The organism is Streptomyces sp. NPDC050433 (assembly GCF_044458565.1).
In the GTDB taxonomy this organism is placed as follows: domain Bacteria; phylum Actinomycetota; class Actinomycetes; order Streptomycetales; family Streptomycetaceae; genus Streptomyces.
Map to the genome: position 1 here is coordinate 169,232 of NZ_JBITIB010000005.1, position 56,553 is coordinate 225,784.

A 56,553-nucleotide genomic window follows, 5' to 3' on the forward strand; every position below is an offset into this window, starting at 1 on the left:
CGACGACTGGTTCCTCGGATGGCACCGCTTCCGGCGCGCGACCGGGCTGCCCGACCGGGTCTTCGTGACCATCTCGGACAGCGGGGCGCGCGGCGCGACGGGCGCCAAGCCGCAGTATCTGGACTTCGACAGCGCGCTGTCGCTCACCGCGTTCGAGGCGCTGCTCAAGACGGCCGGGGCGCGCGTGGTGTTCCGCGAGATGCTGCCCGACGAGGACGGGCTGCACGCCGTCTCCGACCGGGGCCGCCATGTCGCCGAGCTGGCCGTGGAGACCCTGGCCGGCGCGCCGGCGTCACCGGCCACCCCCGACGAAGAACTCGTATCCGCCGACTCCGCACAAGGGGACGCCTCATGACCGGCACCGGTAGCTGGCAGGCCACGCACGTCTTCTACGCCGCCAACCCCCGGCCCTTCCTGATCCAGTGCGTGCGCCCGCTCGTCGCCGAGCTGGAGGCGGAAGGCCTGATCGACAACTACTTCTTCATCAACTACTGGCTCGAAGGCCCGCACATCCGGCTGCGCCTCAAGCCCGTCAGCGAGGCGGCGGCCCCCGCCGTGCGCGCCCGCACCGAGCAGGCCGTCGACACGTTCCTGGCCGAACGCCCGGCGCTGTACGAGGTCGACTCCGGTTTCCTCAACGACTTCTACAACACGCTGTTCGAGATCGAGTTCCCCGGCACCGAGCGCGGCCACTACATGGACGACCAGGGCCGGATGAATCTGCGCCCCAACAACTCCCGCAGCGCTGAGCCGTACGAGCCGGAGTACGGCAAGTACGGCGGCCCCGCCGGGATCGAGCTGGCCGAGTGGCACTTCAGGCACTCCAGCGATCTCGTCATCGAGGCGCTGCGCACCAAGAACCTGCATCTGCGGACCGTGCTGCTCGGCACGTCCGCGCAGCTGATGATGGTCATGTCGGGGACCTTCCTGCCCGACGACCAGGAACTGACCAAGTACCTGGAGAGCTACTACGAGTTCTGGCACACGGCGTTCCCCGGCACCGGCTTCATCGGCACCGTCGAGTACGACAAGAACTACGCGGCGATGGCCCCCGGTCTCACCAGCCATTTCGCCCGCGTCAGGGCCGCCGTCGGTGCCGGTGAGCCCGGCCGGCTGCCCGGCTTCCTCGCGGGCTGGGCGGAACACTGCGCCGAACTCGACCAGCGTGCCCGCAAGTTGGCGCTCGACGGCGACCTGGTCTTCCGGTCCTGGGACGGCGAGCGGGACGAGCAGGTCACCGACCCGGCGGTCGCGCTGCCGCTGCTGCTGTCCCCGTACATGCACATGACCAACAACCGGCTGCATGTCACCATCCGCGACGAGGCCTATCTGTCGCACGTACTGGGCCGGACGCTGCGGGAGTCCGTCGCGCCGGCGGAGTCCGAGACGGAGACGGCGACGGCAACGGCGACGGCGGAATCGGGGACGGAGGCGGGGGCGGTGGCCGCGTCATGACCGCCTCCGCGGACCGCGTCCCGACCGGTCACGCCCCGACCGACCGGTACCTGCCGTGTCTGCGCCCCGACGTGCTGGTCAGCGACGCTTTCCTGCTCGGTCCCAGGACCGTGCACCTCGTCAAGAACCCGCGGAGCGGCAAGTCGTACGAGGTCGGGGTCAAGGAGCACTTCCTGATCGCGCGCATGGACGGCACACGCGGTCTGGACGAGCTGGGCGCGGAGTACGCGGCGGAGTACGGCAAACGCCTGGGCGACGCCAACTGGCGGCAACTGCTGGGCATGCTGGGGGTCCGGGGGCTGCTGGAGGGCGGCCCCGCGAGCCCCGCCGCCGACACGACCCCCACCGCCGAGACGGCCCCCGCCGCCGAGACGGCCGACACGGCACAAGAACCGCCGAAGCGCACCCTTCTGCGCGGCACGCTCCCCCTGGTCGCCGATGCCGACGCGACGGCCGAGCGGCTGCACCGCGCCGTCGGCCCCCTGCTCGCCGCACCCGTCGTGATCCCGCTGCTCCTGCTGATCACCGCCATGGAGGTCGTGGCCGTCGCACGGCTCGGCGAACTCGTCGACGGAGCGGTGGCACTCTTCACCAACCCGGTCCTGCTCGCCGGCGCCGCCACGCTGCTGTGGTTCAGCACCGCGCTGCACGAGCTGGCCCACGGGGTGGTGGCGAGACGCTACGGCGGGCAGGTCACCGAGATCGGACTGCGCTGGCGCCTGCCCGTCGTGATCATGTACTGCACAGTCGACAACTACCTTTATCTGCATACTCGTTGGCACCGCATCGCGACAGCCGTCGCGGGCGCGGTGATGAATCTGGCCGTCCTGCTGCCGTTCTGCGCGGTCTGGCTGTTCGCCCCGGTGGACGACGCCACCGGCCAGGCGCTGGCCGGACTGCTGCTCATCGGCAGCGCGCAGGCGCTGGCCATGCTCGTACCGCTGCCGCCGCTCGACGGGTACAAGATCGCCGCGCAGCTGTGCGGCGCCACCGGGCTCGCCGCGTCCAGCCGGGAGTACGTGCGGCTGGCCGTACGGCGCGACCCGGCGGCGAAGGCGTACCCGCGCCGGGCCCGTACCGCCTACCTCGCCTACACCGCCGGCTCGCTGCTCGTCCTCACCGGGATCGTCGTGGCCGTCGTCGCGCTGCTCCTGCATCTCTTCGCCACGTAACCGCGCAACCCGGCACACACCGCCCCGCTTTCAAGGAGAACCGCATGCCCCCCACACCCACCGACGAGTCAACCGACGGCCCCGCCGTCGTCCTCGACACGATCCACAAGCGGTACGGGGAGAAGCGGGCGGTCGACGGCATCTCGCTGACCGTCCCGCGTGGCGAGTTCTTCGGTCTGCTCGGGCCCAACGGCGCCGGCAAGACCACTCTGGTCGAGATCATGGAGGGCCTGCGCCGCCCCGACTCGGGCACGGTCACCGTCCTCGGCCGGCACCCCTGGCCGCGCGACCCCGAGCTGCTGCCCCGGCTCGGCGTCCAGACCCAGGCGTCCGCCTTCTTCGTACGGCTCACGGCGCGCGAGCACCTGGAGACGGTCGCCGCGCTCTACAAGACCGACGGGCAAGCGGCCGAGCGGGGCCTGGCCTCCGTCGGTCTCACCGAGCAGCGCGACGTCCGCGTCGACGATCTCTCCGGCGGTCAGCGCCAGCGCCTGGCCATCGCGTCCGCGCTCGTCCACGACCCCGAACTGATCTTCCTGGACGAGCCGACGGCCGCGCTCGACCCGCAGGCCCGCCGCGCGCTGTGGGACGTGCTGCGCGCGCTCAAGGGCGCCGGGCGGACCATCGTCTACACCACGCACCACCTGGACGAGGCCGAGGCGCTCTGCGACCGCGTCGCGATCGTCGTCGACGGCCGGATCGTCGCACTGGACACGCCGGGCAAGCTCGTCGCCGCCAGCACCTCCCTCACCCGTCTGCTGGTCCCGGCCGACCGGCTCTCGCTCACCGACGCGCAGGCCATCCCCGGTGTGCTGCGAGCCACCGTGGACGGCGACTCGATCGTGCTGGAGACCGAGGACTCGGGTCCGGTGCTGTCGGCGGTCGACGCGCTCGCCGGACTGCACGGCGTACAGACACGCACCGCCAGCCTGGAGGACGTGTACCTCGAACTGACCGGCAGCCCGCAGCCGCAGGCCCAGCCGCAGGCGTAGCCGAGCCCGACGCGCGACGAGAACCGAGAGACGGAGCAACGACCATGAGCACCACGAGCGCATCGGGCACCCAGCCCACGACCCCCGCGACGCCGTCGCGCACCCGCGCCATGAGCGCGTACTCCGCGCTGAGCCAGGCCGGTTACAAGGCGTACACCCGCGACAAGACCACCCTCTTCTTCACCTTCGCCTTCCCCCTCCTCTTCCTGATCGTCTTCGGCCTGATCTTCCACGGCATGACCGTCGAGGAGAGCGGACGCCCGTACATCAACTACATCGCCCCCGGCGTGCTGTCGTGGGGTGTCGCCAACGCCGCCGTGTTCGGTGTCGGGTTCGTCATCATGCAGTGGCGCCGCGACGACATCCTGCGGCTGATCCGTATGACGCCGACGCCGCTGACCACGATCCTCGGCTCGCGCTACGTCCTGGCCCTCGCCATCGGCACCATCCAGGCCGCGATGTTCGTGCTCGTCGCGATGCTGCCGTTCTTCGGTCTCGAACCGGCGGGGAGCTGGCCGCTGGCGCTGCCCGTGCTGTTCCTGGGCATCACCGCGTTCCTCGCGGTCGGCGTGATCGTCGGCTCGTTCGCGAAGACGCCGGAGGCGGTCGCCGCGGTCGCCAACTGCCTGATGGTGCCGATGGCGTTCCTGTCCGGGTCGTTCTTCCCGCTCGACGCCATGCCGGGCTGGATGCAGAACCTGTCGCTCGTGCTGCCGCTGCGCTACTTCAACGACGGCATCTCCGCCGCCATCACCGGCGACGGTGGCGGCGGCGACATCCTGGTGGCCTGCGGCGGCGTCACCGCCTTCGCCGTCGTCTTCGGCGCGGTCGCGCTCAAGACCTTCCGCTGGAGCGACCAGTCATGACGACAGCGACGGGGCCGGCTGAGGTCTCCGCCGACGGTACTCCCCTGGACCGCGGCCGTGCCCGTCTCCAACAGGCCCTGACCGTACGGTTCGAGGCGGCGGCGGACGCGGGCTCGGTGGGTCCGGGATCGGCGGGTCCGGGATCGCTGGCTCTGCCCGTACCGCTCGTCGTGCCGCTCGGCGCCGCCGACGTCCTCGGCTTCGGGCTCCCCGACCCGTACGCCGCCGTCCGCCCGCGGGCCAATGTCCAGCTCACCTCGCGGGCCGTCCTCGTCGGCCCGTGGGGCGGCGCCGGACAGAGCGCCTGCGGCCAGTGCCTCGCCATGCGCTGGCAGCGGCTGCGCAGCCGCTCCGAGCGCGAGGCGCTGGAACTCGGCCACGAACCGCACGGCGCCGTCGACTGGCCGCTGCTCACCGACTACGCGGTGGACGCGGTCTGGGCGGCGTATCTCGCCGTCCGTACGGGGGAGTTCACCCCGCCCGCCACCGGCGCGCCCGACCGCGAGCTGCCGCAGGTCACCCGGATCGACCTCGGCACCCTCGCCGCCGCGACCTTCCCGCTGCTGCCCGAACCGCTCTGCCCCTCCTGCGTCCCCGGCCGCCCCGACACCGCCGACGCCGCGCGCATGCGCCTGACGGCCCGGCCCAAACCGGACCCCGACGGCTACCGGCTGCGCCCGCTCGACTCGTACCCGCTGCCGACCGCCGCGCTCGCCAACCCCGTGTGCGGCACGCTCGGTTCGGACACCTGGATCAACCCGACGTCCACCACGACCGCCCCCGTCGCGGGCACCAATTTCGTACGCGGCTACGCCGGCCTCAACGACGTCACCTGGAGCGGCCAGGCCAACAGCTACTCCACCAGCCGGACTCTGGCCTACCTGGAGGGACTTGAGCGGTACGCGGGCACCCACCGCCGCCGCGGCACGACCCCGGTCGTCGACTCGTACAACAATCTCGTCGCAGATGCCGCCGATGCCGCCGACGCGCTGAACCCGGCGGACCGCGGCTTCTACGCGGACGCGACGTACGAGAAGGACCACCTGGTCAGCCCGTTCGACCCCGACCGGCCGATCCCCTGGGTGTGGGGGCACTCGCTGCGCGACGAGCGCCCGATCCTGGTCCCCGCGCGGCTGGCGCACTACAGCGCGGGCGTCGAGGCCGACAACTTCGTCTTCGAGTGCTCCAACGGCTGTGCCACCGGCGGGAGTCTGGAGGAGGCGATCCTCTTCGGGCTCCTGGAGCTGATCGAACGCGACGCGTTCCTGCTCGCCTGGTACGGCCGCGCCCGGCTCACCGAGATCGACCTCGGATCGTGCCGGGGCGGCACCATCCGCACGATGCTCGACCGGGCCGCGCTGCACGGCTACGACGTGCACGCCTTCGACACCCGGATGGACCTCGCCGTGCCCGTCGTCACGGCCCTCGCGGTGCGCCGCGACGGAGGTCTGGGCACGCTCTCCTTCAGCGCCGCCGCCGGTTTCGACCCGGAGGGCACGGTCGACGCGGCCCTGTCCGAAGTCCTCACCTACATACCCCACTTGCCCTACCAGGTCGCCGAACGCGAGGGCGAGCTGCGGGAGATGGCGGACGACTACCGCAAGGTCCTGCATCTGAAGGACCACGCGCAGCTGTACGGCCTGCCGGAGATGGCGGAGCACGCGCGCGAGTATCTGGAGCCGACCGCCGTACGCACGCTGGAGGAGACGTACGCCGACTGGGCCCCGCTCCGGCCGCGCACCGGTGATCTGCTGGACGATCTGCGGCTGCTGCGCGACGAGTTGGCGGGTGCGGGATACGACGTGATCGCCGTCGACCAGACGACGCCGGAGCAGCGGCGGATGGGGCTGCACACCGTCAGCACTCTCGTGCCCGGTCTGCTGCCGCTGGACTTCGGGTGGACGCGGCAGCGTGCCCTGCTGATGCCGAGACTGCGGACGGCGCTGCGGGTGGCCGGGCGGCGTACGGACGACCTGCCGGAGTCCGCGATCAAGGCGGTCCCGCATCCGTTCCCGTGAGTCCGCGCGGGGGCTTCGCGGCACAACAGCAGCCGGCCCCTCACCACGTGGGGGACACCCAAGGAGGAGGGGCCGGTGCCTTGACCGCCGGCCTGGATCAGGCGGAGCAGGAGGTGGTGCTGGTGGTGCTGGAGCAGGTCGACGTCGAGGAGCAGGACGTGGAACCGGCGAGAACGACCTCGGACGCGTCCGAGTAGTCCGAGATCTCGAAGGTCTCCGACTCAAGCTCCAGGATCTCGTCGGCGAGGGTGGCGAGACCGGTCTTCGGGGTCATGGGGGTTCTCCTTCAGTTACCGGGGGCTTCACCGGCTTGTCCGGCAGCGCTCCCTTGCGGTGGCCTCATTCCACCTGTGCCCGCTGTCAGTTCGGCCCGGCTTTCACTGTCACATCGCTGACACCCCCTGTCAGCGGAACGTGTGTCCGGTGCGCGTGCCCTGCAGCACGCTCGGACCTCAAGCAAGGAGGTGAACGGCGCATGATCGACGCGCTGAACGAGGACACACCCCGAGCACTCACACCCGAGCCGCCACCGGAACCCGCGCCTCGGCCGGAATCAGCGTCTCCGTCCACGGACTCGGCCGATCCGGGCGGCCCCGCCAGTCCCACCGGCCCCGCCGCCGTACCGCGCGAGACCCTGCGCGCCGCCCTCGGGCTCTATCTCGACGTACACGCCCACCCGGAGCTGTCCGGCGCCGAAGCGCGCACCGCCGAGTGCTTCGCCGCCCACCTGGCGGGCGACGGCGCCTCGGTCACCCGTGGCGTCGGAGGCCACGGCGTCGTCGGCGTCCTGCGCAACGGCACCGGACCCACCCTCATGCTGCGCGCCGAACTGGACGCCCTGCCCATCGAGGAACGCACCGGCCTCGCGTACGCGAGCACCGTCCCCGGCACCATGCACGCCTGCGGCCACGACCTCCATCTCGCCTCCGCGGCAGGCGCGTTCACCCTGCTCGCGCAGTCGGCCGAGACCTGGAGCGGCACCGTCCTGGTCGTCGGCCAGCCCGCCGAGGAGACCCTGGAAGGCGCGGGCGCGATGCTCGCCGACGGGCTCTACGAGCGGTTCGGCACTCCCGACGTCGTCCTCGCCCAGCACACCGCGCCGCTGCCGGCCGGGTCACTCGCGCACGGCCGGGGCCCGATGCTGGCGGCGAGCGCCGCGCTGGACGTCGTCATCCACGGCTACGGCGGCCACGCCGGCACCCCGCAGCTGACCGTCGACCCTGTCGTGACCGCCGCCGCGACCGTTATGCGCCTGCAGACGGTGGTCTCCCGCGAGACAGCGCCGTCCGACCAGGTCGTCCTGACCGTCGGGTCCCTGCACGCGGGCAGTCGCGGCAATGTCGTCCCGGACGGAGCCGAGCTGAGCATCACCGTCCGTGCGGCCACCGACCAGGCCCGGGAACGGGCCGTGGCGGCGGCGATACGAATCGTACGAGCCGAGTGCGCGGCCTCCGGCTGCCCCAGGGATCCCGAGGTCACGGTCGTCTCCCGCTCCCCGGCCCTGCTGCCCGATCCGGCGACGACGGCGACCGTACGGGCCGCCCACGAGCGGGAGTTCGGCCCGCACCGGGTGGCCGAGTGGCCGGGCTCGATGGCCACCGAGGACTTCCCGAGCTTCGCCACCGAAGGGGTACGGACGGCATACTGGATGGTCGGTACGGCATCCCCGCGGCAGTGGCGCGAGGCGCGCGCGGCCGGCCGGCCGGTACCGCCCAACCACTCGGCGGAGTTCGCCCCCGACGTACGGACCGCCCTGCCGGCGGGGATCGCGGCCATGGCGACGGCCGCCAGGCAGCTGTTCAAGGAGACTCGTTGACCATGACGGCCCAGTGGCACGGGTACGCGCATGTGGCGAACGCCACCGGATATGTGGAGGTGGTGACGGTCCGTGAGGACAGCGCGGCCCCGTCAGCCGAGACGACCGTCATCCGGTTGCTGGGGCTGCTGCCGAGGCACTTGAGATGTGTCCCGGAGGTCGCGGAGGTCGCGGGGGACCAGGTGCGGCTGTGGATCGCGCGCGACGGCGCGACGACCGACACCGACATCCGCCGCGCGGTCCGGGCTGTCCTGGCGGACGCGGCGCTGTGGGGCTGGGCGGAGCAGAGCTGACCCGTTCCCTGCCGCCGCCGCTGTCAACTCCCCGTCAGATCCAGCCCCGTTCGCGGGCCAGCAGCGCGCCCTGCGCGCGGCTCGCGGCGCCGAGCGCCTGAAGCAGGTCGGCCACATGTCTCCGGTACGTACGGACCGAGATCCCCAAGTCGCGGGCGCCCGCCTCGTCCTTGCCCACCGTGCACATCGAGATCAGCACCTGCTGCTCGATCTCGCTGAGCCCCTCCACCGCGTCGGCGGACTCCTTCGTGACGGTCAGCAGATCGTCGGCCTGCGTCCAGATCTTCTCGAACAGGGCGATGATGTTGGAGACGAGCCCGCTCTTGTGGGCCAACAGCGCCCCCCGCGCGGTGTTCTGAGGGTCCACCGGGACCAGGGCCGTACGGCCGTCGTACACCAGGATCCGCTCCGTGATGTTGTCCGCGACCCGGATCTGCGCCCCGCGCTTGACCAGTTCGCGCAGATACTCACGGGTCGGCAGGTCGTCCAGCGCGGCGGCGAGCACCACATTGCGGATGCGCACCCCGCGCCGCAGACATCGCAGGTCCAGCGGGCGGGAGCGTTCGATGTTCGCGGCCGAGAGCTTCGTGTACGGCTCCACGGACAGGATCTCGTCACGTGCGAAGAAGGCAAGGTCGTCGATCCGGTTCCGTATCTCCGTCAGCCCCTCCAACTGCTCGATGCCCTGCACCGGGGGCAGTCGCGAGCCCTGCTCGGCGCGCAGACCGTCGACCAGATCACGGGCCTGCATGACCCGGCGCAACTCCTCGTGAAGCGCGTTCAGTCGAGCGTCGGTCAGCCGGGCCAGGGCCACACCGGGGTCGGCGGGGGAGACGCGGTGGTGACTGCTGTCGGGGTTCAGCAGGCCCAACTCCCGCAGCCGGTCGAGGCTTTGCTTGGCGTCGTCCTGTTCGGAGTGGACCAGGAGGTGGATGTCGTCCGCCGATGTATCGGGATTGCGGAGAAAGTGCCGGTAGATCTCTTCCTCGGTCGGAGAGACGCCGAAGACGGACATCTCGTTGTCGCCCAAGACTTGGCCTCCGCTACTGGATCAATTCACGCCGAGGACGGGTGGGGTGGCGCCGTCGGTGATGCGGTCCGCCGGGCTGGCCGCGAGGCTCGGAGGGGACCTTGGAGAGAGTAAAGGCAATGCCATGACTCTGTAACTGATCTTGCGAGGAACTGTGCCCTGGATATGGGGGAACCGAACGTGTCATGACCGGCCGCTTGCCGCCGGGTGGGCCGGAGGGTGAACTGGTCGCGGGTCCGGGTGACGTGAATATCGCCTACCGGAGGTCATATTCGGACAACTGGTGAAAGCGAACGCGTCGTGAGGCTTGTGTACGCGGGCGTGCTCTTGTGTGTCGACGGGTGTGCTCATGCGTGCGCGAGGCGACCGCGCCGGACCATCTGCCCCGCCGCTTCACCTGCCCCCTCACACCGCATTTCGAACATGCTGCGCCTACTGCTCCTGGTAATACAAGGGTGGCTTCCTCTTGTCGCGCCCGGTTCGACGGCCGGTTCGACCATAGCCCCCCAGGTCCTCGATTGACATGGCGCTGTCAGTACAGCAAATCTCGCGGAGCTCCGGGCGCGGCTCCGGGCACGGGCGGCGGCGTCGAGACCCAACTCACCTATCAGGGACGGTCGTTCACCGTCCCCACCGACTGGAACGTCATCGATCGCCAACGCCAGGGTCGGAGTGCCGGGCCTGCCTGTCATCGAGGTCTCGGGCCTCACCGCCACATCGACAAGCAGCTGCCCATCAAAGGCGGGCACGACCAAGCTCACACTGACCGTCGCGGGCACCCCGGTCACGATCCCGGACAACCCGAACCACACGATCGACCTGGGAGTGGCGAAACACGTCACCAACGAGCAGACGGAGAGACGACGGCCCACAACTGCACGACCTGACCACCCGAAGCACCGCAGCACCCCACTGTGCTCGCCGACCCCTCAGGGCCGGCGAGCGCAGCTCTGGCTCTACAAAGCGAGCCGCCGTCGCATGGCAACCGCCCGGCTGTCGTCGTACGGTCCGATGAGCCGCAGAGCCTCGGACCTGTGCGCCTCGGCCTCACCCACCGCCGAAGCCAACGCCTCCAGGGCCAGCGCCTCGTGCCACGGGTCCCCGAGGTCACGGTGGACGGCAGCTGCCCGGCGCTGGAAGTGGGCTGCCTCCTCCGATCTGCCGAGCGCCCGATACATCTCGCCGGTGCCGTTGGAGGTTCCCGACAGATCGTTGCGCGAGCTGTCGGGAACGTCTGGTGCACCGCTGTGCTCGTTGATGATGTGCTCCGGCTATGGGACTGGTGCGGGCAGGGGCGCGATTTCGCGGGCGAAGTACGAGGAGATGTCCTCGCCGATCTCGTAGAGCGATCGGAAGTACCGCTCCCAGGAATTGACGTGCTCCGGGTCGGTGAAGCGGATCGAGCCCATCGGGACCCCGGTGTCGCTGTAGATGACGTTGTAGAGGGTGTGGCCGCCAAGTACCACGATTTCCGGGAGTTGTTGTTTCTTCTCGGCCTCGGCCACCTGGTCCGCGGTGACGATTCGTACCCGGCTGCTGTTCAGCTCGCCATCTTGGACCAGCGAATGCATTTCCCATTGCACATACGGGGTGACGGGATACTCGACAATGCGCACCCGGTGGAATATGTACCGACGGCGCCTGTACTCCCGCGCGTTGGCCATGGCGGCGTCCCGTCGCCCGGCGAAGAGACGTAGTGCTTCCTGCCAGTCCCCGCGACGGAGCGCGTCCCTGCTGGGGCTGTTCTGCTCCTCGAAGTACTGTCGTCGCTCCAGCTTCCACGAGGCGCCGTCCTGGATCACCGCTTGACGTTCTCTGAAATCGCGCTTGTAGTCCTTGCTGACGAGGCGCTCACCCAGCTCGGGGGGTGATCGTCGGCACGTTCAGGTCAAGCATCCGGAATATCCCTCTTCGCGGCGCTGAGCATATTTCCGGGGATCACGACGAGGCGTTCGTCTGCTGCCAAGGAGACACCGGCAGGAAGACTCGCCGAATAATCCGCTGTGAGGTCTCGGCCGATGACCGCGATGTCGCCGTTGCTCAACTGCCAGATGTCCGGGCAGTCCTCTTCGTCTTGAGAATTTCCCAGCTCCTGCGCCGTCTTGCCGAGGCGCCGCTCGAATAACGCGGAAGGGTCTGCTTCCCAGGGACGGTTTTCACTCGTTACCTCCGGGTGAGAGGGTTCCAGCGGGCGGATGTCACAGATTCTATCGAGGTCGATTACGCACAGCAATGTCGTCCGCGGCGGCTTCTCGCCAACGTTCACGGCCCCCGACCACCCCACCGCCCGCCCCCACCCGTCCCGCGCGGCGTCCCTCCGTGCGGGGTCGTACGCTGGAGGCCCCCGGCCCGTGAGACGTGTCGGGTCCTTCGCGTTGCTCACCCGGTGCACCCTCCGCGCGCACCCCCACCCCCGGAACCGGACGGAAACACCCTTCATGAGCCTGCACGGTCTGCTCGACGCCGTTGTACGAGACCCGGCGCTCGGCGAAGCGGTCGGTGCCGCCGCCGATGGGCATCGGATGTATGTCGATCTCGTCGGGCCGCCCGCCGCCCGGCCCTTCGCGGTCGCCGCCCTTGCGCGCGACGCGGGCCGGCCCGTGCTCGCCGTCACCGCGACCGGGCGGGAGGCGGAGGATCTGGCCGCCGCGCTGCGGTCGCTGCTGCCCGCCGACTCCGTCGCGGAGTTCCCGTCCTGGGAGACGCTGCCGCACGAGCGCCTGTCGCCCCGCAGCGACACCGTCGGCCGCAGGCTCGCCGTGCTGCGCCGGCTCGCGCACCCGCGCGCCGACGACCCCGGCGCCGGGCCGGTCAGCGTCGTCGTCGCGCCCATCCGCTCCGTACTCCAGCCGCAGGTCAAGGGCCTCGGCGACCTGGAGCCGGTGTCGCTGCGGGGCGGTGGCACGGCGGACCTGAACGAGGTCACGCAGGCGCTGGCCGCCGCCGCGTACTCCCGCGTCGAACTGGTCGAGAAGCGCGGCGAGTTCGCCGTACGAGGCGGCATCCTGGACGTCTTCCCGCCCACCGAGGAGCACCCGCTTCGGGTGGAGTTCTGGGGCGACGACATCGAGGAGATCCGGTACTTCAAGGTCGCCGACCAGCGGTCGCTCGAAGTCGCCGAGCACGGACTGTGGGCGCCGCCCTGCCGTGAGCTGCTACTCACCCCGCAGGTGCGGGAGCGGGCAGCCGCCCTCGCCGAGGTGCACCCCGAGCTGGCCGACATGCTCGGCAAGATCTCCGAGGGCATCGCGGTCGAGGGCATGGAGGCCCTGGCCCCGGTCCTCGTCGACGACATGGAGCTGCTGCTCGACGTCCTGCCCAAGGGCTCCATGGCGCTGGTCTGCGACCCCGAGCGGGTCCGTACCCGCGCCGCCGACCTGGTCGCCACCAGCCAGGAATTCCTCCAGGCGTCCTGGGCGGCGGGAGCCGGCGGCGGCGAGGCGCCCATCGACGTCGGCGCGGCCTCGCTGTGGGGCATCGCGGACGTCCGCGACCGGGCGCGCGAGCTGGGCATGATGTGGTGGTCGGTGGCGCCGTTCGCCGCCGACGAGGAGCTGTCGGCGGACACCCTCAAGCTGGGCATGCGCGCCCCGGAGACGTACCGCGGCGACACCGCCCGCGCCCTCGCCGACACCAAGGGCTGGCTCGCCGACGGCTGGCGCGTCGTCTATGTCACGGAGGGCCACGGCACGGCCTCCCGTACGGTCGAGGTGCTGGGCGGGGAGGGCATCGCGGCCCGCCTCGACACCCCCGAGGCGCGCGGCGGCCAGGGTCTCGCCGAGATCACCCCGGCGCTCGTGCATGTCGCGTGCGGCTCGATCGAGTACGGCTTCGTGGACCCCGCGCTGGGGCTCGCCGTCCTCACCGAGACCGACCTGTCCGGCCAGAAGGCGGCGGGCAAGGACGGCGTACGGATGCCGACCAAGCGCCGCAAGACGATCGACCCGCTCACCCTGGAGCCGGGCGACTACATCGTCCACGAGCAGCACGGCGTCGGCCGGTACGTCGAGATGGTGCAGCGCACCGTCCAGGGCGCGACGCGCGAGTACCTGCTCGTCGAGTACGCCCCCGCCAAGCGCGGCCAGCCCGGCGACCGCCTCTACATCCCCACCGACCAGCTCGAACAGGTCACCAAGTACGTCGGCGGCGAGGCCCCCACCCTGCACCGGCTCGGCGGCGCCGACTGGACGAAGACCAAGCAGCGCGCCAAGAAGGCCGTCAAGGAGATCGCCGCCGACCTCATCAAGCTCTACTCGGCGCGGATGGCGGCGCCCGGCCACGCCTTCGGCCAGGACACCCCCTGGCAGCGGGAACTGGAGGACGCGTTCCCGTACGTGGAGACGCCCGACCAGCTCTCCACCATCGCCGAGGTCAAGGAGGACATGGAGAAGACGGTCCCGATGGACCGCCTGGTCTGCGGCGACGTCGGCTACGGCAAGACGGAGATCGCCGTGCGCGCCGCCTTCAAGGCCGTCCAGGACGGCAAGCAGGTCGCCGTCCTCGTCCCCACGACCCTGCTCGTGCAGCAGCACTTCGGCACCTTCTCCGAGCGGTACGCACAGTTCCCCGTCTCCGTGAAGGCCCTGTCCCGCTTCCAGAGCGACAGCGAGTCGAAGTCGACCCTCCAAGGGCTGCGCGAGGGATCGGTCGACATCGTCATCGGCACGCACCGCCTCTTCTCCGCCGAGACGAAGTTCAAGGACCTCGGCCTGGTCATCGTCGACGAGGAGCAGCGCTTCGGCGTCGAGCACAAGGAGCAGCTGAAGAAGCTCCGCGCCAACGTCGACGTGCTGACGATGTCCGCGACGCCGATCCCCCGCACCCTGGAGATGGCGGTGACCGGCATCCGCGAGATGTCGACCATCACCACGCCGCCCGAGGAGCGGCACCCGGTGCTGACCTTCGTCGGCCCGTACGAGGAGAAGCAGATCGGCGCGGCCATCCGCCGTGAACTGCTGCGCGAGGGCCAGGTCTTCTACATCCACAACCGCGTCGAGTCGATCGACCGCGCCACGGCCCGGCTGCGCCAGATCGTCCCGGAGGCGCGTATCGCGACCGCGCACGGTCAGATGTCCGAACAGGCCCTGGAACAGGTCGTGGTGGACTTCTGGGAGAAGAAGTTCGACGTCCTCGTCTCCACCACGATCGTGGAGTCCGGTATCGACATCGCCAACGCCAACACCCTCGTGGTGGAGCGCGGCGACAACTTCGGCCTCTCCCAACTGCACCAGCTGCGCGGCCGGGTGGGCCGCGGCCGGGAGCGCGGCTACGCGTACTTCCTCTACCCGCCGGAGAAGCCGCTCACCGAGACGGCCCACGAACGCCTCGCGACGATCGCCCAGCACACCGAGATGGGCGCCGGCATGTATGTCGCGATGAAGGACCTGGAGATCCGCGGCGCGGGCAATCTGCTCGGCGGCGAGCAGTCCGGGCACATCGCGGGCGTCGGCTTCGACCTGTACGTACGCATGGTCGGCGAGGCCGTCGCGGACTACCGCGCGGCCGTTGACGGCACGGTGCAGGAGGAGGCACCGCTGGAGGTCAAGATCGAGCTGCCGGTCGACGCGCATGTCCCGCACGACTACGCGCCCGGCGAGCGGCTGCGCCTCCAGGCGTACCGCGCGATCGCCTCCGCCAACTCGGAGGCCGACATCACCGCCGTACGCGAGGAGTTGACGGACCGTTACGGCAAGCTCCCCGAACCGGTCGAGAATCTGCTGCTGGTGGCGGGGCTGCGGATGCTGGCGCGCGCCCGCGGGGTCGGCGAGATCGTCCTCCAGGGCCCCAACATCCGCTTCGCGCCGGTGGAGTTGCGGGAGTCCCAGGAGCTGCGGCTGAAGCGGCTCCATCCCCGTACGGTGATCAAGCCGACGGCCCATCAGATCCTGGTGCCGCGCCCGACGTCGGGCAAGATCGGCGGCAAGCCGGTGGTGGGCCGCGAACTGCTGTCGTGGACGGGGGAGTTCCTGGCGACGATCCTGGGTTCGTGAACGCTTTCAGATATACGTCCCCGCGTACCGGCCGGTACGTCTCCGCGTACCGGCCCGATCACTCCAAGTCATCCCAGTTCCACGACGTAGAGTCAGTCCCGTCGGGCTCCCGCCCGAACCTGAACCGACCCTGGGCACCGCCGATCTCGATGAACTGGTCGAAGTGCCCCGCGCCAGGAAGCCGTTCGGCCAAGGTGGCGATCTGCGCGTGCGCGTCAGCCTTCCGCAGAGCTGTCAGCAGCTCGGCCACGGCGTGCGAACCGTTCAGGAAGGCGTCGTTGACGGCGCGTGTCGCCAGATCGGTGAGTTGATCGTCCGCCCCGGCCTTCCGGAGCACATCCAGTAGCAGGGCGACGTGGTACAGGTTGTCCAGGTCGACCTCGGCAGCGGGGGCGCGGTCCAGCAGGATGTCGACCGCTCCCCCCGTGTCGGCCTCCCGAAGTGCTTCCAACATCCTTGCCACGGCGTCCGCACTGTGGCGGGAGCCGAGCGCGAGGGCGTTGGCCGTGCGGGCGGCGAGGGCGCCGGCGGCATCCTCGGCTCCGACCGACTTCATCGCACGCAGCAGCCAGTGGACGGTGCTCGGATCGGTGAGGGAGGGGATCTCGACGTCGGCCCGCCGCGCCAGGGCGATCGCCTGGTCCCGCTCCTCGACTTCCCGCAGAACGTCCAGCAGCCCGGCCACGTTGCCCGGTTTCCTCACGGAGACCTCGGCTGCGGCCTTCTTCGCCAGGGTGGTGACCTGCTGCGGCGTCCCGTACTTCCGCAACTCACCCAGCAGGTGGGCCACCTCGGACACGATGTCCGCGCAGACGGCGACGGTGGCCCGTCCCACCAGGGTGTCGAACTGGTCCGTCTCCCCGGCCTCCCACAACGCGCGCAGCAGGTCGGCCACGGCATACACGTGGCCCGCGTCGACCTGGGTGGCCGGGTCGCGATCGAGCAGGGCCGTGATCTGTGCGCGTGCCAGGTCGGCGAGCCGCGGATCCTCCTCGGTCTCCCGTAACGCGTCCAGCAGCCAGGCCACGTCGTAGGCATCGTCCAGGGGGCCCTTGGTCGCGGGACAGCGCTTCAGCAGCGTGGTGATCTGTGCGCGTGCCAGGTCGGCGAAGTGCGGGTCCTCTCCGGCCTCCCGTAGCGCCCGCAACAGCCAGGCCACGTCGCCGAGGCGGTTCCTGAAGACCTTGGTGGCGGGGTCGCGGTCCAGCAACGCGGTGACCTGATCCTTCTCTCCCGCGTCCCGCAGCACATACAGCAGCCCGGCCACGTTGCCCGGTTTCCTCACGGAGACCTCGGCTGCGGCCTTCTTCGCCAGGGCGGTGACCTGCTGCGGAGTCCCGTACGTGGTCAGCGCCTTCAGCATCTCGCCCACGGCTTCAAGGTTGTTCAGGCGGACGGCGCGGACCGCGCGGCCCAACAGGACGGTCATCTGCTCGCGTACGGGGGCGGCGATCTCGGGTACCTCTCCGGCCCGCCGCAGCGCCACCAGCAGATAGTCCAGCCGCTCGGCCACGTTGTCCGGGTCCTCGGGGCCGTCTTCGTCATCCGGGTCTCCGAGGCGGACCTCGCGGACGGCGCGCCTCGCCAGGAGGGCCACCTGCTCGGTCTCTCCGGCCTCCCGCAGCGCGTCCAGCAGCATGCCCGCGTCGACCGGCGCGTGCAGCGAGGCGTTGTCGGCGGCATGCTTCGCCAGGGCGGTGATCTGCTCCGTCTCTCCGGCGTCCCGCAGCACTTCAAGCACTCTGGTCACTTCGTACAGGTCGTCCAGGGGAAACGGGTTGTCGTCCTGGGAGGTCTCGGCGGCGGGGTGCCGTTCCAGCAGGGCGATGACGCTTTCCTCCGCTCCGGCCTCCCGCAGGGTGTCCAGCAGCCTGGCCTTGGCGTGCGGGTCGTCCGAGCGGAACGCGGCAGCAGCCCACTCGGCGGGGCGGTGGTCGTCGGGGTGCAGGGCATGGAGGCGCCGGACGAGGTCGATCGCGGCCTGCGGGTGGCCCTGGGCGGCGGCGTGCTTGAGGAGTTGGGCGGCGTCGCGATACAGCCCGCGATTCCAGGCGGCGTGCCCGAGTTCGGCCAGGTCGGAGCGGGGCGCGTGCCGGGCCGCCGTGGTCCAGAAGCCGACGGGCGGGATCTCTTCGGCACGGGAGCGGCGGCCGTCCTGGTCGAGATGGTCGGCCAGTCGGTACAACTCCCCCTGGCCGGCCGGGGCGCCGGAGCCCGCGGTGGCGTGTGTGCGCTGATTGCGGGGTGTCCCGACGGCGGTGAGAATGCCCGGAATGCCGTTGCACGGGGCGGTGACATAGCCGAGGGCTTCGGTCTGCCAGCCCTCGTCGGGCACGTCGACGCGGACAGCTTCGGGATAGTGCGGGGCAGCCGCCGTGAGCCAGGCCAGGGGAAGATGCGCTCCGGCGCCGAGGCGGCGGGCGTCCATGGCGGCCTGGACGAGCGCCCGAGAGGCGGGCGGTGCCATCTCGTAACGGCTCCTCAGGAGCGGCACCCCGGCCAGGTACTGAGTGACCTGGCCGTCCGGGGCCGCGTCGGCGGCTTCCCGGAGCCGGGGATCGTCGTCCGTTGCTCTCAGTGCGGCCAGATCGGGCCCGGTGAAGGCATCCGGTACATGAATCCTGTGGTGCTCCAGCAGCTTGTGGGCGTGGCGGTGCGCGTCCGGGGCGCGGGGATCCGTCAGGGCGCGCAAGTGAGCGGGCCACAAGGTGGCCAGGATCAGCACCGGCCCCCGTGCCTGGTCGCGCAACAGCTTTCGAAGGTCTGCGGCGACTGTCTCACCGTCCCCGCCCGCCAGGTAGGACTGGGCCTCGTCCAGCCACACCACTGTGTACGGGGCGAGACGGGTCAGTTCGGCCTGAGCGGCACCGGCATGGGCCGGGTAGAGGGGATGCCACAGCCGCCACGGCTCCTTCCGCTCGCGCAGTGGGTTGAGGGCTTCCCAGCAGGCACGAGTTTTGCCTGTGGAGGATCCGCCCACCAGCACGGCGATCGCGCTGGTTCCGTCGGCGGCCCCGGCCACCACCTCGGCCAGTCGACGGTCGTGGTCGCGCGGCACGTACCGCGGCAGCAACGGCAGTCCGTGAGCCGCTGACCCGATCGACTCGTGCACCTGTAGTTGCAACGCGTCGGTCACCTCCGCCAGTGGCGGACCGGGCCACAGGCGCTCCCGCACCTTTCGGGCCTGAGCGGCTTCGACGGCGGAACGGGTGCCGTCCGCGCGTCGGCCGGTCACGGCTGCGTAGACGTCGTTCCACCGCTTCTTGTGCAGCACAGCTTCCTGTTCCGCACTGAGCGGCTTGTTGCCCTTCTTGACCTGATCCTCCACCGCCTCCACCAGATCGAGCAGTTGTTCGATCCTCTGGGGAAACCGTTCAGCGCGTAACCATGCCCCGATGGTGCTCGGACTTACCCCCACGGTCGGCGTGGCACCGGCGCGCCGTTCCGCCCCGCGTACCTGTGCTGCCAGCTTGCGGTCGGAGAGTTCACCGCCCCGTGGACCTCGGCGCCACTTGGTCAGCTCGCCGACGAACTCCTCGATGAGCTTGGCGTACTCCGGTTCCCTTTCCGCCAGTTTCGACACCGCGACTCCCCTTCCAGGCCCGTGCCCCGGTGTCCAACACCCCCTGGGCACCGAGTTGGACGCACCGTCCGCCACGCCGGGAACGTAGCGCCTACCAGCCCGCTTCAGAACAGAAGTGTCCAACCCGCAACAGACTCCTGCGGGACGGCGTCCGGAACAGACAGCGTCGGCCTCAGTCCGCACGACTCGATAACCCGATGCGGTGCCCGGAGAGCAGGAGGATGCCCACCATGTCCCGACCGAACTCAAAACGCCCCCGCGGAAAGCGGCCAACCAGGCGGAGGGAGCCGGCGAAGCCGGAGTCCCGGAGGAGCGCGTACCTGCGCCGCGTGCCCGCCGCACTCCTGCTCGCCGCCGGCGTCATCTGCTTCGCTGTCGGAGCCTTCGAGCCGTCGGGCGTCCTGTGCACGTGCGGGTTCACTCTGCTGACACCAGAACTCGCCGCCAAATCGCCGAGCTGAGCTTCCGCTGGTGGCGGGGATGCGGCTCAAGCGCCCCATCCCCGAACTGCTGTCGTGGACGGGGGAGTTCCTGGCGACGATCCTGGGTTCGTGAACGCTTTCAGATGTACGTCCCCGCGTACCGCCCGCCCGCCCTTGGCCGCGCGCCCCCTCCTCCCTCTGCTTGTCGTGGCGTGCGCAGCCTCGCTGCTCGCGGGGTGCGACGCCGTCGATTCCGCCGATACGGACGGCAGCGCGCCGGACGGGCGGGCGACCAGCCCGCTCAAGAACACGGACGGCACCGCGCCCGGCCTCGCGCCCCTCACCACGGGCGCGGAGAAGGCGGCGGCCCGCGAGCTCGTCGGCGAGCTGGAGGTGAAGGGGCGCGGGCCCAAGACCGGTTACGACCGGGACGAGTTCGGCTACGCGTGGATGGACACGGCCGATGGCGTCCCGTTCGCGGGCAACGGCTGTGACACCCGCAACGACCTGCTGAAACGCGACGGCCAGGACATCGAGTTCAAGTCCGGCTCCGACTGCGTGATCGTCTCGATGACGCTGCACGACCCGTACACCGGCAAGTCCATCGCCTGGAAGAAGAAGCAGGCGACCGCCGTCCAGATAGACCATGTGGTGCCGTTGTCGTACAGCTGGCAGCTGGGTTCGGCGCGCTGGCCGGAGAGCAAGCGCGAGCGGTTCGCGAACGACGCGCTGAATCTGATCCCGGTCGAGGGGCGCGCCAACAGCGCCAAGGGGGACTCCGGCCCCGCGTCCTGGCTGCCGCCGAGCAGAGAGATCAGGTGTGCCTACGCGGTCCGCTTCGCGCAGGCGGCCCTCAGCTACGACATGCCGGTGACGGCCCCGGACAAACAGATGATGCTGCGGCAGTGCGGTGCGACGTGAACGACGTGAACGGTGAGAGGACCCCGGTGGTGCCGCCGGGGTCCTCGGCCGTCAGCCGTGCTGCTTGGCCCGGCGGCCCCGGTTGAAGACCATCGCGCCACTGGCGAAGACGACTGCCCCCAGGCCCGCCACTACCGCGGGCACGGCGACGGCCGATTCGTTGCTGGAGGCTGCCAGCTTCTCACCGGCCGCGGCCTGTTCGGTGTGTCCGGCGGCGTGGATCGGGTCGGCCTTGGTGTTCTCGACGTCCGCCCCGAGCGCCTCGACCTCGGCGGCCGACCGCTCGCCGCCCGCCAGACCGGTGACCTCACCGCTGCCGCCGTCGAAGACGACATCGGAGCAGGAGAAGAAGTTCTCCTGGCTGTCCGAACGGATCCACTGGACGAAGAGCATGTGCTGACCGCTCCGTTGCGGTAACTGGAGGTTCCAGTAGTAGTGGCCTCCCTCCGTGCCCACACCACCGTTCTGCGGCGGGTTGGTCACCGTCTGAAGGTGCTCCAGGTCGCCCCACGCGAGGGCCTTGGTCGGGCTCCACCCGCTCTTGGTGAGGTACACCTCGAACTTGCCCGGATGGGCGGCCCAGTTGCTGTACTTGAGCTGGATGTTCGCGCCCGAGGTCAGGTGCGTCTTCGGCCAGTCGGTGCGGACCGCGTTGTACGCGGAGAAGTTGTACGGGCTGCGGTCGCCCGCGCTGCACAGCTTCCCGTCCGGGACGTAACCCGCGCCCCTGCCACCGGCGTTGGAGTCCAGAACGGCGAACCAGTTGTACAGCGGGGTGGTACCGGTCTGCCGGACCGCGTCGGCGCAGGCGGGGTTGGACGGCATCTGGGTCGAGCCGTTCTGGAGCAGGTCCTTGTAGCACAGGTTGGTCCGCGAGCCGGGCATGATGCTGACGCCGTGCGCCGATGCCGGGGACGGCACGGACAGCACCGCGGCGACAACGCCCGCGGCCCCGGCTAGGGCCAGCGTGCGCCGGGCACGGACCGAGTTGATGGCCATGAGTTGGTCTCCTTCGTGAAGGTTCTCTTTCGAGCACTGACCGATCGGCCGGGACCTGTCGTGGGCGTCGCCCCATGCTGCGGGAGCCGACCGTTCGGGCCCGGCGATCGACCTGACAGAGGGTCTGGCGTGGATGGTGGGGGTTGATGGGGGGTGATGGGAGCGCTCCCATCGGCAACGTAGCGCGCGGGGGTGGACTAGTAAATGGCCTCGTCGCGTCCAAGCATTGACAGGTCTTGGTCAAGGCTTGACGATGGGAGCGCTCCCATCGTTAAGAACGTGCAACTGAACCGGGCAAAGCGCACGTCTTCCCCCCTAGGGGTGAAGATCCCAATCCTCCGGAGGTAGTTCGCACATGACACCCCTCACCACCTCAGTCGCCTTACCCCAACGACGAGTCCGCCGCGGCCTGGTCGCTCTCACCGTCGGCGCGATGCTGCTCACCGGCGGCGCGGTCACCCAGCTCACCACCACCCCCGCCTCCGCGTCCGCAAAGGCCTCCGCAAAGGCCGCCGCCCGCGTGGACAACCCGTACGCGGGTGCCAAGGTGTACGTGAACCCGCTGTGGTCCGCGAAGGCCGCGGCCGAACCCGGCGGCAGCAGGATCTCCAACCAGCCCACCGCCGTGTGGCTCGACCGCATCGCCGCGATCAAGGGTGTGGCCGGCGGAATGGGCCTGGAGGCCCACCTCAACAGGGCCGTCAGCCAGGGCGCGCAGACGATCCAGCTGGTCATCTACAACTTGCCCGGCCGTGACTGTTCCGCCCTCGCCTCGAACGGCGAGCTCGGCCAGACGGATCTCCCCCGGTACAAGAGCGAGTACATCGACCCGATCGCGGCGATCCTGGCCAAGCCGGCCTACGCCAACCTGCGCATCGTGAACATCGTCGAGATCGACTCGCTGCCGAACCTGGTCACCAACGTCTCGCCCCGCCCGACCGCGGTCCCGAACTGCGACACGATGAAGGCGAACGGAAACTACGTCAAGGGTGTCGGCTACGCGCTGGCCAAGCTGGGCGCGATCCCGAACGCGTACAACTACGTCGACGCGGGTCACCACGGCTGGATCGGCTGGGACGACAACTTCAACGCCTCCGCGAAGCAGATCGCCGAGGCCGCGAAGGCCGAGGGCAGCACACTGGCCAACGTGCACGGCTTCATCGCCAACACCGCGAACTACGGCGCCACCACGGAGCCGTTCTTCAAGATCGGCGATACCGCCAACGACGGTCCGATCCGCGAAAAGTCCAAGTGGATCGACTGGAACCGCTACGTGGACGAGCAGTCGTTCGCCCAGGCGTTCCGCACCGAGGTCCAGAAGGAAGGCTTCTCCTCGGACGTCGGCATGCTGATCGACACCTCCCGCAACGGCTGGGGCGGAGCGGCCCGGCCGACCGCCGCGGGCCCGAAGACCACCTCGGACACGTACGTCAACGGAGGCCGCACCGACCGCCGGATCCACCTGGGCAACTGGTGCAACCAGAAGGGCGCCGGTCTCGGCGCACGGCCCCAGGCGGCCCCGGCACCCGGTATCGACGCGTACGTCTGGGTCAAGCCCCCGGGTGAGTCGGACGGCGCCAGCAAGGTGATCGAGAACGACGAGGGCAAGGGCTTCGACCGGATGTGCGACCCGACGTACACCGGTAACCCCCTCAACGGGAACAACATGTCCGGCGCCCTGCCGGACGCGCCGCTCTCCGGCCACTGGTTCCCGGCCCAGTTCCAGGAGCTCATGAGGAACGCCTACCCGGCGCTCTGACCGACGCCCTGAGCAGTTGCGATATCCGTATCGCGGCGTGAAAGCGGGCGGGTGCGGGCCCGGTCTCCGACTTGGCCCACACCCTTCCCGAGCCGACGGCCTCCCCGTCCCGGAGGCCGTACCAAATCAGTGGGGCGCCGGGCCGCATGCCGTTAACGTGCCCGTATGGAACTGACCGTCACCACCCTCGCCGAACGTCCCGATCTCGTCGGTCCGATGTGGCGGATGCTCGACACCTGGCCCGCCTTCATGCTCCACGACCCGGTGGGCTGGGCGAACATCGGCCGGATCGTCGCCGAGCTGCCCGAGTACGTCCTCGTCGGCACCGACGAGGAAGGGACCGTCGTGGCCCGCGCCTTCAGCGTCCCCTTCCAACTCCACACCGAGGGGCGCGAGACGTTGCCGGCCACCGGCTGGGACCAGGAACTCCTGTGGGCGTTCTCCGATCTGCGCCACGGCAGGAAGCCCGACACCGTCGGCGCCGTCGAGATCACGGTCGCCACCGGCCGGCAGGGGCAGGGCCTGTCCGGCAAGATGCTGGCGGCGATGCGCGCGAACGCCGGAAGCCGCGGTTTCGCCGAACTCTTCGCTCCGGTGCGGCCCAGCGCCAAGCACGAGGAGCCGCACACCGCGATGGACGAGTACGCGTTCCGCGTGCGGGACGAGGACGGGCTGCCGTACGACCCCTGGCTGCGCGTCCACGTCCGCGCGGGCGGCGTCATCGAGTCGGTGGCGCCCGCCTCCATGACGATCTCCGGATCGGTCGCCCAGTGGCGCGAGTGGACGGGGCTCCCGTTCGACACCGACGGGCCCGTCGTCGTACCCGAAGCGCTCGTGCCCGTGCACTGCGAGGCCGCACGCGGATACGGTGTCTACGTCGAACCCAACGTGTGGGTGCGCCACCGGATCTGAGCGATGAGGGACAGGTACGGGGGCAGGGGGATCCACGCGACGGGGTTCGGCGGCGGTGCCGCTGTATACCCTCGGTACGCTTTCGCAGACGTCCCCCTGGCCTGTCAGGAGCAGCATGCACGGCCCCGGAATAGCGCAGCCTCCGCCGAGCGGCACACCCACGCCGGGGACGCTCGCCTTCCTGCGAGTGATCTTTGTGGCGATGCCGGTGCTGACCTGCGGCTTCCTCGCGTGGGCGGCCACCCTGCGGGTGGCGATCGTGACCCGGTCCGCCCTGAACTGGTCGCTGTTCGTGGGGAATGTGGCCCTCAACGTGCTGTGGGTCGGCTTCCTCGCGCAGGACAACACCGACGACTTCAGCAGCCCCGCGGGCAACACCGGCATGTTCGGCATGTTGATGACCGGTGCCGCCGCCATCGCCTACTACCTGTACGCGGACTTCAAGCACTACCGGGGCCACGCGGCGCGGTACGCGGGCTACTACCCGCCGTCGGTGACGCCGGGGTACCGGCCGCCCGCCAACTCCGGTTACGGATACGGCGGTCCGACCCGGCCCGTGGCCGGCCCCCAGGCCCAGCAGCCGCAGGGCCGGCAGCCCCAGCCGCAGCAGCCGCAGCCCCAGCAGCCGCAGCCCCGGATCGACCAGGTGCGCGCCGAGCTGGACGAGCTGAGCGACCTCCTCCGCAGGGACAGCCGGGACAGCCGGGACAGCCGCGACGGCGGCGACGGCGGCGACGGCGACAGGCGGTGAACGCCCGCGTCGTCGCGGGCCGTTACGAGATGGCCGGCCTCATCGGCCAGGGCGGCATGGGCCAGGTCTGGACGGCGTACGACCAGCGCCTCGGCCGCCGCGTGGCCGTGAAACTGCTGCGCCCCGACAAGATGGCCGCCGACACCGCCGCCGAGGACCTGCGCCGCCGGTTCATCCGCGAATGCCGCGTCACCGCCCAGGTCAACCATCCCGGTCTGGTCACCGTGCACGACGCGGGCAGCGACGGCGACGAGCTGTACCTGGTCATGCAGTACGTCGAAGGCACCGACCTCGCCGCCCACTTCACCGGCCACGCCCCCTACCCGTGGCAGTGGGCGGCCTCGATCGCCGCCCAGCTCTGCGGCGTCCTCGCCGCCGTACACGCGGTCCCCATCGTGCACCGTGACCTCAAGCCGCGGAACGTGATGGTCCAGCCCGACGGCACGGTCCTCGTGCTCGACCTCGGCGTCGCCTCCGTCATCGACACCGACACCACCCGCCTCACCCACACCGGATCGGTCATCGGCAGCCCCGCCTACATGGCCCCCGAGCAGGTGATGGGCGGCGCCGTCGGCCCGTACACCGACCTCTACGCACTCGGCGTGGTCCTCCACGAACTCCTCAGCGGCAACGTCCCGTTCCCCGGCGCGACCGCCCTCGGCGTCCTGCACCGGCATCTGTACGAGCCGCCCATGCCGGTCCGCCGGATCCGCCCGGAGATCCCCGAGACGCTGGAGGCGATCGTCCTGCGTCTGCTCGCCAAGGACCCGCAGCACAGGCCCGCCGGAGCGCAGGAGGTGTACGAGGCACTCGCCCCGCTGCTCCCCACGCGCGGCGTCGTCGGCGCGCCGCACTCCGGCCAGGCCGGCACACCGCTCGACCCGACCCGCCCGTTCCTGCGCCCGCACGCGCCCTGGCCCGACCGCGCCACCGCGCCGCCGCCCGCGCCCCTGCCGACGCCGCGGAACGTCCCCGCCCAACGCCCCGACGTCGCCGCCGCCGTGGACGAGGCCAAGCGCCTCCTCGGCGAGGGCAGCATCACCCAGGCCGTGGACATCCTCGGCGGGATCCTCCCCGCCGCGGCGGCCGAACACGGCGAACGCTCCCCGGTCGTCCGCATCCTGCGCAAGCAGTACGCGACGACGCTGATGGACGACGGCCAGTACCGCCGCGCCCTGCCCGAGCTGCGCCGCCTCGCCGACGACCGCGCGGCCGAGGCCGGCCCCGGCGACCCGCAGACGCTCCAGTTCCGTTACGACGCCGCGCAGTGCCTCGAACAGCTCGGCGAGGCGGGCGCGGCGCTGGACGAGTACCGCACGGTGCTGCCTTATTACGAAGGCGCCGGGCAGCCGGGCGCCGACCAGTCACGCGCCTTCGACATCAGACACCGCATCGGGCATCTGCTGCTCGCGGTCGGCGACCACGCGGGGGCGCAGCAGCAGTTGCAGTATCTGCTGTACGACGCGGAGCGGGCGTACGGCCCGTACCATCCGCTGCCCATCGAACTACGGCGCGGGCTCGACCGCAGGCAGCAGCTCCGGGGCGGCACCACCCGGCACAGGTAGCTCCCCCGGACCCCGCCGTTCGCGACGCCGCCTCCGTACGGAGAGCACGGCGATGCCCAGCAGCACGAGCAGCGACGCTCCTCCCACGGCGGCGCCCGAACGCAGCCCCGGCGGCCGGAAGGAGCAGTCGACCGAGGTGGTCGTGCCGTCCGGGTCCAGCGGGACGGCGACCAGGCCCAGGGACGAATCGGCCGGCCGCCCTCCGCAGCTCCAGCCGGCGATACGGGGCGCGGCGATGACGGCCGTTCCCGTGCTGCCGGGCGGCAGTTGGGCCCGTACGCCATGGTCCGAGACCCGCACGGACACCGCGCCGGTCCTGGTCAGCCGGTCCACGGCGGCGGCGAGCCGCGTCCGGTCGAGGCAGGCCACCGTGCGTGTGGACGGCGCCTCGCGGTCGAACGTGACGCGCTCACCGGCGCGTTCGGCGATCCCGAGCGATGTCACGGCCGCGCGCCAGCGGGGCTTGTCGCCGCGCAGCATGACCGGCGGGGCGTCGCCGAGCCGGGCGGTGCCGTAGTAGTCGGGCGCCCAGAGGAAGACCTCGCGGCCGGCCGGGCAGGAGCCCGCCACGGGGGCGGAGTAGACGCCCGAGCCGAGCAGCAACTCCTGGTTGCGGAAGGGCGAGCGCCCGTAGTGCGGTCGCGTCCGCTCCGGCGGCCGTACGGTCACCAGCGGCGGCACCTCGGCCCGGCTCAGCACCGGCGCCCCGTCCGTGGACCCGTCGTCCGCCTCCGTACGGAAGCGCGCGCCGACCGCGAACACGGCGTCCACGACCGGACTGTCCAGGCTCTGCACCGCCCGCCCGTTCGACGTCCAGCCGGCGCCCAGCGCGCCGAGCGTGCGCGTCAGCACCTCGGGCGTGTGGCTGCTGTAGTAGGAGGAGCCCTGCCCGCCCAGCAGCAGCGGATCGTTCGCGGTGATCTGGGTGCGCCCCGGATCGGTGCGGTAGCGCGGCCACCCGTCGACCTCGGCGAGCGCGGCGGCGCGCTCGTCGTGCGCCTCGCCCCAGGCCGGGTAGTGGTCGAGCCGGTCGAGCCGTGCCCGGTCGGCGTACGCGGTGGTCGCCGCCGCCTGCCCCGCCAGCCCGCCCACGAGCAGCAGGGCGGCGAGGGCCGCGTACCGGCGCCGGGGGAGCCGTACCAGCAGCAGCGCCGCCACGGCCGCCGCGAGCCCGCACACGAAGAGCGCGAGGGCGCGCCGCCCGGTCAGCGCGTCGGTGGCGGCGACGAGCCCGACCGCGGCCAGCACCCCGCTGCCGCCGAGCAGCGCCCGGCGGCCCGGCCAGCCGTACGCCAGACACTGCCAGGCCGCGATCACCAGCAGCCCGGACAGCACGAACGTCTGCCGGAACGGGCTGCCGTTGGGCGTCGCGAAGGCGTGCCACACCAGATGCGTCGGCCCCCACTGCAAGGAGAGCGCGACCACGCCCGCGAGCCCCGCCCACGCCAGGCGCTCGCGCCTGGGCACGGCGCCGTTGAACGGCAGCACGGCGGCGAGGAGCAGAGCGCCGCCACCCAGGAAGACGGCGGGTGTGAAGAAGTCGTACGTCGCGGGCAGCGCCCGCGCGAACACCTCGCTCCAGCCCGCCGCTTTGAACTCCGTCGTCCAGCCCGGATACGCGTGTCCCGTCCCCATCACCACCGGCAGCAGCACGGGCGCCGCGAGCCCGATCCCGAGCAGTACCGTGACCGCGCCGCGCACCAGGACGCGTACCCGCTCCCGCATCGCCCTCTCGCCCAGCAGGAGTTGGACGCAGAGGACGAGCACGGCGCCGAGGGTCGCCATGTACGCGGTGTAGAAGTTGGCGACCCACGCGAGGGCGACGACGAGCGGGCCGAGGACCGGCCTGCGGCCGGCCCGTACCCACTCGCCGACCAGGCAGAGCATGGGGAAGGCGATCAGCCCGTCGAGCCACATCGGGTTGTACGACGCCTCGATGACGGACCAGCCGCAGAGGGCGTACGTGGCACCGAGCACCCCGGCGACCCACCACGGCGCCGCGCCCCGCCCCGGCGCCGTATCGCCGCGCTTCTTCGCCATCGCCAGGAGCAGCCACGCCATCGCGGCGCCCGCAGCCGCCATCTTGAGCACGGTGATCACGTACACGGCGAGATCGATCCGGTCCCGTGGAAAGAGCCCGACCAGCAGGGCGAACGGACTGGTCAGATAGGTGCCGAGGTCGGGCAGGAACGCGGTGCCGTACCCGGACTGCCAGTTGAGCAGCAGCCCGCCGTCCCCGCGCCCGTGCAGCAGGTCCCACAGCTTGGCGTGGAACGGGACGAACTGATTGCCCAGGTCATTGACGCTGCGGGTGCCGGAGCCGAACGGGAAGCTCCGGGCCACCACGTCACCCGCGCAGACGGCGGTCACGGTGACGAGGGCGGCGAACGCGGCTGCCCGGCCACGTACGGATTCCAGGGTCGGCGGAGTGCTCGGCATAGTGATCGAATATGTCAGCCCGGATCCTGACAAAAGAGCTGTTAGCCCTCCAGTTCATGTGATCGCCTCTTGTAATTCATGTGTGGACCGCATCGGTGACATTGCCATGGGATGTCGTTCTACGGTGCTGATCTCGATAGTGGTCCCGTGCTTCAACGAAGAGGAGATCGTCGACCGCTTCCACGACCATGTGACCGATCAACTCGCCCTGCTCGAAGGGGAACTCGGGCATGAATTCGAGTTGGTCTACGTGGATGACGGAAGCCGGGACGCCACTCTGGAGCGGTTGGAGAGAATCGCCGCGGCCGACTCCCGCACCCGTTACGTCTCCTTCAGCCGCAACTTCGGTAAGGAGGCCGCGATGCTCGCCGGCCTCCAGTACGCGAAGGGCGAGGCCGTCGTCATCATGGACGCGGACCTCCAGCACCCACCGGAGCTGGTCCGCCGCATGCTCTCCCTCTACGAGGAGGGGTACGAGCAGGTCATCGCCCGCCGTACCCGCACGGGCGACCGCGTCACCCGCACCCTGGCGGCCCGCGCCTACTACCGGCTGATCAACCGGCTGATCGACGTGGAACTGGTCGACGGCGTAGGGGACTTCCGGCTGCTCTCGCGCCGCGCGGTCGACGCGGTGCTCGGCCTCGCCGAGTACAACCGCTTCTCCAAGGGAATCTTCGCCTGGGTCGGTTTCCGCTCGACCACCTTCGAGTACGAGAACGCCGTGCGCGAGCAGGGCCGTTCCAAGTGGAGCTTCGGAAAGCTGCTCAACTACGGCCTCGACGGCATGCTCTCGTTCAACAACAAACCGCTGCGGGCCGCGCTCTACCTCGGACTTGTGCTGCTGTCTCTCGCCTCCCTGTACGCGGCGTGGATTGTCGGCGTCGCGGTGGTGAACGGGGTCGACACCCCCGGCTATGTCACACTTCTGGTGGCCGTCACGGCCCTGTCGGGGGTGCAGATGGTGATGGTGGGAGTCGTCGGCGAGTACGTCGGCCGCATCTATTACGAGGTGAAGCGGCGCCCCCACTATCTGGTGGCGGCGACCGACGTGGACCGCCCGCGCCGCCCGCTCGCGACAGCGGCGCAGGAGCAGGACCAGCCGCTGGACCAGGAGCAGAAGCAGGAGCTCGTAGGCAGATGACGGTCCGGGGCCAGCTGATCCGATTCGCGCTCGTCGGGGTCGTCAACACCGGTACGTACTACGGCTGCTATCTGGTGCTGCTGACCTGGCTCCCGTACGTCGCGGCACATGTCGCCGCCTTCGTACTCAGCATGATCGGCTCTTTCTTCCTCAACTCCCGCTTCACCTACCGCACCCGGCCGACCTGGCGGAAGTTCCTGCTGTTCCCGCTCACCAACGCGGCGAACTTCACCATCACCACCTCCGGCGTCTATCTGCTGGTCGACGTGCTGCACTTCAGCAGCCGATACGCGCCGCTGATCGCCGCCGCGGCGGCGATCCCGATCACGTTCGTCGTCTCCCGCACGATCATGCTGCGCCCCGACGCCGCGGACCGCCCGGCACCGGAGTCGGCGCCGGTCGGACAGCGGACGGGACATCGGACGGGATAGCAGGCGTCCCCGGCGAAGTTTTCGCAAAAAGCCCGGCCGACTGGATCGGATCCGCTGCCACTGCCTAACATCGATCAACGCACGGTCGTTTTCACGATCCAGGAGGCACCCCTTGCACCGCCGCCGTCGCACAGCGCTCACACTCTCAGCCGCGCTCCTCGCAGCGGCCCCGCTCCTCACCGCCTGCGGCAACGACGCCCATCCCGGGGCCGCGGCCGTCGTCGGCGGTGAGCGCATCGAGGTGTCCACGCTGCAGGGCCAGGTCCGGGAGGTACGCGACGCGCAGGAGGCGTCCCCGCAGGCGGCCGAACTCATCAAGAACACCGCCCAGCTCAGCCAGGCCAAGCTCAACAGCATGATCTTCGACGAGATCCTGCAGAAGGCCGCGGACGACGCGGGCGTGACGGCGTCCCGCAAGGAGATCCAGACCACCCGGCAGGCGGCGGCCCAGCAGTCCGGCGGCGAGGCCAAGCTGGCGGAGCTGCTGCTCCAGCAGGGCGCGCTCACCCCGGACCAGATCGACACCGCGATCCGCCGCGAGGTGCTGATGGGGAAGCTGGCGCAGTCGCTCGGTGCGAACACCAGCACGCCGGAGGGCCAGCAGAAGGTCCTCGCCGTGCTGGTCAAGACGTCCGAGGAGCTGGGCATCGACGTCAACCCGCGCTACGGCGCGTGGGACATCAAGCAGGTCAGGCTCGGCGAGGCGAAGACGCCCTGGCTCACCCAGGTCACCAAGGAAGCCCCGCCGGAGCAGGAGCAGATCCCGACCGGGGCGTGACCGCCCCGGCGGCGGGCCGGCGGCCGGGGGGTAGGTTGCTTCGGTGACTGAAGAACCCGCCGTAGAACCCGCCGCCGACCCCGGCCGTATCGTCCTGCTGACCGTCAGCCACCGGGTCGCGCCCGGCGTGCTGTCCTGGCCCGCCTGGCAGACGCTGCACACGGCCGACCAGGTCCTGTGCGCGGACGCCGCGCATCCGCAGCTGCCGTATCTCCGCGAGGCGGGCGTCACTGTCGAACAGGCCGCGCCCACCGCGCAGGAACTGGTCGCGGCCTGCGCCGGCGGCCGTACGGTCGTGGTCCTGCCCTCCGGTGAGGGCGACCAGGCCCTCACCGACGGCCTCTCCCGCCTGGCGGGCTCGGGCCGCGTCCAGATGCCCGACCTGGAACTGCTCCCCGGCTCGTACGACCTGCCGGGCGCCCGGCTCCTGGACCTCGTCCAGGTCATGGACCGTATCCGCGCCGAATGCCCGTGGTCGTCCACCCAGACGCACCAGGGCCTCGCCAAGTACGCGATCGAGGAGGCCTACGAACTGGTCGAGGCGATCGAGAGCGGCGACCGCGACGAACTGCGGGAGGAGCTGGGCGACGTACTGCTCCAGGTCGTCTTCCACGCCCGTATCGCGGAGGAAGAGGAAGAGCCCTTCTCGATCGACGACGTCGCGGCGACGATCGTCGAGAAGCTCATCCACCGCCACCCCCATGTCTTCGGCGACGAGACGGCCGAGACCCCGGCCGACGTCCACGCGCACTGGCTGCGCACCAAGGCGGCGGAGAAGCAGCGCGACTCGGTCACGGACGGCGTCCCCCTGGCCCAGCCGGCCCTCGCCCTGGCGGCCAAACTCGCCTCGCGCGTCGCCGCCGCCCCGCTGGACGTCCCGCTCCCGCAGGGCGAGGGCATCGGCTACGAACTCCTCGCCCTGGCGGCCCGCGCGGAAGCGTCAGGCACCGACCCGGAGTCCGCACTGCGGGCGGCGGCGCGCACGTACCGCGATGCGATCCGTGCGGCGGAGTCGGAGGCCAGGGGGTAGACACCCAGGCTCGTCATTTGAGCAGGGCGGCGAGGTCCCAGACGTGCAGCACACCGTCGCGGCCCGCGCTGACGGCGACCTGTCGGCCGTGGAGCTCGATGGTCAGCACGGTCTCGACCTGGGCGCGGTGACCGAGGAGCGGGTCTGCGATCGGGGTGCCGGCCACGAGGTCCCACACCCGTACGGTCTCGTCCTCGCCACCGGTCACGGCGAGCGCCCGGCCGCCGACCGTACAGGTGTCGACGGCGTTGACGGGCCCCTCGTGACCGCCGAGCGGGTCGTGCAGAGCCTCGTCCTCGTACGCGTCCGCCTCGTCGGCCGGCACCTCCCACACGTACACCTCGCCGGTGTCGACCCCCGCCACCGCGAGCGCTCCCCCGCCGGGCCGGGCGGCGGGGGCGACCGCGAGGACGCTCTCGTCGTCGTACGTGGAGAACAAGGCCGCACGCGTCGTGTACGGCAGGTCCCACAGCTCGACGCCGCCGTCGCCGCCCGCGGCGATCAGCCCGCGTCCGTCGATCCACGCGGCGGCCACACTCCGTACCCCGGAGACGGTGTCCACCAGCACCGGGGGGCCCAGTACGGGCTCCCCTGCGACCGGCTTCCACAGCGCGACCTCCTCGGAGTACTGCTCGGCCGTGACGAAGAACGAGGTGCCCGCCCCCTTCATCGCCGCCACGTCCGCCGTGTAGGCCGCCTCGAACGTCGTACCCCGGATGAGCCGACCGCTCTCCAAGTCCCAGGCAGCCACGCCCTGTTCGTCGCCACCCGCCACGAGCACCACGCGTCCGCCGTGCACGCCGACGGCCAGCGAGTCGATCTCGTTCGTGGCGTCCGGGTACCGGGCGGCGGCCGGATCGTCGCCACAGGCGAAGGCCAGCGGCCGCTTCAGCCAGGTATCCTGCGCCGGATTCCAGGTCCACACATGCCCGACCCAGTCGGCACAGACGATGAGTGGGCCACCCGCCACCTCGGTGACCGCGAGGTTCCTGATCGGGTGGGCGGAGGGGATCGCGCGGGTCAGCAGCAGTGCGTCTGTCATGCGCCAGAGGGTAATTCCCGCCTCTGACAACCGGCGTTCATGGTCAAGGCGGGCGAACTGGCCTGGTTCCTCAAAGAGTTGGAGCAGGTTGTGGGGCGGCAAGGTTGGCGGGAAGCACGACCGAGGGGCGACCAATGCCGGGCACGCCCCCGCCCCGCCGGCCTCTCGGCCAACCGACCGGCCACCTCGGGCCCGTGACCGGGTCCGCGCACCACACGTACTGCCGGTGGGGCTCCACGGTCATGCCGTAGTCGTACAGCGCCGGGCTCCCGTGGCCGAGCCACCGTCGGGAAACCACGCCCATTGTCCGTTGGGGTTGCACTCGTACATCCACCAGCGCCCCACGCGATCAAGGCCGAAGTCGAAGGCCCCGAAGACCAGACCGAAGGCCGCCAGATAGGCCCGGACTCCGCCGGCGACCTCCGTCGGCGTATCGATCAGGGTGTAGGACAGCGACTCATAGTCCCGGCGCCAGTCCAGGCCCGGCGCCCCGTCGATGCGTACCGCGAACAGCTGATTGCCCACCACCGTCAGTCGAACGTCGGCGACCTTGTCCACACGCTGCTGGAACAGATGGACTGTGGAGGCTACGCCTGCGTCGATCTCCGACGGGCTCACCTCCTCGACCCAAACGGTGCGCGCCCTGCCGTCGTCGGTGAGGTGGTCGGAGTTCCAGACAGGCTTGTAGAAGACCGGTCCGTACTCCGTCGCGAATTGCCGGGCTCGCCCACGGTCGTTGGTGAGCAGCGTCGGAGGTACGGACAGCCCGCACCTTGCCGCGGTGGCTAGTTGGGCGGGTTTGTGTTCGGCGTCGCGGTTGCGCCACGGGTGATTGACGTAGTGGGCACCGGGAAGTGCCCCCAGAACTCCACCGAGCCCGTACCGGGCCTGATCCGCGCACCAGCCCGCGTGGTGCGCCGACATCTCCTTCGCGCCTGAGTACGTGCCGGGTCGCCGCCAGTACACCGAACGAACTCTGTCGAGACGGATACGACGGGTCGCGGTACGCGCGCTGCCACTGAGTCCGGTCTCGCCCAGAACCGCGTTCAACGTCACTCCGGCCGGGAATTCGCCGGGATCCAACCGGGCCACAGCCACGTGGCGTTCGTTCAGTTTCTCGATGACCAGATCAGCGGTGAAATCGTCAACCTTCGTGACAACCAGGACAGTTGGCTCGCAGTCGGCCTCCGGCATCAGTCGGTCTCCTGGTCGGTGCCTTCATCCGCATTGCCGTCCAGGCTGGTTTTCGGTTTCGTTTCCCTCGCCGTCGAAGGCTTCTGGTGCTTTCCACCCATCGGTACGGGTACGCCGTCCTCGTCAAGCCACTGCCCCATCTGTGTTTCGGGGTTCAGCACGATCGTGGTGCAGGGGAACGGCTCTCCGGGAGGGAACGGCCGCATCCGGGTCAGCCCCCACGGCAGATCAGGTACGGCACTTTCCTGGGTCTCATTGAGCATGGCGTGACTTCTCCCCGTCATCGTGGTTCGCGGCTCGGACAGGTGATCTCTCTGCGCGGGCGGATGGACCCTCCCGACGCAACGTAGGTGGCAAGGAAGGCCCCCTACCAGGGAGTTGCAGAAACATGCGGATTGACTGAAGGGCCACTCTCCGTAAGGCTGCTCTCACTGCAAGTTTCCGCAATGTCCCGCAGGGGAGGCCGGCGTGGAACTCACTCTCGTCGCCAAAGATCCCGACTCCGAGCCCAGCGGTTCGCCGACGCTCTACCGCACCGACCGGGGGTCCTGGGTCGTGCAGGGCTGGGTGGTCACCGACCCCGACGCGCTCGCCGCGATGACCATCCCGGACGGTGAGACGTGCGTGGAGATCCCGGATCGGATGATCCCGTTCTTCCGTGAGAAGCAGTGATGCGTCCGGTCGGTTACGACGAACTCAACGCTTTGTGCAGGGGCATCAAGAAGTCGTTCGTGCACCTGGAGACCCGAGACGCGTACGGCACCGAGGTCGAGCTTCCCCACATGGCGAAGTGGCGCCGCGGTGAGCCCGACGATTTCGGCTGGCTCGACTGGTGGTTGGAGATGCTGCGTGGCCACCGTGCCGCAGGCCGGACGTGCCGCCGGGCCCGGGTTGTGTCCGAACCCGTCAGCGACTACCAGCGATGGACGATGAGTCATGCCGAGGTGCTCCTCGGCGCGGGCGAGGACATCCGCTATCTGGGCCGCCCAGGGCTCGCGACGGTGCCACTCCCGGGGAGCGGCGACTTCTACGTCTTCGATGACGAACTCGTACTGTTTCTCCACTACGCCGGCGACGGGACCAACGCCTCGTTCGAAATCACCGAGGACGTACGGACAGTCGCAACATGCCGACAGGCATTCGAGACCGTCTGGGACCAGGCAACGCCGTTCCATGAATACCGACCCAAGTAGTTCCGTCACCCAGTCGCGCAAGGAACTCGGCGCCCGGCTTCGTCAGCTCCGCAAAGCCGCAGGACTGACGGGCAAGGCGGTGGCCGACGCCACCTCCCAGCATGTGACCCGCGTCAGCCGCATCGAGAACGGGATCCAGGCGCCGACTGAACGCAATATCCGTGACTGGTGCACCGCGTGCGGTGCCGACGACCAGGCACCCGACCTGATCGCGACCGCCCAGTCGGTCGAGTCGGCGTATCTGGAATGGTCGAGGCAGTCCCGGGCGGGCATGAGACGCCTCGGCGACCTGCACTCCATCGCCACCTACCGGCAGACGTCGGTCTTCCGCATCCACGAGCCGATCGTGATACCCGGCATCTTCCAGACGGAGACATACATCCGGCAGATGCTCGCTGTCTGGTACGCGTTCCTCAACGCGCCCGACGACGCCGACGCCACCGTGGCCATGAAGGCCGAACGCACCGCCGTCGCCCTGCGCCCGGCCAACCGCATCATGGTGGTCCTCGGCGAACAAGCACTCCGCACCCGCCGAGGCACCCCCTCCGACCACGCCGAACAACTGACCCATCTGCTGTCGCTCATGCGTCTGCCCTTCGTGTCCGTCGGAATCATCCCGACCGACGTCCAGCGGCGGGCCATCGGCACCATCGGATTCTGGATCTTCGACAACAATGCCGTCGCCCTGGAGACACCCACGGCCGCGATCAAAGTCACCAGACCGCAGGAGATCGGGCTGTACGTGGCGATGTTCGACCAACTGCAACGCGAGGCCGTCTACGGCCATGCCGCGCGCCAACTCGTCGCCACGGTACTGGCGAGCCTGTAGGGCTGGTTCGGCGAGGACTGTGCGCACAATCCTGCGGTGCACCAGGCGCGTTCACGCGTCCTGCCGGGCAGGGGAGTTGGTCAGGCGGCGTACGCCTCGGTGCCAGCGAGCCAGACGAGGCGGGCGGACAGGTCTTCGGCCCGGCCGAAGTACCGCACGATGTGTTCAGCGGCGGCGAGTTGCCAACGCCGGTGTCCCTCGACCGCGATGACCTCGGCGCTGTCGTCCGCGTACGCGAGTCCCCACGCGACGACGAAGGCGTCGGCGTCCTCCGTGCCTGGGCGGTACTCCTCCACGACCGCGAAGAGGCGGGGAGCGGTGTCACGTACGAGTTCGTACACCTCCCGCGCGAAGTCGAACGGCTCCGGGGCAGGGCTCTGCGGCGCTACGGTCGTCATGGATTTCCCCTGTCTGTAGGGAGGGTGACGCCTGCCCGGCCGATGTGGTTGGGCATGGCGAGTAAGGCGCCGCGAGGCGCGGCCAGTTGAAGTGGCGTGCTTCACACCGTAGCTGTGGACGCTATGATTCATCTACTAATCTTGAGCGGAACATCCATATGGGTGAGGTAGAAGAATGTCACCGAAAGTGCTACCAGCCACAGTGCGGCAGCGGCGCCTGGGTAATGAGCTGCGCAGGCTCCGCCAACAGGCAGACCTCACCACCGCTCAGGCCGGGGTGCTCGACGGTTCATCCCAACCCCGCATCAGCAGCATCGAGTCGGGGCGGTACGCGGTCGGCGCCGATCGTGTCCGGGCGCTCGCCCGTAGCTACAGCTGCACGGACGAGGCATACATCGAAGCGCTCACGGCGATGACCGGCGGGCGGACGCGCGGGTGGTGGGACGAGTACCGCGACATGCTGCCGCCGGACACGATCGATCTGGCGGAGCTGGAGCACCACACGACGTCGATGCGCACGTCGTCGGTGGTCCATCTGCCGGGGCTGCTCCAGACCAGGGCGCACGCGCACGCTGTCATTAGCGACGCCGTACCGGCGTTTGCCCCGCACGAGGTGGAGCACCGCGTCTCCTACCGGATCAAACGGCAGGTGGTGCTGTACGGGGAGAATCCGACGCCGCTAACAGCAATCCTTCATGAGGCCGCCTTGCGCATGGGCTTCGGTGGCCCGGAGGTAGCTCGCGCGCAGTTGAAACATCTGCTCGACGTGAGCGACTTCGAGCACGTCACCATTCTGGCGATTCCGTTCGGCGCTGGCACGTTCCCCAGCGCCGGAACGGGCATCTACTACATGGCTGGGGCTGTCCCCGCTTTGGACACGGTTCAACTCGACACCGATCACGGGGCCGGGTTCCTCGATACCCAGCCGCATCTGGTGAAGTACCGGACGGTTCTGGACCGTATGGAGAGTTGTAGCCTCGAACCATCGAAGTCCCGGGATCTGATCCGCCGGGTCGCCGCAGACTTGTGAGAAGGGGAACATGCATGCCTGCCCTCCACTGGCAGAAGTCCTCGTTCAGCGCCGAGGCGAACGGCTGTGTCTACCTCGCGGCGGCTGACGACGGCTCCATCAAGATCCAAGAGAGCGACGAGCCCGACACCATCGTCACCACGACTCCCGAAAAGCTCCGCGCCTTCATCCTCGGCGTCAAGGCAGGGGAGTTCGACCACTTCGCCGACACGGGTGCGGACACCTCTGCGCCGTAACGGTTCAATCCAGCCACGCCGTCGGTGGTGGCAGGCAGGTCTCCTCGGTCAGCAGCGTGCCCGACAGCTGGTCGGCGGTCATCTCACGCGCGTCGGTGAGGTCGGCACCCCCGGTATCCCCGCGGCCAGCCCTGTCCCGGTCCGATGCCGACGAACCCAACGGGCCGAGGCCCGCATTCCGTTCTTGATCCGCTCAACAGCTCTCACGACAGCCCATCCCACCTCATGACGCCGTATCCCCACCAGGTATCCGGATACGGCTCCTGAACCCGGCTTTTGCGGTGAGGCTCAAGTGCGTTGCCGCCACTGAGCGCGGACTGCGAATCTGCTACCGCCATCGAGCGCGCTTCTGAACGCCCGCGCCGTAGGCACCTGGTCCGGACACCGCCGTACTCCCGTACGGAAGGACCCTCCATCCGACCTGAACCACATACGCGTTGAATCCCTGTTTATCGCATCTTGATCGCAGCTTCCTAGGATCGGTCGACCGACCCGCGCCGACCCGGCACCGGTGCGCTGCGGCGCAAGATCCGAGCAACGGGGGACAAGATGCTCCGCATTCACTTCACGGAAGTGGATCTGGCCAGGACCCGTCTTGCCTCCGCTCCTGATCCTCTCTTCGAGATCGCCGCGAGTCTGCACCGGTTCCAGTCCCGGAAGGGACGGTGGGCCTACGCCGACTGGCACCGCACAGCACGGCAGCAACTGCGGGAGGCGGGGCTGGGGCGGGTCCTGCGGAGTGTCCTGCTGCCGTTGTACCCAAGGGCCGCGTACTACCCGGACTTTCTCACTCCTGTCGAAGCCGTGGACGGCCCGGACGCGGGACTGGAGTCGATTCTGGCCACGCCTCCGCAACGCGTCATGACGGAGATGGCCATCCTCGACCGGACCGTCGGAGCACCCGCGTGGGCCGGGCAACTGGCCGGACCGGAGACGCGCAAGGAGTTCGTGGGGATGCTGCGCGCGTACTACGAGGCTGTCGTCGTCCCGCACAAGGAGCAGGTGCAGGCGCGTATCGAGGCCGAGCGCGCGGCACGCTGCCGAGGGCTTCTCGACGGCGGGGTTGAGGGCATGCTCGCGGGACTCGGGCCCATGCTGCGCTGGCACCCGCCCGTCCTGGAGGTCTCCTACCCCAGGCAGGCGGAAGACCGGGACCTGTATCTGAACGGCCGGGGACTCACCCTCGTCCCCTCGTACTTCAACTGGGGCGAGCCGGTCGCCTTCGCCGACCCGAAGCTGCCGCCCGTGGTCTGGTACTCGCTGCTCCACGAGCCCGAAGCCCGCTCCCTGGGCGACGACCCCGAGCAGTCCCTGACCAACCTGCTCGGGCGCGCCAGGGCAGTTGCCCTGCACGCGGCGTCCGCCGGTGCCACGACCGGCGAGATCGCCCGTGCCGCCGGGGTCTCCGCCTCCTCCGCCAGCAGACACGCCACCGTGTTACGCGACGCGGGACTGGTCACCACGGTCCGCAACGGCCCCAGCGTGCTGCATACCCTCACACCCACGGGCGCTTCCGTGCTGCGCACCGCCATGCGCAAGGCCGAGGAGGATGCCACGGGCACGGTGGTCTGAGCCGACGGCCCGACGGCCCGACCCCCCGACGGACCGGCAGCCCGCGACGGCCGGCTCTCAGACCGGGCCGGTTACTGTCGGGCCATGCACGACCTGCCCTCCGGGACCGACGCGCCCGAACTCTTCACCTGGGAGTTCGCCACCGACCCCTACCCCGCGTACGCCTGGCTGCGCGAGCACGCGCCCGTGCGGCGGACGACGCTGCCGAGCGGGGTCGACGCGTGGCTCGTGACCCGGTACGTGGACGCCAAGCGGGCGCTCGCCGATCCGCGGCTCTCCAAGAATCCCGTGCATCACGCCGAGCAGGCGCACGCCAAGGGGAAGACGGGGATTCCGGGGGAGCGCGGTGCGGAGTTGATGACGCATCTGCTGAACATCGATCCGCCCGACCACACCCGGCTGCGGCGGCTGGTGTCGCAGGCGTTCACACCCCGGCGGGTGGCCGAATTCGCGCCCCGCGTAAAGGAGTTGACGGACGGTCTGATCGACGCGTTCGCGGCGAAGTGGGAGGCCGACCTGATCCATGACTTCGCCTTTCCGCTGCCCATCTACGCGATCTGCGATCTGCTCGGCGTGCCGCGCGAGGACCAGGACGACTTCCGCGACTGGGCCGGGATGATGATCCGGCACGGTGGCGGGCCGCGCGGTGGTGTCGCGCGGTCCGTGAAGAAGATGCGGGGGTATCTCGCCGAACTGATCCACCGCAAAAGGGACGACCCCGGCGACGATCTGATCTCCGGTCTGATCCGCGCGAGCGACCACGGCGAGCACCTCACCGAGAACGAGGCCGCCGCGATGGCGTTCATCCTCCTCTTCGCGGGGTTCGAAACGACCGTGAATTTGGTGGGTAACGGGGTGTATGCCCTACTTCGTCACCCCGACCAGCGTGAGCGCCTTCAGCGCTCCCTCCGCGCCGGCGAGACGGATCTGCTCGCGACCGGCGTCGAGGAACTGCTGCGTTACGACGGGCCGGTGGAGCTGGCCACCTGGCGCTACGCCACCGAGCCCGTCCAACTCGGCGGGCAGAGCGTCGCGGTGGGCGACCCCGTCCTCGTCGTACTCGCCGCCGCCGACCGCGATCCGGACCGGTTCGCCGATCCCGACCGGCTCGACCTGTCGCGTAGTGACAACAAACACCTCGGCTACGGCCACGGCATCCACTACTGTCTCGGCGCACCGCTCGCCCGGCTGGAGGGGCAGACCGCCCTCGGGACGCTGCTGACTCGTCTGCCCGACTTGCGACTTGCGGTCGATCCATCCGAATTGCGGTGGCGTGGTGGGTTGATCATGCGTGGACTGCGCACGCTCCCGGTGCGGTTCACAGCGGTGAGTGACTGACGAAACGTCAGCACTGTGACTTTCACGTGATCTACGCTGCATCGACTTGTGACAGGCGTTCGAGTACGGCTACGTTCACGACCGTCTCACCAGTCTCACGGAAGGCAACCGCATGCGCTCCGGGAATGGCCGGCACCGTCGGCCCCGTCAGGCTCCTGCCCTCGTCGTCGCGGCAGGGGTGACAGGCTCGGCGATCGCCATCCCGTTGCTCGGCGCGACCGGCGCGAGTGCGGCCGACGCCTCCACCTGGGACCGCGTCGCCGAGTGCGAGAGCGGCGGCATGTGGAGCGCCGACCTCGGCAACGGGTACTACGGCGGGCTCCAGATCTCGCAGGAGACCTGGGACGACTTCGGCGGTACGGCGTACGCCCCCACCGCCGACCAGGCCAGCCGCAGCCAGCAGATCGCCGTGGCCGAGAAGATCCTCGCCGAGCAGGGGCCGAGCGCGTGGCCGACCTGTGCGCTGGTGACCGGGCTCACGGCGGAGAAGGGCGGGGACGCGGATACGGACGCGGATACGGCTCCGGACAGCGAGGCCACCGAGACGCCCGACGAGTCCGAGCCCAGCGAAGAGGCCGTGCTGCCTCCGGCTCCCGAGTCGACTCCGTCGTCCGGGCAGTTCGGCCGCGACTCCGCCTCCGGCGCCGACAAGCCGAGCGCGAAGCCCAGTACCGAGCCCAGCACGGGACAGGGCAAGCACCGTGGCGAACCGGCCCCCGAGTCGAGCGGGTCGGCCGACACCGGCACCGGCGCCGAGGCCTCGGACGGATCGGCCGAAGCAGGCAAGTCGGGTGAGTCTGACGAAGCCCGCGAAAGTGGCCGCCATGCCTCACGAGGTGACGGTTCGACGCGCGACGGCGACGCCGACGACGGCTCGTACACCGTCCGCACCGGTGACAATCTCTGGGCCATCGCGGACGAGCAGAAGGTGGAGGGCGGCTGGCCCGCGCTCTACGAGGCGAACCGCGAGGTCGTAGGCTCCGACGCCGACCTCATCCTGCCGGGCCAGAGCCTCGATCTGACCGTGAAGCAGGGGTAGTTAAGCCGCCTATGTCCGGACCTGCGTAAGTGAGACAAGGGTCTCTTCGACCCAACTGGCGCCGCCGGACGGCCAACTCGCCCCGCTCTCGCCCGACCTGCGTAAACAGAGGTTTCCTCGGGGCGAGATGGGCGAATCATCCCGGATGTTCCTCCTTTGAACATCCGGGATGTCTGTGTTTACGGTCTTAACCGCTCGCACCGCGGGCACCGTCGACCGTCACGCCGAATCCTGCCGTCGGTCGGGGGGAGTAGTCGTCGCGTCAAGCGCCGAAGGCAGGAGCGGGGGACCCAAAGGTAAGTGCCGGTCACGACGGCCGGCTCGGGGTGCAGCCGTGTGCAGGGGGACGTGAAGGCGTTCTCGGGTCGCACGGCCGGGCAACTCACTTGGCCCGAACCCGACAGCTCACCTCGCAGGCGTCGGTGAGGAGATCTCGCATGCTGTTTTCCAGCGCGTCCGGCAAGGGCAAGCACCGCCGTCCGTCCAAGGCCGCCCGTTACGCCACGCTCGCCGGCATCACCGGTGCCGCCGTCGCGGCCCCGCTGATCGGCGCCACCTCCGCCTCCGCGGCCACCACCGCCGAGTGGGACGCCGTCGCCCAGTGCGAGTCCGGCGGCAACTGGTCGATCAACACCGGCAACGGCTACTTCGGCGGTCTCCAGTTCTCCGCCTCCACCTGGGCCGCGTACGGCGGCAACGCCTTCGCCTCCAGCGCCGACCAGGCCTCGAAGTCCCAGCAGATACAGATCGCCGAGAAGGTCCTGGCCGGCCAGGGCAAGGGTGCCTGGCCGAGCTGTGGCGTGGGCCTGTCCAACGCCGCGAACGACGCCGGTTCGGCCGACGACGCCCCGAAGGCCGCCCCGGAGCAGTCCGCGCCGAAGGCCGCCCCGAAGAAGCAGGCCGCCCCGCGCGCCGAGCAGGAGCAGCCCGCCTCCCGCACCGAGACCCGCGGCCCGGTCAAGAAGGGCGACGGCGAGTACAAGGTCAAGGCCGGCGACACCCTCTCCGGGATCGCCGAGACCAAGAAGGTCGAAGGCGGCTGGAAGAAGCTCTTCGAGCTGAACAAGGACATCGTCGAGGACGCCGACGAGATCTTCCCGGGCCAGCAGCTGCACCTGAGCTGACCCTTCCCCACCTAGGTCCGCCCGGCCCACCGGACCGAATGCTCGGACATTCATGGCTGAACGGGCATTCAGGACTCTTTTCGTCCCAGCGGGCGGGCATCTGCCGACCGCCGACCGGGAGCCGGTTAGGCTCATGCCGCAAGGCCAATGAGACCCTGCACTCCACGCGTCACATCCCAGAAGGAGATGCTCGTGCCGTCCATCGACGTCGTCGTAGCCAGGGAAATCCTTGACTCCCGAGGCAACCCAACGGTCGAGGTCGAGGTCGGCCTCGACGACGGCAGCACCGGCCGTGCTGCTGTCCCCTCCGGTGCGTCCACCGGTGCGTTCGAGGCCCTTGAGCTCCGCGACGGTGACCAGAACCGCTACCAGGGCAAGGGAGTCGAGAAGGCGGTCCTCGCCGTCATCGAGCAGATCGGCCCGGAGCTGGTCGGTTACGACGCCACCGAGCAGCGCCTGATCGACCAGGCGATGTTCGACCTGGACGCCACGCCCGACAAGTCCTCGCTCGGCGCCAACGCCATCCTCGGTGTCTCCCTGGCCGTGGCGCACGCCGCCTCCGAGGCTTCGGATCTGCCGCTGTTCCGCTACCTCGGCGGCCCGAACGCGCACCTGCTGCCCGTCCCGATGATGAACATCCTCAACGGCGGTTCGCACGCCGACTCCAACGTGGACATCCAGGAGTTCATGATCGCGCCGATCGGCGCCGAGTCGTTCTCCGAGGCCCTGCGCTGGGGTGCCGAGGTCTACCACACGCTGAAGAAGGTCCTGAAGGAGAAGGGGCTCTCCACCGGCCTCGGCGACGAGGGCGGCTTCGCGCCGAACCTGGAGTCCAACCGCGCCGCGCTCGACCTGATCCTGGTGGCCATCAAGGAAGCCGGTTACGCGCCGGGCAAGGACATCGCGCTCGCGCTCGACGTGGCGGCCTCCGAGTTCTACAAGGACGGCTCCTACGAGTTCGAGGGCAAGTCCCGCTCGGCCGCCGAGATGACCGAGTACTACGAGGAGCTTGTCGCCTCGTACCCGCTGGTCTCCATCGAGGACCCGCTCTTCGAGGACGACTGGGCCGGCTGGAAGGTCCTCCACGACAAGCTGGGCTCCAAGGTCCAGATCGTCGGCGACGACCTCTTCGTCACCAACCCCGAGCGCCTGGCCCGTGGCATCGAGGAGGGCTCGGCCAACGCCCTTCTGGTCAAGGTCAACCAGATCGGTTCGCTGACCGAGACCCTGGACGCCGTGGAGCTGGCGCAGCGCAGCGGCTTCAAGTGCATGATGTCGCACCGCTCCGGCGAGACCGAGGACGTCACGATCGCCGACCTGGCCGTCGCCACCAACTGCGGCCAGATCAAGACCGGCGCCCCGGCCCGCTCCGAGCGCGTCGCCAAGTACAACCAGCTGCTGCGCATCGAGGAGATCCTGGACGACGCGGCGGTGTACGCGGGCCGCAGCGCGTTCCCCCGCTTCAAGGACTGACCAGGCGGGCCACCACCGGCCATCCGTCCGCCCGTCGTACGGCCGTCCCCGGCCACGGTCCCGTACCGTGTCCGGGGACGTACGCGCGTACAGAGGCAGTACGGCGGTACAGAGGTACGAGGGGTTCGCGACACCCCCCAGGGAGGCGGGACCATGGCCGCGAACAGGGACCGGTTCTCCACCGCGACCAAGATCAGGATTCTGGGCGAGCAGACCGCCGCCCGCGTCTACCGCTCGCAGACCCGCAGGCAGGCCCGCCGCTCCCGGCTCACCGGACGCGCGGCCTTCCTCGTGCTCGTCGTCTGCTCGCTGATCGTCGCGCTCGCCTACCCGATGCGGCAGTACGTGTCGCAGCGCGGCGACATCGCGAAGCAGGAGCAGTTGACGCGCGAGGCGGCGCAGCGGGTCGAGGAACTGCGTGACGAGAAGGCCCGCCTCCAGGACGACGCGTACATCCAGCGCCTCGCGCGCGAGCATCTGCACTACGTGATGCCGGGGGAGACCGGCTACATCATGGCCGACCCCAGGGCCGCCGACGAACGCCGCACCGATGAGGGCGCGGCCGACCGGCCCTGGTACTCCAATCTCCTGGACGGCGTCGACAGCGCCGACCGGGCGGACAGATAGACACCGAGGAAACCGACGCAGGTATGCAAACGCCCCCTCCGCAGACCGAACGCACCGAACCGACCGAGGCGGACGTCGACGCGTTCAGACAACAGCTCGGCCGCCCCCCGCGCGGTCTGCGCGCCATCGCGCACCGCTGCCCCTGCGGGCAGCCCGATGTGGTGGAGACCGCCCCGCGCCTCCCGGACGGCACGCCGTTCCCGACGTTCTACTATCTGACCTGCCCGCGCGCGGCCTCGGCCATCGGCACGCTGGAGGCGAACGGCGTCATGAAGGAGATGACCGAACGCCTCGCCACCGACCCGGAGTTGGCCGCCGCGTACCGCAAGGCGCACGAGGACTACATCGCGCGCCGCGACGCCGTCGAAGTGCTGGCGGGCTTCCCGAGCGCCGGCGGGATGCCGGACCGGGTGAAGTGCCTGCACGTACTGGTCGGGCACGCGCTCGCGGCGGGTCCGGGAGTGAACCCGCTGGGCGACGAGGCGCTGGCGATGCTGCCCGAGTGGTGGCGCAAGGGCCCGTGTGTGATCCCGTTCACAAAGCCTGACGAAGCTGCCGGAGGTACCGAATGACCCGGATCGCCGCCGTCGACTGCGGGACCAACTCCATCCGCCTCCTCGTCGCCGACGCCGACCCCGCCACCGGCGAACTCGTCGACCTCGACCGGCGCATGACGATCGTGCGGCTCGGCCAGGACGTCGACCGGACGGGCCGGCTCGCCCCCGAGGCGCTGGAGCGCACCTTCGCGGCCTGCCGCGAGTACGCCGCGATCATCAAGGAACACGGTGTGGACCGGACCCGCTTCGTGGCCACCTCCGCGTCCCGCGACGCGGAGAACCGCGACGAGTTCGTACGCGGCGTCCTCGACATCCTCGGTGTCGAACCCGAGGTGATCACCGGCGACCAGGAGGCGGAGTTCTCCTTCACCGGCGCGACCAGGGAGCTGGCCGGCCGCGCCGACCTGGAGAAGCCCTACCTGGTCGTGGACATCGGCGGCGGCTCCACCGAGTTCGTCGTCGGCGCCGACCGGGTCACGGCCGGGCGGTCGGTCGACATCGGCTGCGTACGGCTCACCGAGCGGCACCGCCTGGCCGACCCGGCCACCCCCGCCGACATCACCGCCCTGCGCGCGGACATCTCCGCCGCCCTCGACACGGTGGCGCGGGACGTCCCGCTCGGCGAGGCCCGCACCCTCGTCGGCCTTGCCGGCTCCGTCACCACGGTCGCGGCGATCGCGCTGGGTCTGACGGCGTACGACTCGGAAGCGATCCACCACGCGCGCATCCCCTTCGACGTCGTCCGGGAGATCACCACGACGCTGCTGTCCTCCACCCACGCCGAACGCGCGACGATCCCGGTGATGCATCCGGGCAGGGTGGACGTGATCGTGTCGGGCGCGCTGATCCTGCTCACGATCATGGAGCGGACGGGTGCGCGGGAGGTCGTGGTGAGCGAGCACGACATCCTCGACGGCATCGGTTGGTCGATCGCCTGACCTGCCTGACCCCCCTGAGCCCGGCTGGCCCGAGCGGGTGAACCTGGCGGCGTTCCAGGGCCTCCCGGGCGTCCGCCGAGCCCCCGCCGAGCGTCTTTACGGGGGTTTTACGCGGCCTCTGCGTACCGCCCCGGAACGAAGTTCGTGAAGTTCTTCACAAGGAAAACCGCCGGGTTGGACGCACATCACTCTCGGGGGACCCCCGGCGCCGCCCCGACGCCCCTGTACGACCGGTCAACGGGCCGTTCCGGCGGCGTTGCGGGCGTGTGAACCACTCGGTGGTCGGCCCGGTGGTCCACCCCTGGGGCGGGTCTCAAGGGCCAGCTCACAGGGGGTGCGGATGGCCCTGCGAGACCGTGTGGTTCCGCTGCCGGAACACGATGTCGATCAAGCGGGCCGCGCAGTGTAGCAGAGGTATGAGGGGTGCTTGTGAAGGGGCTCACGAGCACCCCCTCCGGGGCGGGTGGATACTCGATGGCATGAGCACCACGGAGCGTCCCAGGATCCTTGTTGTAGGCGGAGGGTACGTAGGCCTGTACGCGGCTCGTCGCATTCTGAAGAAGATGCGCTACGGGGAGGCCACGGTCACCGTCGTCGACCCCCGCTCGTACATGACGTACCAGCCCTTCCTCCCCGAAGCAGCCGCCGGCAACATCTCGCCTCGGCACGTCGTCGTACCGCTGCGGCGCGTGCTGCCCAAGGCCGAGGTGCTCACGGGCCGGGTCACCACCATCGACCAGGACCGCAAGGTCGCCACGGTCTCCCCGCTCGTCGGTGAGGCCTACGAGCTGCCCTTCGACTACTTGATCGTCGCGCTCGGCGCCGTCTCCCGTACCTTCCCGATCCCCGGCCTCGCCGAGCAGGGCATCGGTATGAAGGGCATCGAGGAGGCGATCGGTCTCCGTAACCACGTGCTCGAACAGCTCGACAAGGCCGACTCGACGACCGACGAGGACGTCCGCCGCAAGGCGTTGACGTTCGTCTTCGTCGGCGGTGGCTTCGCCGGCGCCGAGACCGTCGGTGAGGTCGAGGACCTGGCGCGTGACGCCGCGAAGTACTACACGAGCGTCAAGCGCGAGGACATGCGCTTCCTGCTGGTCGATGTCGCCGACAAGATCCTTCCCGAGGTCGGCCCGAAGCTGGGCAAGTGGGGCAAGGAGCACCTGGAGAGCCGCGGCGTCGAGGTCTACCTCAAGACCGGCATGGACTCCTGCGTCGACGGCCGCGTCGTGCTGGGCAACGGACTTGAGGTCGACTCCAACACGATCGTGTGGACCGCGGGCGTCAAGCCCAACCCGGCGCTCGCCCGCTACGGTCTGCCGCTCGGCCCGCGCGGTCACGTCGACACCGACGCCAAGCTCCAGGTGACGGGCACCGACCACATCTGGGCCGCCGGCGACAACGCCCAGGTCCCGGACATGGCCGCCCGCAAGGCCGGTGTCGAGAACGCCTGGTGCCCGCCGAACGCCCAGCACGCGCTGCGGCAGTCGAAGGTCCTCGGCGACAACGTGATCTCCGGCCTGCGGGGCTTCCCGCAGAAGGAGTACAGCCACGCCAACAAGGGCGCGGTCGCCGGCCTGGGCATGCACAAGGGCGTCGCGATGATCGTCGTCGGCAAGCTGAAGATCAAGTTCCGTGGCCGGCTCGCCTGGTACATGCACCGCGGCTACCACGGCATGGCGATGCCGACCTGGAACCGCAAGATCCGTGTCTTCGCCGACTGGACGCTCTCGGCGTTCCTCAAGCGCGAGGTCGTCTCGCTCGGCGCGATGGAGACACCGCGCGAGGAGTTCTACGAGGCGGCCAAGCCCGCCCCGGCGCGTCAGGCCGCCGCCCCGGCGCCGGAGTCCGGCTCGGAGCAGGTGAAGGCCGAGGCCGGCACGAGGGTCAAGGCCTCCTGAACCGCGCGCGGCGCGCGTAGCGCTCGTACCGACCCGAAAGGGCCGCCCGCCATCCGTGGTGCGGGCGGCCCTTTCGTGTGCGCCCGGCGCCGAAGGTGGGTACGACATGCCTGGCAAGGGTGTGCATCGGTAGATTTGGTCATAAAATGCGTGGCCGGTGCAGCTATTTTTGCCCGCACATTGCGTGCTGCCGGGACTGCGACACCTCCCGGCGGTGTTCATATGTGTGTTGAGCATTTCTGGGATCCACCATCACGGAGGTGTGCGCCATGGCCGACGCCGCACTGCGGCTGAGCACTCTTGCCGAGGAGCTGCTGGGAGCCCCGCTCCCCGTACGTATCCGCGCCTGGGACGGCAGCGAGTCGGGTCCGCCCGGCGCGCCGACATTCGTCGTCCGGCACCGCCGGGCGCTGCGCCGACTGCTGTGGAAGCCGGGCGAACTGGGCCTGGCCCGCGCCTGGGTGGCCGGTGAGATCGACATCGAAGGTGATCTGTACTCCGCCCTCGGCCACATCGCCGGACTGCTGTGGGAGAGCGACGCCGACGCCGGGGACGCGGTGCACCCGCTGCGCGACCCGCGGATGCGGGCGGCGGCGAAGCGCATCGTGGAGATCGCGGGACCCTGGCCGCCGCCCCCGCCGCCCCCCGAGGAGGTACGGCGCAGAACCGGCGCGCTGCACACCAAGCACCGGGACAGAGCCGCGATCAGCCACCACTACGACGTGGGCAACGACTTCTACGAGATGGTCCTCGGGCCCTCCATGGTCTACTCGTGCGCCTACTTCGACGAGCCCGGCTCCACGCTTCAGGACGCGCAGCGCGACAAGCTCGACCTCGTCTGCCGCAAGCTCGGGCTGACGGAGGGGCAGCGGCTGCTCGACGTCGGCTGCGGCTGGGGCTCCATGGCCATGCACGCGGCGCGTGAGTACGGCGTCCAGGTCACCGGAGTCACGCTCTCCCGCGAGCAGGCGGCGTTCGCGCGCAAGCGCATCGCCGAGGCGGGCCTCACCGACCGGATCGAGATCCGGGTCCAGGACTACCGGGACGTCAGGGACGGTCCGTACGACGCCATCTCGTCCATCGGCATGGCCGAACACGTCGGTTCGGTCCGCTACCGCGAGTACGCCGACGCCCTCTTCGCCCTCCTCAAGCCGGGCGGCCGGCTGCTCAACCACCAGATCGCGCGCCGCCCCGAACGGGACGAATCCCAGTACCGGATCGACGACTTCATCGACGCGTACGTCTTCCCCGACGGCGAACTGGCCCCGCTCGGCCGCACCGTCGCCACGCTGGAGGAAGCGGGCTTCGAGGCCAGGGACGTCGAATCCCTGCGTGAGCACTACGCGCTGACGCTCCGTCATTGGGTGCGGAACCTGGAGAAGCGCTGGCCCGAGGCGGTACGGGCCACCTCACCCGGCCGCGCCCGCGTCTGGCGCCTCTACATGGCCGCGTCGGCGCTGTCCTTCGAGCACAACAGGATCGGCGTCAACCAGATCCTGGCGGTGAAGCCCGGCGAATCAGGCGTCTCGGGTCTCCCGCTGCGGGCGCGTACCTGGCGCTGACACGATTCAGGCACGCGGCGTATCGCACGCATCACTTAGACGCGTCCGGTACGGCTGAGGGCCGCCTCGCATCCTGGGGGGATGCGGGGCGGCCCTTGGCCGCAGGGACCGACAACGGCGCCCGGCCTACTCCGTCTTGATCGCCGTCAGCATGTTGAGCTTTGCCGCGCTGCGCGCCGGCCAGAGCGCCGCCAGCACACCCACCAGCCCCGCGAGCAGCAGGAAGATCCCGATCCGCTCCCACGGCAGGACCAGCGCGTACTGCGGGATCGAGGAGCGGATCGTCTCACCGATCGCCCAGGCCAGGAACGTACCGAGCCCGACACCGACCAGCGCTCCGAAGACCGAGATCACCACGGCTTCCAGCCGGATCATGCGCTTGACCCTGCGGCGGTCCAGACCGATCGCCCGCAGCATCCCGATCTCCTGCTGACGCTCGAAGACCGACATCGCGAGGGTGTTGACGACACCGAGCACCGCGATGATCAGGGCCATGCCCAGCAGCCCGTACATGATGTTCAGCGCGGTGTTGATCATGCCGCCGAACATGTTCCTGATGTCCTGCTGGTCGGCGACGCTGATCGCGGGGTTGTCGCCCAGCGCTTCCACCAGGGCCAGTTCGTTGGCCTCGGTCGCGCCTCCGTCCATCGACACGTACACCTCGGGCGTGTGCGGCTTCGTCACGTGCGGTGTCAGCAGGTCCGTGGAGATCAGGGTCGGCGAGGTGAACTCGTTGGCCTCGTACGTGGCGCCGATTTTCAGCCGTGCCGTCTTGTCGTCCTCGTAATTCACCGTGACGGTGTCGCCGGTCTTCCAGCCCCGCGACTTCGCGGTGTCCGACGCCACCGCGATCGCGTCACCGCTCAGCGTGTCCAGCGAACCGGTCACCGTCTTCAGTGCGAGGACCTGCTGGATGTCGCCGGGGTTCACACCCGACGCGGAGCTGTCCTTGCCGTTGATCGACAGATACGCCGACTGCTGCGGCGAGATGGCTTTCACACCCGGCGCCTTCTCCAGCGCCTTGACCGCCGACTGGTCGAGACCGCCGCCGCTGGCCATCGTGACCATGTAGTCGGCCCTGATGTTGTCCGTGGTCGTCTTGTCGATCGCCTGGCCCAGTGTGACGCCGATGGTCGTGAGGCCGGTGACCAGGGTGAGACCGATGGCCAGCGCGGATGCCGTGGCGCCCGTACGGCGCGGGTTGCGCACCGCGTTCTGCCCGGCCAGCTTGCCGGCGACGCCGTACAGCCGGTTCAGCAGCGGCTGGACGAGCGCGATGATCGGGCGCGACAGCAGCGGGATGAGCACGATGATCCCGACGAGCGCGAAGAAGGCACCGGCGCCGATGATCAGCTTGCCGTCCTTCCCGACCGAGGCGCCCCCGATGATCCCCGCGGCGCCGATGAGCGTGAGCACGGCGCCGATGGAGTTGCGCAGGACGAGCGACTTCACCGTGGCGACGGCGTGCACGCTGCTCATGGCGGCGACCGGCGGGATCTTCGCGGCCCGGCGGGCGGGCAGCCAGGCGGCGATCAGGGTGATCACCACGCCGACACCGAAGGCGGCGGCGACGGCGACCGGCGTGATCATCAGCGGTCCGGCGGGCACCTTCGCGCCGAACGAACTCATGGCCGAGCGCAGTCCGACGGCGAGACCCACACCGAGGACGAAGCCGATGGCGGACGCGACGAGGCCCACGATCAGCGCCTCGATCATCACCGAGCGCTTGACCTGGCGGCGCGAGGCGCCGACGGCGCGCAGCAGCGCCAGCTCCTTGGTGCGCTGGGCGACCAGCATGGTGAAGGTGTTGGAGATCAGGAAGATTCCGACGAAGAGCGCGATGGCGGCGAAGGCGAGCAGCATCTGGTTGATGCCGCTCAACTCCCTCTCGATGTCCGCGGCCTGCTGGTCGGCGAGCTGCTTGCCGGTCTGGATCTCGGCCTCGTCGGGCAGCAGCGACTGGATCTCGCCGAGTATCTGTGTGTCGGAGGCGCCCGGCGCCGCCGTGACGGTCGCGTCCGAGAAGAAGCCCGGCTTGAGATAGAGCTTCTGGGCGACCGATGTCTCGAACAGCACCAGGCTGCCGCCCGCGTTGACGGAGCCGTCCTCGGTGGTGAAGACGCCGGAGAGGGTGTACTCCTCCACGGGGCCGTTGGTCGAGACCCGCACCGGGTCGCCGACCTTGTACTCACCTCGGGACGCGGTGTCCTTGTCGAGCGCGACCTGGCCGGCCTCCGTGGGCCCCGTGCCCTCGGTGAAGTCGTAGGCGGCGTCCTTGCCGTCCTTGCCGGGGGCGAAGTTGGTGCCGGTGTTGCTCCAGCCGTTGCCGATGAGCTTGCCGTCCGGGTCCGCCACTCCGGCGAAGCCGTCGACCCGCGGGGTGACGGAGGTGACACCGTCGACGGCGCCGATCTTGTCGAGGTCCTTCGAGCTGAGTCCGGGGTTCGACTCCTTCCCGTCGGTCTCCTTGGCGCCGGACCAGTAGGTGGAGACGGAGACGGCGACGTCCTTGTAGCTCTTGGCCGACTGCTTGTTGAAGGCGTTGCCGAGGGTGTCGGTGAAGACCAGCGTGCCGGAGACGAAGGCCACGCCGAGCATCACGGCGAGCACGGTCATCAACAGCCGGGCCTTGTGCGCGAGCACAGTGCGCAGGGCGGTACGGAACATGGTGGAAGTCCAGGTGAGGTGGGCAGGGCGGACGGACAGGCCCGCGGGGAGGGCAGGGCGGACGGCCCGCGCGGCCGGAGGACGGCGGGGCGGACGTGCCGCGGTGGAGGGCGGAGGGGCCGGCGCGCGCCGGCGCGTGGGCGTCAGGGGCGCGGACGGCGCCGGGCGGCGGGCGTCAGCTCGTACGGCCCTTGGCGTCGAAGGCCTTCATCCGGTCGAGCACACCGTCGGCGGAGGGGTGCGTCATCTCGTCGACGATCCGGCCGTCCGCGAGGAAGATCACCCGGTCGGCGTAGGAGGCGGCCACGGGGTCGTGGGTGACCATGACGACGGTCTGGCCCAGCTCCCGCACGGAGTTGCGCATGAAGCCCAGCACCTCGGCGCCGGCCCGTGAGTCGAGGTTTCCGGTCGGCTCGTCCCCGAAGATGATCTCGGGCCGAGAGGCCAGCGCGCGGGCGACGGCCACCCGCTGCTGCTGGCCGCCGGAGAGCGCGGTGGGACGATGGTGCAGCCGGTCCTTGAGGCCGATCATCGTGATCACGTTGTCCAGCCACTGCTTGTCGGGCTTACGGCCCGCGATGTCCATGGGGAGCGTGATGTTCTCCAGGGCCGTCAGCGTCGGCAGCAGGTTGAACGCCTGGAAGATGAAGCCGATCTTGTCCCGGCGGAGCTGGGTGAGCTGCTTGTCCTTGAGCGTGCCCAGCTCGGTGTCGCCGATGCGTACCGACCCGCTGGAGAAGCTGTCGAGACCGGCGACGCAGTGCATCAGGGTCGACTTGCCGGACCCGGAGGGGCCCATGATCGCGGTGAACTCACCCTGCCGGAAGTCGACGGTGACCTGGTCGAGGGCGACCACCTGCGTCTCGCCCTGCCCGTAGACCTTGGACAAGCCGGAGGCATGGGCGGCCACGGCGCTGGCGCGGTGGAGGAGAGGCATGGTCGTCACGGGTGGGGCTCCTTCAGGGGCGTACGGCGGATTGATTTCATCCTCTCCGCTGTCCGGCGGCAGGTCGTCACCCCTCGTGCCCGTTCCCGTGGCCCTCTCGGGTCGGACTCGGAGGCCGCTCCGTCCTCCTCGGGTATGACGCCGACCCCGACTCCCCTCATACCGTCACCGCGCGGTCATACCGACGACGCCTGTGTGCAATCCGTGTGCGGGGAGTGGCGAATAGTAGACAGAGAGCGGCGAGTTTCCGTCATATCCCGAGGTCCGTATCAAGACCTTCGTCCTGCTTCCGGCATGTGCCGATGGCGTGTTACCAGGGCTGACACACCCTCAGGTGCCAATAAAATCAGACAGGATCGCCCAAGTACTCGGCTGTCCGATGGGTCCTCCCGGCTAGGCTCGTGAGCCAACGCGGAGCCGCGTACGCCCGGATGGTGGAATGCAGACACGGCGAGCTTAAACCTCGCTGCCCCAAATGGGGCGTACCGGTTCAAGTCCGGTTCCGGGCACACTCTCTGTACGTGCGCTGACCTGCGAAGATCGATTCATCCCCGATTTCTTGCCTCTGAGGCACACCGCTGCTGAAACGTGTCTGCGGACCGTTACGATCGGTCAACTCGATTGAAATGTAAAGCTCTTGACGGTGAGTCAGTCGGGAGGGACGGCAAAAGCGCAGCTCAGACCCTTGATCATTTGTCGAGTGCGCGTCAATTCACTGATTTTCCGGTCTCCGGCGCGGCGCCGGCGAAGGCCCGTTCCGCAGGGGTGCGGAACCACCGTCGGATGGCGCTCGGGGCCGGTTCCCTGCTCCGGGGCCGGAACCCGACGGATCACGGCGGATCACGATCGAGGAAAGATCCTCCCTGGGCACTAGGGTGTTCCCTTTGCTCCCGCATTACTCTTGTGCCAAGGCCGCGCAGGGTGGCCGCCATGGAGGAGTGAGATGAGGAGCAGCAACCCGGTCTTCTCGCGACGGGGCTTCAGTCGCGACAACGGCCAAGCGGGCTTCAACGCGGCGCCGCAGGCCGGGGGCCCCGCCGTAGGAACGCAGAACCCGTACGCGACGAATCCGTACGCCACCAACCCCTACGCCCCGCAGACGGACGGTCAGTACGGCGGCGCAGGCCCGCAGTCGCCCGCCCGCGCCGGGGTCATGACGATCGACGACGTCGTGACGCGCACCGCGTCGACGCTCGGCACGGTCGTCCTCGCCGCCGTCCTCGCCTGGGTCCTGCTCCCGGTCGACCAGGCCAACATCGGCAAGTCGTACGGCATCGCCATCGGCGCGGCCCTCATCGGCCTGGTCCTGGCCCTGGTCCAGTCGTTCAAGCGCAAGCCGGTCCCGGCGCTGATCCTGGCCTACGCCGCGTTCGAGGGTGTCTTCCTCGGCGTGATCAGCAGCGCGGTGAGCACGTACGTCGCGCCGGGCGTGGTCATCCAGGCCGTGATGGGCACGATGGCGGTCTTCGCCGGTGTGCTGTTCGCCTACAAGATGCGCTGGATCCGCGTCACGCGCCGCTTCTACGGCTTCGTGATGGCCGCTGCGATGGGCTTCGTGCTCCTCATGGTCGCCAACCTGCTGTTCAGCGTCTTCGGCGGCGGTGACGGCCTCGGCTTCCGCAGCGGCGGCCTCGGCATCCTCTTCGGTGTGATCGGCATCATCCTCGGCGCGTGCTTCCTGGCGCTCGACTTCAAGCAGGTCGAGGACGGCGTCACGTACGGCGCGCCGCGCGAGGAGTCCTGGATGGCGGCCTTCGGCCTCACCATGACGCTCGTCTGGATCTACCTGGAGATGCTGCGGCTCTTCTCGATCCTGAGCGGCAACGACTAGCGGTAGCAGCGGTCGGTTCACGACGAAGGGGTCCACGGGCAGCAGCCCGTGGACCCCTTCGGTCGTCTGCGATGGCCGGACAGGGCCTCGGGGTCAGCCGAGGCGGCGGGCGGCCCGCCTCAGGTCGTGCTCATGGATGATCGCCTTGGCGTGCCCGTACGCGAGGTCGTACTCGCCGCGGAGCCAGGCGACCTTCTCGTCGAAGCGCACCAGGGCGGGACCGTCGTCGACGGTGCGGAGCCAGTCGGTGATCTCTCGACCGGTGCGGTCTGGAATACGGGACAGCAGGTTGCGGTGGGTCTCTTCGGAGAAAACAAGGGACATCGGCGCCTCCGGACGCTTTCGCGCGTACTGGCCTTCACGTCACCGTGCCTGAGCGTTCGCCCGTTGGCAACAGTCCGGCGAGGGCGCGTAGGGTCGCGGAGTGCTTGAAACGACGCGCCTGACCGCCGCCGTGGACCGATTCGCCGACCGGCTCCGGGCAGCCCCGCAGAGCCGGCTGCAGCGCGGGGCCGCGGCCGAAGGGCTGGCTCTGGCCAGGGAACTGTCCGCGAGGGCCCAGCGGCTCGAAGCCCCGGACGGTGTCCCGCCGGGGCCGCCGAGGATCATGCCGGACGCCGGTGTGTTCGTGGTCGCCGATCAACTCACTGTCGCGGCGGGTGACTTGGCCGAGGCATTGCGAACGGCCCCGTC

51 protein-coding genes, 1 tRNA gene and 1 riboswitch (2 of these 53 only partly in view) are annotated in these 56,553 nt (G+C 69.8%); of the genes, 38 read left to right on the forward strand and 14 right to left on the reverse strand.

Going from position 1 to position 56,553, the window contains the following annotated elements; translation table 11 throughout:
- The 6 genes from ACIBLA_RS08735 to ACIBLA_RS08760 all read left to right on the forward strand — a co-directional run.
- On the forward strand, positions 1-355 hold the 3' end of the coding sequence (locus ACIBLA_RS08735; protein ID WP_399198175.1) for a lantibiotic dehydratase. The gene continues 2,474 nt to the left of window position 1, outside the view; 355 of the gene's 2,829 nt are visible here — the last part of the coding sequence; its start codon lies beyond the left edge, outside the window; it ends in the stop codon at positions 353-355.
- Positions 352-1,455, forward strand: coding sequence for a lantibiotic dehydratase C-terminal domain-containing protein (locus ACIBLA_RS08740; protein WP_363243216.1), 1,104 nt, complete (start codon positions 352-354; stop codon positions 1,453-1,455). The genes ACIBLA_RS08735 and ACIBLA_RS08740 overlap by 4 nt, the downstream gene beginning before the upstream one ends.
- Positions 1,452-2,627 carry a M50 family metallopeptidase gene (locus tag ACIBLA_RS08745; RefSeq protein ID WP_363243215.1) on the forward strand — a complete coding sequence of 392 codons (1,176 nt, stop codon included), beginning with the start codon at positions 1,452-1,454 and terminating at the stop codon, positions 2,625-2,627. Before ACIBLA_RS08740 ends, ACIBLA_RS08745 begins: the two co-directional genes overlap by 4 nt.
- 44 nt (positions 2,628-2,671) lie before the next feature.
- The gene (locus ACIBLA_RS08750; RefSeq protein ID WP_363243214.1) at positions 2,672-3,619 is read left to right on the forward strand and encodes an ABC transporter ATP-binding protein; all 948 of its coding nucleotides are present in this window, start codon (positions 2,672-2,674) and stop codon (positions 3,617-3,619) included.
- Between the two features lie 110 nt (positions 3,620-3,729).
- Complete coding sequence (locus ACIBLA_RS08755; RefSeq protein WP_363243254.1) at positions 3,730-4,485, forward strand: ABC transporter permease; 756 nt, start codon at positions 3,730-3,732, stop codon at positions 4,483-4,485.
- The gene (locus tag ACIBLA_RS08760) at positions 4,482-6,503 is read left to right on the forward strand and encodes a TOMM precursor leader peptide-binding protein (protein WP_399198176.1); all 2,022 of its coding nucleotides are present in this window, start codon (positions 4,482-4,484) and stop codon (positions 6,501-6,503) included. The genes ACIBLA_RS08755 and ACIBLA_RS08760 overlap by 4 nt, the downstream gene beginning before the upstream one ends.
- A gap of 97 nt (positions 6,504-6,600) precedes the next feature.
- Here the strand turns inward: ACIBLA_RS08760 and ACIBLA_RS08765 are convergent, their stop codons facing one another.
- On the reverse strand, positions 6,601-6,777 hold the full coding sequence (locus tag ACIBLA_RS08765) for a thiazolylpeptide-type bacteriocin (RefSeq protein WP_363243212.1): 177 nt from the start codon (positions 6,775-6,777) through the stop codon (positions 6,601-6,603).
- Between the two features lie 201 nt (positions 6,778-6,978).
- Between ACIBLA_RS08765 and ACIBLA_RS08770 the strand changes: the two genes are divergently transcribed.
- Together ACIBLA_RS08770 and ACIBLA_RS08775 are read left to right on the forward strand one after the other, a co-directional pair.
- The gene (locus tag ACIBLA_RS08770) at positions 6,979-8,319 is read left to right on the forward strand and encodes an amidohydrolase (RefSeq protein WP_399198177.1); all 1,341 of its coding nucleotides are present in this window, start codon (positions 6,979-6,981) and stop codon (positions 8,317-8,319) included.
- Positions 8,320-8,321: 2 nt separating this feature from the next.
- Complete coding sequence (locus tag ACIBLA_RS08775) at positions 8,322-8,612, forward strand: hypothetical protein (RefSeq protein ID WP_399198178.1); 291 nt, start codon at positions 8,322-8,324, stop codon at positions 8,610-8,612.
- A 34-nt stretch (positions 8,613-8,646) separates the two neighbouring features.
- Here the strand turns inward: ACIBLA_RS08775 and ACIBLA_RS08780 are convergent, their stop codons facing one another.
- Positions 8,647-9,642, reverse strand: a complete 996-nt coding sequence (locus ACIBLA_RS08780; protein ID WP_399198179.1) for a helix-turn-helix transcriptional regulator — start codon at positions 9,640-9,642, stop codon at positions 8,647-8,649.
- A gap of 606 nt (positions 9,643-10,248) precedes the next feature.
- Between ACIBLA_RS08780 and ACIBLA_RS08785 the strand changes: the two genes are divergently transcribed.
- Positions 10,249-10,986: a choice-of-anchor P family protein gene (locus ACIBLA_RS08785; protein ID WP_399198243.1), complete on the forward strand. Its 738-nt coding sequence runs from the start codon at positions 10,249-10,251 to the stop codon at positions 10,984-10,986.
- Here ACIBLA_RS08785 and ACIBLA_RS08790 read toward each other — a convergent pair.
- Positions 10,914-11,444, reverse strand: coding sequence for a DUF6879 family protein (locus ACIBLA_RS08790; protein WP_399198180.1), 531 nt, complete (start codon positions 11,442-11,444; stop codon positions 10,914-10,916). The two genes, ACIBLA_RS08785 and ACIBLA_RS08790, sit on opposite strands and share 73 nt — an antisense overlap.
- Before the next feature lie 86 nt (positions 11,445-11,530).
- Positions 11,531-11,830, reverse strand: coding sequence for a hypothetical protein (locus ACIBLA_RS08795; protein WP_399198244.1), 300 nt, complete (start codon positions 11,828-11,830; stop codon positions 11,531-11,533).
- Between the two features lie 250 nt (positions 11,831-12,080).
- Here ACIBLA_RS08795 and mfd point away from each other — a divergent pair, with 250 nt between their 5' ends.
- Positions 12,081-15,632, forward strand: coding sequence for a transcription-repair coupling factor (mfd, locus tag ACIBLA_RS08800; RefSeq protein ID WP_399198181.1), 3,552 nt, complete (start codon positions 12,081-12,083; stop codon positions 15,630-15,632).
- 58 nt (positions 15,633-15,690) lie between these two features.
- Here mfd and ACIBLA_RS08805 read toward each other — a convergent pair whose 3' ends face one another.
- Positions 15,691-19,215: a hypothetical protein gene (locus ACIBLA_RS08805; RefSeq protein ID WP_399198182.1), complete on the reverse strand. Its 3,525-nt coding sequence runs from the start codon at positions 19,213-19,215 to the stop codon at positions 15,691-15,693.
- Positions 19,216-19,544: 329 nt separating this feature from the next.
- Here ACIBLA_RS08805 and ACIBLA_RS08810 point away from each other — a divergent pair, with 329 nt between their 5' ends.
- Both ACIBLA_RS08810 and ACIBLA_RS08815 read left to right on the forward strand, forming a co-directional pair.
- On the forward strand, positions 19,545-19,676 hold the full coding sequence (locus ACIBLA_RS08810) for a hypothetical protein (RefSeq protein WP_399198183.1): 132 nt from the start codon (positions 19,545-19,547) through the stop codon (positions 19,674-19,676).
- Positions 19,677-19,835: 159 nt separating this feature from the next.
- Positions 19,836-20,558 carry an HNH endonuclease family protein gene (locus ACIBLA_RS08815; protein WP_399198245.1) on the forward strand — a complete coding sequence of 241 codons (723 nt, stop codon included), beginning with the start codon at positions 19,836-19,838 and terminating at the stop codon, positions 20,556-20,558.
- Between the two features lie 51 nt (positions 20,559-20,609).
- On the opposite strand, the gene ACIBLA_RS08820 is transcribed toward ACIBLA_RS08815, so the two are convergent.
- Entirely contained in the window at positions 20,610-21,557 is a 948-nt protein-coding gene (locus ACIBLA_RS08820) for a lytic polysaccharide monooxygenase (protein ID WP_363243206.1), read from the reverse strand.
- Positions 21,558-21,912: 355 nt separating this feature from the next.
- Here ACIBLA_RS08820 and ACIBLA_RS08825 point away from each other — a divergent pair, with 355 nt between their 5' ends.
- The 4 genes from ACIBLA_RS08825 to ACIBLA_RS08840 all read left to right on the forward strand — a co-directional run bounded on the left by ACIBLA_RS08825 (position 21,913) and on the right by ACIBLA_RS08840 (position 26,544).
- Positions 21,913-23,316, forward strand: a complete 1,404-nt coding sequence (locus ACIBLA_RS08825; RefSeq protein ID WP_399198184.1) for a glycoside hydrolase family 6 protein — start codon at positions 21,913-21,915, stop codon at positions 23,314-23,316.
- 165 nt (positions 23,317-23,481) lie between these two features.
- Positions 23,482-24,228: an N-acetyltransferase gene (locus tag ACIBLA_RS08830; protein ID WP_399198185.1), complete on the forward strand. Its 747-nt coding sequence runs from the start codon at positions 23,482-23,484 to the stop codon at positions 24,226-24,228.
- A gap of 115 nt (positions 24,229-24,343) precedes the next feature.
- Positions 24,344-24,979, forward strand: coding sequence for a hypothetical protein (locus ACIBLA_RS08835; protein WP_399198186.1), 636 nt, complete (start codon positions 24,344-24,346; stop codon positions 24,977-24,979).
- Positions 24,976-26,544, forward strand: coding sequence for a protein kinase (locus tag ACIBLA_RS08840; protein ID WP_399198188.1), 1,569 nt, complete (start codon positions 24,976-24,978; stop codon positions 26,542-26,544). The genes ACIBLA_RS08835 and ACIBLA_RS08840 overlap by 4 nt, the downstream gene beginning before the upstream one ends.
- On the opposite strand, the gene ACIBLA_RS08845 is transcribed toward ACIBLA_RS08840, so the two are convergent.
- Positions 26,485-28,983, reverse strand: coding sequence for a YfhO family protein (locus ACIBLA_RS08845; RefSeq protein ID WP_399198189.1), 2,499 nt, complete (start codon positions 28,981-28,983; stop codon positions 26,485-26,487). The genes ACIBLA_RS08840 and ACIBLA_RS08845 overlap by 60 nt on opposite strands.
- Positions 28,984-29,107: 124 nt before the next feature.
- Here ACIBLA_RS08845 and ACIBLA_RS08850 point away from each other — a divergent pair, with 124 nt between their 5' ends.
- From ACIBLA_RS08850 to ACIBLA_RS08865, 4 genes are all read left to right on the forward strand, one after another.
- Entirely contained in the window at positions 29,108-30,124 is a 1,017-nt protein-coding gene (locus ACIBLA_RS08850) for a glycosyltransferase family 2 protein (protein WP_363243199.1), read from the forward strand.
- A complete protein-coding gene (locus tag ACIBLA_RS08855) occupies positions 30,121-30,555 on the forward strand; it encodes a GtrA family protein (RefSeq protein ID WP_399198190.1) in 435 nt (144 codons plus the stop codon). Before ACIBLA_RS08850 ends, ACIBLA_RS08855 begins: the two co-directional genes overlap by 4 nt.
- A 112-nt stretch (positions 30,556-30,667) precedes the next feature.
- Positions 30,668-31,333, forward strand: coding sequence for a SurA N-terminal domain-containing protein (locus ACIBLA_RS08860; RefSeq protein WP_363243197.1), 666 nt, complete (start codon positions 30,668-30,670; stop codon positions 31,331-31,333).
- Between the two features lie 43 nt (positions 31,334-31,376).
- A complete protein-coding gene (locus ACIBLA_RS08865; RefSeq protein WP_399198191.1) occupies positions 31,377-32,363 on the forward strand; it encodes a nucleoside triphosphate pyrophosphohydrolase in 987 nt (328 codons plus the stop codon).
- Between the two features lie 13 nt (positions 32,364-32,376).
- Here ACIBLA_RS08865 and ACIBLA_RS08870 read toward each other — a convergent pair whose 3' ends face one another.
- The 3 genes from ACIBLA_RS08870 to tgmA all read right to left on the reverse strand — a co-directional run bounded on the left by ACIBLA_RS08870 (position 32,377) and on the right by tgmA (position 34,862).
- Entirely contained in the window at positions 32,377-33,405 is a 1,029-nt protein-coding gene (locus ACIBLA_RS08870) for a WD40 repeat domain-containing protein (protein WP_399198192.1), read from the reverse strand.
- Between the two features lie 240 nt (positions 33,406-33,645).
- Positions 33,646-34,599 carry an ATP-grasp ribosomal peptide maturase gene (gene tgmB / locus ACIBLA_RS08875; RefSeq protein WP_399198193.1) on the reverse strand — a complete coding sequence of 318 codons (954 nt, stop codon included), beginning with the start codon at positions 34,597-34,599 and terminating at the stop codon, positions 33,646-33,648.
- Positions 34,599-34,862 (reverse strand): putative ATP-grasp-modified RiPP, encoded by a 264-nt coding sequence (tgmA, locus tag ACIBLA_RS08880; RefSeq protein WP_399198194.1) that lies wholly within the window; start codon positions 34,860-34,862, stop codon positions 34,599-34,601. Before tgmA ends, tgmB begins: the two co-directional genes overlap by 1 nt.
- A gap of 205 nt (positions 34,863-35,067) precedes the next feature.
- On the opposite strand from tgmA, the gene ACIBLA_RS08885 reads away from it, so the two are divergent.
- Genes ACIBLA_RS08885 through ACIBLA_RS08895 form a run of 3 tightly spaced genes read left to right on the forward strand, consistent with a single transcriptional unit; the run spans position 35,068 to position 36,621 of the window.
- Positions 35,068-35,271, forward strand: coding sequence for a hypothetical protein (locus tag ACIBLA_RS08885; protein WP_363243193.1), 204 nt, complete (start codon positions 35,068-35,070; stop codon positions 35,269-35,271).
- Positions 35,271-35,792: a DUF6879 family protein gene (locus tag ACIBLA_RS08890; RefSeq protein WP_399198195.1), complete on the forward strand. Its 522-nt coding sequence runs from the start codon at positions 35,271-35,273 to the stop codon at positions 35,790-35,792. Before ACIBLA_RS08885 ends, ACIBLA_RS08890 begins: the two co-directional genes overlap by 1 nt.
- On the forward strand, positions 35,773-36,621 hold the full coding sequence (locus ACIBLA_RS08895; protein WP_399198196.1) for a helix-turn-helix domain-containing protein: 849 nt from the start codon (positions 35,773-35,775) through the stop codon (positions 36,619-36,621). The genes ACIBLA_RS08890 and ACIBLA_RS08895 overlap by 20 nt, the downstream gene beginning before the upstream one ends.
- Before the next feature lie 80 nt (positions 36,622-36,701).
- On the opposite strand, the gene ACIBLA_RS08900 is transcribed toward ACIBLA_RS08895, so the two are convergent.
- Positions 36,702-37,019, reverse strand: a complete 318-nt coding sequence (locus ACIBLA_RS08900; RefSeq protein WP_399198197.1) for a hypothetical protein — start codon at positions 37,017-37,019, stop codon at positions 36,702-36,704.
- A gap of 175 nt (positions 37,020-37,194) precedes the next feature.
- Between ACIBLA_RS08900 and ACIBLA_RS08905 the strand changes: the two genes are divergently transcribed.
- From ACIBLA_RS08905 to ACIBLA_RS08960, 12 genes are all read left to right on the forward strand, one after another.
- On the forward strand, positions 37,195-38,049 hold the full coding sequence (locus ACIBLA_RS08905) for a helix-turn-helix domain-containing protein (RefSeq protein ID WP_399198198.1): 855 nt from the start codon (positions 37,195-37,197) through the stop codon (positions 38,047-38,049).
- 14 nt (positions 38,050-38,063) lie between these two features.
- Positions 38,064-38,285 (forward strand): DUF397 domain-containing protein, encoded by a 222-nt coding sequence (locus ACIBLA_RS08910; RefSeq protein WP_399198199.1) that lies wholly within the window; start codon positions 38,064-38,066, stop codon positions 38,283-38,285.
- Between the two features lie 549 nt (positions 38,286-38,834).
- Positions 38,835-39,857, forward strand: coding sequence for a helix-turn-helix domain-containing protein (locus tag ACIBLA_RS08915; protein WP_399198200.1), 1,023 nt, complete (start codon positions 38,835-38,837; stop codon positions 39,855-39,857).
- Between the two features lie 84 nt (positions 39,858-39,941).
- Positions 39,942-41,195: a cytochrome P450 gene (locus ACIBLA_RS08920; RefSeq protein WP_399198201.1), complete on the forward strand. Its 1,254-nt coding sequence runs from the start codon at positions 39,942-39,944 to the stop codon at positions 41,193-41,195.
- A 112-nt stretch (positions 41,196-41,307) separates the two neighbouring features.
- A complete protein-coding gene (locus tag ACIBLA_RS08925; RefSeq protein WP_399198202.1) occupies positions 41,308-42,234 on the forward strand; it encodes a transglycosylase family protein in 927 nt (308 codons plus the stop codon).
- A 257-nt stretch (positions 42,235-42,491) separates the two neighbouring features.
- Positions 42,492-42,668, forward strand: a riboswitch (cyclic di-AMP (ydaO/yuaA leader).
- Positions 42,669-42,671: 3 nt separating this feature from the next.
- Positions 42,672-43,358 (forward strand): transglycosylase family protein, encoded by a 687-nt coding sequence (locus ACIBLA_RS08930; protein WP_399198203.1) that lies wholly within the window; start codon positions 42,672-42,674, stop codon positions 43,356-43,358.
- A 186-nt stretch (positions 43,359-43,544) separates the two neighbouring features.
- Entirely contained in the window at positions 43,545-44,831 is a 1,287-nt protein-coding gene (eno, locus tag ACIBLA_RS08935) for a phosphopyruvate hydratase (RefSeq protein ID WP_363243183.1), read from the forward strand.
- 153 nt (positions 44,832-44,984) lie between these two features.
- Positions 44,985-45,458 (forward strand): septum formation initiator family protein, encoded by a 474-nt coding sequence (locus ACIBLA_RS08940; protein ID WP_399198204.1) that lies wholly within the window; start codon positions 44,985-44,987, stop codon positions 45,456-45,458.
- A 23-nt stretch (positions 45,459-45,481) separates the two neighbouring features.
- Positions 45,482-46,030, forward strand: coding sequence for a DUF501 domain-containing protein (locus ACIBLA_RS08945; protein ID WP_399198205.1), 549 nt, complete (start codon positions 45,482-45,484; stop codon positions 46,028-46,030).
- Positions 46,027-46,953, forward strand: a complete 927-nt coding sequence (locus ACIBLA_RS08950) for a Ppx/GppA phosphatase family protein (RefSeq protein ID WP_363243180.1) — start codon at positions 46,027-46,029, stop codon at positions 46,951-46,953. Before ACIBLA_RS08945 ends, ACIBLA_RS08950 begins: the two co-directional genes overlap by 4 nt.
- A 479-nt stretch (positions 46,954-47,432) precedes the next feature.
- The gene (locus tag ACIBLA_RS08955; protein WP_363243179.1) at positions 47,433-48,854 is read left to right on the forward strand and encodes an NAD(P)/FAD-dependent oxidoreductase; all 1,422 of its coding nucleotides are present in this window, start codon (positions 47,433-47,435) and stop codon (positions 48,852-48,854) included.
- Positions 48,855-49,123: 269 nt separating this feature from the next.
- Entirely contained in the window at positions 49,124-50,416 is a 1,293-nt protein-coding gene (locus tag ACIBLA_RS08960; RefSeq protein WP_363243178.1) for a cyclopropane-fatty-acyl-phospholipid synthase family protein, read from the forward strand.
- 126 nt (positions 50,417-50,542) lie between these two features.
- On the opposite strand, the gene ACIBLA_RS08965 is transcribed toward ACIBLA_RS08960, so the two are convergent.
- Both ACIBLA_RS08965 and ACIBLA_RS08970 read right to left on the reverse strand, forming a co-directional pair.
- A complete protein-coding gene (locus ACIBLA_RS08965; protein ID WP_363243177.1) occupies positions 50,543-53,083 on the reverse strand; it encodes an FtsX-like permease family protein in 2,541 nt (846 codons plus the stop codon).
- A 175-nt stretch (positions 53,084-53,258) separates the two neighbouring features.
- A complete protein-coding gene (locus ACIBLA_RS08970) occupies positions 53,259-54,020 on the reverse strand; it encodes an ABC transporter ATP-binding protein (RefSeq protein ID WP_399198246.1) in 762 nt (253 codons plus the stop codon).
- A 434-nt stretch (positions 54,021-54,454) separates the two neighbouring features.
- Here ACIBLA_RS08970 and ACIBLA_RS08975 point away from each other — a divergent pair.
- Both ACIBLA_RS08975 and ACIBLA_RS08980 read left to right on the forward strand, forming a co-directional pair.
- Positions 54,455-54,538: transfer RNA gene (locus ACIBLA_RS08975), tRNA-Leu, on the forward strand.
- A 434-nt stretch (positions 54,539-54,972) separates the two neighbouring features.
- The gene (locus ACIBLA_RS08980; RefSeq protein ID WP_363243175.1) at positions 54,973-55,860 is read left to right on the forward strand and encodes a Bax inhibitor-1/YccA family protein; all 888 of its coding nucleotides are present in this window, start codon (positions 54,973-54,975) and stop codon (positions 55,858-55,860) included.
- Between the two features lie 93 nt (positions 55,861-55,953).
- On the opposite strand, the gene ACIBLA_RS08985 is transcribed toward ACIBLA_RS08980, so the two are convergent.
- Positions 55,954-56,184, reverse strand: coding sequence for a DUF4287 domain-containing protein (locus tag ACIBLA_RS08985; protein WP_363243174.1), 231 nt, complete (start codon positions 56,182-56,184; stop codon positions 55,954-55,956).
- A 100-nt stretch (positions 56,185-56,284) separates the two neighbouring features.
- Here ACIBLA_RS08985 and ACIBLA_RS08990 point away from each other — a divergent pair, with 100 nt between their 5' ends.
- Positions 56,285-56,553, forward strand: the 5' portion of a protein-coding gene (locus tag ACIBLA_RS08990; protein WP_363243173.1) for a hypothetical protein. Its footprint extends 64 nt past the window's final position; 269 of the gene's 333 nt are visible here — the first part of the coding sequence; the start codon lies at positions 56,285-56,287; the stop codon falls past the right edge of the window.

Excerpts from the sequence above, each read along its gene's own strand:
- ACIBLA_RS08755 (WP_363243254.1), top strand. The coding sequence starts at position 3,730 with ATGAGCGCGTACTCCGCGCTGAGCCAGGCCGGTTACAAGGCGTACACC.
- ACIBLA_RS08940 (WP_399198204.1), top strand. The coding sequence starts at position 44,985 with ATGGCCGCGAACAGGGACCGGTTCTCCACCGCGACCAAGATCAGGATT.
- ACIBLA_RS08960 (WP_363243178.1), top strand. The coding sequence starts at position 49,124 with ATGGCCGACGCCGCACTGCGGCTGAGCACTCTTGCCGAGGAGCTGCTG.
- ACIBLA_RS08980 (WP_363243175.1), top strand. The coding sequence starts at position 54,973 with ATGAGGAGCAGCAACCCGGTCTTCTCGCGACGGGGCTTCAGTCGCGAC.
- ACIBLA_RS08925 (WP_399198202.1), top strand. The coding sequence starts at position 41,308 with ATGCGCTCCGGGAATGGCCGGCACCGTCGGCCCCGTCAGGCTCCTGCC.
- ACIBLA_RS08945 (WP_399198205.1), top strand. The coding sequence starts at position 45,482 with ATGCAAACGCCCCCTCCGCAGACCGAACGCACCGAACCGACCGAGGCG.
- ACIBLA_RS08775 (WP_399198178.1), top strand. The coding sequence starts at position 8,322 with ATGACGGCCCAGTGGCACGGGTACGCGCATGTGGCGAACGCCACCGGA.
- ACIBLA_RS08915 (WP_399198200.1), top strand. The coding sequence starts at position 38,835 with ATGCTCCGCATTCACTTCACGGAAGTGGATCTGGCCAGGACCCGTCTT.
- ACIBLA_RS08835 (WP_399198186.1), top strand. The coding sequence starts at position 24,344 with ATGCACGGCCCCGGAATAGCGCAGCCTCCGCCGAGCGGCACACCCACG.
- ACIBLA_RS08900 (WP_399198197.1), bottom strand. The coding sequence starts at position 37,019 with ATGACGACCGTAGCGCCGCAGAGCCCTGCCCCGGAGCCGTTCGACTTC.
- ACIBLA_RS08740 (WP_363243216.1), top strand. The coding sequence starts at position 352 with ATGACCGGCACCGGTAGCTGGCAGGCCACGCACGTCTTCTACGCCGCC.
- ACIBLA_RS08855 (WP_399198190.1), top strand. The coding sequence starts at position 30,121 with ATGACGGTCCGGGGCCAGCTGATCCGATTCGCGCTCGTCGGGGTCGTC.
- ACIBLA_RS08770 (WP_399198177.1), top strand. The coding sequence starts at position 6,979 with ATGATCGACGCGCTGAACGAGGACACACCCCGAGCACTCACACCCGAG.
- ACIBLA_RS08750 (WP_363243214.1), top strand. The coding sequence starts at position 2,672 with ATGCCCCCCACACCCACCGACGAGTCAACCGACGGCCCCGCCGTCGTC.
- ACIBLA_RS08895 (WP_399198196.1), top strand. The coding sequence starts at position 35,773 with ATGAATACCGACCCAAGTAGTTCCGTCACCCAGTCGCGCAAGGAACTC.
- ACIBLA_RS08845 (WP_399198189.1), bottom strand. The coding sequence starts at position 28,983 with ATGCCGAGCACTCCGCCGACCCTGGAATCCGTACGTGGCCGGGCAGCC.
- tgmA (WP_399198194.1), bottom strand. The coding sequence starts at position 34,862 with ATGCTCAATGAGACCCAGGAAAGTGCCGTACCTGATCTGCCGTGGGGG.
- ACIBLA_RS08965 (WP_363243177.1), bottom strand. The coding sequence starts at position 53,083 with ATGTTCCGTACCGCCCTGCGCACTGTGCTCGCGCACAAGGCCCGGCTG.
- ACIBLA_RS08920 (WP_399198201.1), top strand. The coding sequence starts at position 39,942 with ATGCACGACCTGCCCTCCGGGACCGACGCGCCCGAACTCTTCACCTGG.
- ACIBLA_RS08765 (WP_363243212.1), bottom strand. The coding sequence starts at position 6,777 with ATGACCCCGAAGACCGGTCTCGCCACCCTCGCCGACGAGATCCTGGAG.
- ACIBLA_RS08820 (WP_363243206.1), bottom strand. The coding sequence starts at position 21,557 with ATGGCCATCAACTCGGTCCGTGCCCGGCGCACGCTGGCCCTAGCCGGG.
- ACIBLA_RS08905 (WP_399198198.1), top strand. The coding sequence starts at position 37,195 with ATGTCACCGAAAGTGCTACCAGCCACAGTGCGGCAGCGGCGCCTGGGT.
- ACIBLA_RS08745 (WP_363243215.1), top strand. The coding sequence starts at position 1,452 with ATGACCGCCTCCGCGGACCGCGTCCCGACCGGTCACGCCCCGACCGAC.
- ACIBLA_RS08890 (WP_399198195.1), top strand. The coding sequence starts at position 35,271 with ATGCGTCCGGTCGGTTACGACGAACTCAACGCTTTGTGCAGGGGCATC.
- ACIBLA_RS08930 (WP_399198203.1), top strand. The coding sequence starts at position 42,672 with ATGCTGTTTTCCAGCGCGTCCGGCAAGGGCAAGCACCGCCGTCCGTCC.
- ACIBLA_RS08830 (WP_399198185.1), top strand. The coding sequence starts at position 23,482 with ATGGAACTGACCGTCACCACCCTCGCCGAACGTCCCGATCTCGTCGGT.
- ACIBLA_RS08970 (WP_399198246.1), bottom strand. The coding sequence starts at position 54,020 with ATGCCTCTCCTCCACCGCGCCAGCGCCGTGGCCGCCCATGCCTCCGGC.
- eno (WP_363243183.1), top strand. The coding sequence starts at position 43,545 with ATGCTCGTGCCGTCCATCGACGTCGTCGTAGCCAGGGAAATCCTTGAC.
- tgmB (WP_399198193.1), bottom strand. The coding sequence starts at position 34,599 with ATGCCGGAGGCCGACTGCGAGCCAACTGTCCTGGTTGTCACGAAGGTT.
- ACIBLA_RS08870 (WP_399198192.1), bottom strand. The coding sequence starts at position 33,405 with ATGACAGACGCACTGCTGCTGACCCGCGCGATCCCCTCCGCCCACCCG.
- ACIBLA_RS08950 (WP_363243180.1), top strand. The coding sequence starts at position 46,027 with ATGACCCGGATCGCCGCCGTCGACTGCGGGACCAACTCCATCCGCCTC.
- ACIBLA_RS08985 (WP_363243174.1), bottom strand. The coding sequence starts at position 56,184 with ATGTCCCTTGTTTTCTCCGAAGAGACCCACCGCAACCTGCTGTCCCGT.
- ACIBLA_RS08825 (WP_399198184.1), top strand. The coding sequence starts at position 21,913 with ATGACACCCCTCACCACCTCAGTCGCCTTACCCCAACGACGAGTCCGC.
- ACIBLA_RS08910 (WP_399198199.1), top strand. The coding sequence starts at position 38,064 with ATGCCTGCCCTCCACTGGCAGAAGTCCTCGTTCAGCGCCGAGGCGAAC.
- mfd (WP_399198181.1), top strand. The coding sequence starts at position 12,081 with ATGAGCCTGCACGGTCTGCTCGACGCCGTTGTACGAGACCCGGCGCTC.
- ACIBLA_RS08955 (WP_363243179.1), top strand. The coding sequence starts at position 47,433 with ATGAGCACCACGGAGCGTCCCAGGATCCTTGTTGTAGGCGGAGGGTAC.
- ACIBLA_RS08760 (WP_399198176.1), top strand. The coding sequence starts at position 4,482 with ATGACGACAGCGACGGGGCCGGCTGAGGTCTCCGCCGACGGTACTCCC.